Annotated in this window: 53 protein-coding genes (2 of these 53 running past the window's edge); 27 read left to right on the forward strand and 26 right to left on the reverse strand. The window is 67.8% G+C overall.

Annotated elements, in window-relative coordinates; translation table 11 throughout:
* A protein-coding gene (locus GRX31_RS01470; protein ID WP_016448697.1) for an MFS transporter crosses the window boundary here: on the reverse strand, positions 1-235 show its beginning. 1,079 nt of this gene lie to the left of the window's left edge; the window shows 235 of its 1,314 coding nt (coding positions 1-235); the start codon lies at positions 233-235; its stop codon lies off the left edge, out of view.
* A 164-nt stretch (positions 236-399) separates the two neighbouring features.
* Here GRX31_RS01470 and argE point away from each other — a divergent pair, with 164 nt between their 5' ends.
* Entirely contained in the window at positions 400-1,563 is a 1,164-nt protein-coding gene (gene argE / locus GRX31_RS01475) for an acetylornithine deacetylase (RefSeq protein ID WP_046240753.1), read from the forward strand.
* Positions 1,564-1,737: 174 nt separating this feature from the next.
* Here the strand turns inward: argE and GRX31_RS01480 are convergent, their stop codons facing one another.
* The 3 genes from GRX31_RS01480 to GRX31_RS01490 all read right to left on the reverse strand — a co-directional run bounded on the left by GRX31_RS01480 (position 1,738) and on the right by GRX31_RS01490 (position 4,573).
* A complete protein-coding gene (locus GRX31_RS01480) occupies positions 1,738-2,769 on the reverse strand; it encodes a cyclase family protein (RefSeq protein WP_016448695.1) in 1,032 nt (343 codons plus the stop codon).
* A 93-nt stretch (positions 2,770-2,862) separates the two neighbouring features.
* Positions 2,863-3,585 (reverse strand): DsbA family oxidoreductase, encoded by a 723-nt coding sequence (locus GRX31_RS01485; protein ID WP_016448694.1) that lies wholly within the window; start codon positions 3,583-3,585, stop codon positions 2,863-2,865.
* Positions 3,586-3,679: 94 nt separating this feature from the next.
* Positions 3,680-4,573, reverse strand: a complete 894-nt coding sequence (locus tag GRX31_RS01490; RefSeq protein ID WP_043789383.1) for a LysR family transcriptional regulator — start codon at positions 4,571-4,573, stop codon at positions 3,680-3,682.
* A gap of 138 nt (positions 4,574-4,711) precedes the next feature.
* On the opposite strand from GRX31_RS01490, the gene GRX31_RS01495 reads away from it, so the two are divergent.
* Together GRX31_RS01495 and GRX31_RS01500 are read left to right on the forward strand one after the other, a co-directional pair.
* Entirely contained in the window at positions 4,712-5,068 is a 357-nt protein-coding gene (locus GRX31_RS01495) for a zinc ribbon domain-containing protein YjdM (protein WP_013800120.1), read from the forward strand.
* 2 nt (positions 5,069-5,070) lie between these two features.
* Positions 5,071-6,093 carry a hypothetical protein gene (locus GRX31_RS01500; RefSeq protein ID WP_070080796.1) on the forward strand — a complete coding sequence of 341 codons (1,023 nt, stop codon included), beginning with the start codon at positions 5,071-5,073 and terminating at the stop codon, positions 6,091-6,093.
* Here the strand turns inward: GRX31_RS01500 and GRX31_RS01505 are convergent.
* Positions 6,090-6,725 (reverse strand): pseudouridine synthase, encoded by a 636-nt coding sequence (locus GRX31_RS01505; protein WP_012202181.1) that lies wholly within the window; start codon positions 6,723-6,725, stop codon positions 6,090-6,092. The two genes, GRX31_RS01500 and GRX31_RS01505, sit on opposite strands and share 4 nt — an antisense overlap.
* Before the next feature lie 4 nt (positions 6,726-6,729).
* Positions 6,730-7,638 carry a LysR family transcriptional regulator gene (locus tag GRX31_RS01510; protein WP_012202182.1) on the reverse strand — a complete coding sequence of 303 codons (909 nt, stop codon included), beginning with the start codon at positions 7,636-7,638 and terminating at the stop codon, positions 6,730-6,732.
* A gap of 76 nt (positions 7,639-7,714) precedes the next feature.
* Between GRX31_RS01510 and GRX31_RS01515 the strand changes: the two genes are divergently transcribed.
* The 3 genes from GRX31_RS01515 (at position 7,715) to GRX31_RS01525 (ending at position 10,095) form a co-directional block, all read left to right on the forward strand.
* Positions 7,715-8,188 carry a CidA/LrgA family protein gene (locus GRX31_RS01515; RefSeq protein ID WP_016448689.1) on the forward strand — a complete coding sequence of 158 codons (474 nt, stop codon included), beginning with the start codon at positions 7,715-7,717 and terminating at the stop codon, positions 8,186-8,188.
* 5 nt (positions 8,189-8,193) lie between these two features.
* Positions 8,194-8,886: an LrgB family protein gene (locus GRX31_RS01520; protein ID WP_034399547.1), complete on the forward strand. Its 693-nt coding sequence runs from the start codon at positions 8,194-8,196 to the stop codon at positions 8,884-8,886.
* Between the two features lie 894 nt (positions 8,887-9,780).
* Positions 9,781-10,095 (forward strand): hypothetical protein, encoded by a 315-nt coding sequence (locus GRX31_RS01525; RefSeq protein ID WP_160851190.1) that lies wholly within the window; start codon positions 9,781-9,783, stop codon positions 10,093-10,095.
* Positions 10,096-10,199: 104 nt separating this feature from the next.
* Here the strand turns inward: GRX31_RS01525 and GRX31_RS01530 are convergent, their stop codons facing one another.
* The 7 genes from GRX31_RS01530 to GRX31_RS01560 all read right to left on the reverse strand — a co-directional run bounded on the left by GRX31_RS01530 (position 10,200) and on the right by GRX31_RS01560 (position 18,094).
* On the reverse strand, positions 10,200-11,648 hold the full coding sequence (locus GRX31_RS01530) for an aldehyde dehydrogenase family protein (protein WP_017405270.1): 1,449 nt from the start codon (positions 11,646-11,648) through the stop codon (positions 10,200-10,202).
* A 36-nt stretch (positions 11,649-11,684) separates the two neighbouring features.
* Positions 11,685-13,022: an enolase C-terminal domain-like protein gene (locus GRX31_RS01535; RefSeq protein ID WP_016452156.1), complete on the reverse strand. Its 1,338-nt coding sequence runs from the start codon at positions 13,020-13,022 to the stop codon at positions 11,685-11,687.
* A gap of 44 nt (positions 13,023-13,066) precedes the next feature.
* Positions 13,067-14,056, reverse strand: coding sequence for a 2-hydroxyacid dehydrogenase (locus GRX31_RS01540; RefSeq protein WP_046239993.1), 990 nt, complete (start codon positions 14,054-14,056; stop codon positions 13,067-13,069).
* A gap of 120 nt (positions 14,057-14,176) precedes the next feature.
* Positions 14,177-15,136 carry a Bug family tripartite tricarboxylate transporter substrate binding protein gene (locus GRX31_RS01545; protein ID WP_016448683.1) on the reverse strand — a complete coding sequence of 320 codons (960 nt, stop codon included), beginning with the start codon at positions 15,134-15,136 and terminating at the stop codon, positions 14,177-14,179.
* A 58-nt stretch (positions 15,137-15,194) separates the two neighbouring features.
* Positions 15,195-16,106 carry a 5-dehydro-4-deoxyglucarate dehydratase gene (gene kdgD / locus GRX31_RS01550; protein WP_016448682.1) on the reverse strand — a complete coding sequence of 304 codons (912 nt, stop codon included), beginning with the start codon at positions 16,104-16,106 and terminating at the stop codon, positions 15,195-15,197.
* 46 nt (positions 16,107-16,152) lie between these two features.
* Positions 16,153-17,130: a Bug family tripartite tricarboxylate transporter substrate binding protein gene (locus GRX31_RS01555; protein WP_026062356.1), complete on the reverse strand. Its 978-nt coding sequence runs from the start codon at positions 17,128-17,130 to the stop codon at positions 16,153-16,155.
* A 175-nt stretch (positions 17,131-17,305) separates the two neighbouring features.
* On the reverse strand, positions 17,306-18,094 hold the full coding sequence (locus tag GRX31_RS01560; protein ID WP_034366548.1) for a FadR/GntR family transcriptional regulator: 789 nt from the start codon (positions 18,092-18,094) through the stop codon (positions 17,306-17,308).
* A gap of 87 nt (positions 18,095-18,181) precedes the next feature.
* Between GRX31_RS01560 and GRX31_RS01565 the strand changes: the two genes are divergently transcribed.
* From GRX31_RS01565 to GRX31_RS01620, 12 genes are all read left to right on the forward strand, one after another.
* Positions 18,182-19,498 carry a glucarate dehydratase family protein gene (locus tag GRX31_RS01565; RefSeq protein WP_160851192.1) on the forward strand — a complete coding sequence of 439 codons (1,317 nt, stop codon included), beginning with the start codon at positions 18,182-18,184 and terminating at the stop codon, positions 19,496-19,498.
* A 50-nt stretch (positions 19,499-19,548) separates the two neighbouring features.
* Positions 19,549-20,547, forward strand: coding sequence for a Bug family tripartite tricarboxylate transporter substrate binding protein (locus tag GRX31_RS01570; protein WP_017405277.1), 999 nt, complete (start codon positions 19,549-19,551; stop codon positions 20,545-20,547).
* Positions 20,548-20,735: 188 nt separating this feature from the next.
* On the forward strand, positions 20,736-22,301 hold the full coding sequence (gene garD / locus GRX31_RS01575; protein WP_043792259.1) for a galactarate dehydratase: 1,566 nt from the start codon (positions 20,736-20,738) through the stop codon (positions 22,299-22,301).
* 70 nt (positions 22,302-22,371) lie between these two features.
* Positions 22,372-23,358, forward strand: coding sequence for a YihY/virulence factor BrkB family protein (locus tag GRX31_RS01580; protein ID WP_034366599.1), 987 nt, complete (start codon positions 22,372-22,374; stop codon positions 23,356-23,358).
* Positions 23,359-23,481: 123 nt separating this feature from the next.
* Complete coding sequence (locus tag GRX31_RS01585; RefSeq protein WP_016448675.1) at positions 23,482-24,420, forward strand: LysR family transcriptional regulator; 939 nt, start codon at positions 23,482-23,484, stop codon at positions 24,418-24,420.
* Positions 24,421-24,640: 220 nt separating this feature from the next.
* On the forward strand, positions 24,641-25,504 hold the full coding sequence (locus GRX31_RS01590; RefSeq protein WP_016448674.1) for a branched-chain amino acid ABC transporter permease: 864 nt from the start codon (positions 24,641-24,643) through the stop codon (positions 25,502-25,504).
* Entirely contained in the window at positions 25,505-26,479 is a 975-nt protein-coding gene (locus GRX31_RS01595) for a branched-chain amino acid ABC transporter permease (protein WP_017405281.1), read from the forward strand.
* Positions 26,466-27,230, forward strand: coding sequence for an ABC transporter ATP-binding protein (locus tag GRX31_RS01600; RefSeq protein ID WP_016452146.1), 765 nt, complete (start codon positions 26,466-26,468; stop codon positions 27,228-27,230). The genes GRX31_RS01595 and GRX31_RS01600 overlap by 14 nt, the downstream gene beginning before the upstream one ends.
* Positions 27,217-27,924 (forward strand): ABC transporter ATP-binding protein, encoded by a 708-nt coding sequence (locus GRX31_RS01605; RefSeq protein WP_016448672.1) that lies wholly within the window; start codon positions 27,217-27,219, stop codon positions 27,922-27,924. The genes GRX31_RS01600 and GRX31_RS01605 overlap by 14 nt, the downstream gene beginning before the upstream one ends.
* A 55-nt stretch (positions 27,925-27,979) precedes the next feature.
* The gene (locus GRX31_RS01610; protein ID WP_013800139.1) at positions 27,980-29,155 is read left to right on the forward strand and encodes an ABC transporter substrate-binding protein; all 1,176 of its coding nucleotides are present in this window, start codon (positions 27,980-27,982) and stop codon (positions 29,153-29,155) included.
* 129 nt (positions 29,156-29,284) lie between these two features.
* The gene (locus GRX31_RS01615; RefSeq protein ID WP_160851194.1) at positions 29,285-29,521 is read left to right on the forward strand and encodes a type II toxin-antitoxin system RelE/ParE family toxin; all 237 of its coding nucleotides are present in this window, start codon (positions 29,285-29,287) and stop codon (positions 29,519-29,521) included.
* Positions 29,522-29,608: 87 nt separating this feature from the next.
* Positions 29,609-29,908, forward strand: a complete 300-nt coding sequence (locus GRX31_RS01620) for a HigA family addiction module antitoxin (RefSeq protein WP_013800141.1) — start codon at positions 29,609-29,611, stop codon at positions 29,906-29,908.
* Between the two features lie 92 nt (positions 29,909-30,000).
* Here GRX31_RS01620 and GRX31_RS01625 read toward each other — a convergent pair whose 3' ends face one another.
* From GRX31_RS01625 to GRX31_RS01640, 4 genes are all read right to left on the reverse strand, one after another.
* Positions 30,001-30,774, reverse strand: coding sequence for an SDR family oxidoreductase (locus GRX31_RS01625; RefSeq protein WP_016448669.1), 774 nt, complete (start codon positions 30,772-30,774; stop codon positions 30,001-30,003).
* A gap of 135 nt (positions 30,775-30,909) precedes the next feature.
* Positions 30,910-31,716 carry an IclR family transcriptional regulator gene (locus tag GRX31_RS01630; RefSeq protein WP_016448668.1) on the reverse strand — a complete coding sequence of 269 codons (807 nt, stop codon included), beginning with the start codon at positions 31,714-31,716 and terminating at the stop codon, positions 30,910-30,912.
* A 44-nt stretch (positions 31,717-31,760) separates the two neighbouring features.
* Positions 31,761-32,534, reverse strand: coding sequence for a ferredoxin--NADP reductase (locus tag GRX31_RS01635; RefSeq protein WP_016448667.1), 774 nt, complete (start codon positions 32,532-32,534; stop codon positions 31,761-31,763).
* Positions 32,535-32,795: 261 nt separating this feature from the next.
* Positions 32,796-33,731, reverse strand: a complete 936-nt coding sequence (locus GRX31_RS01640) for a LysR family transcriptional regulator (RefSeq protein ID WP_160851196.1) — start codon at positions 33,729-33,731, stop codon at positions 32,796-32,798.
* Positions 33,732-33,823: 92 nt separating this feature from the next.
* On the opposite strand from GRX31_RS01640, the gene GRX31_RS01645 reads away from it, so the two are divergent.
* On the forward strand, positions 33,824-34,630 hold the full coding sequence (locus GRX31_RS01645) for an SDR family NAD(P)-dependent oxidoreductase (protein WP_160851198.1): 807 nt from the start codon (positions 33,824-33,826) through the stop codon (positions 34,628-34,630).
* 17 nt (positions 34,631-34,647) lie between these two features.
* Here GRX31_RS01645 and GRX31_RS01650 read toward each other — a convergent pair whose 3' ends face one another.
* From GRX31_RS01650 to GRX31_RS01665, 4 genes are all read right to left on the reverse strand, one after another.
* Positions 34,648-34,929 (reverse strand): DUF3325 domain-containing protein, encoded by a 282-nt coding sequence (locus tag GRX31_RS01650; protein ID WP_016452140.1) that lies wholly within the window; start codon positions 34,927-34,929, stop codon positions 34,648-34,650.
* Positions 34,926-36,668: a PepSY-associated TM helix domain-containing protein gene (locus GRX31_RS01655; protein WP_160851201.1), complete on the reverse strand. Its 1,743-nt coding sequence runs from the start codon at positions 36,666-36,668 to the stop codon at positions 34,926-34,928. The genes GRX31_RS01650 and GRX31_RS01655 overlap by 4 nt, the downstream gene beginning before the upstream one ends.
* The gene (locus GRX31_RS01660; RefSeq protein ID WP_160851204.1) at positions 36,665-36,979 is read right to left on the reverse strand and encodes a DUF3649 domain-containing protein; all 315 of its coding nucleotides are present in this window, start codon (positions 36,977-36,979) and stop codon (positions 36,665-36,667) included. The genes GRX31_RS01655 and GRX31_RS01660 overlap by 4 nt, the downstream gene beginning before the upstream one ends.
* A 160-nt stretch (positions 36,980-37,139) precedes the next feature.
* The gene (locus tag GRX31_RS01665; protein ID WP_160851206.1) at positions 37,140-38,000 is read right to left on the reverse strand and encodes a LysR substrate-binding domain-containing protein; all 861 of its coding nucleotides are present in this window, start codon (positions 37,998-38,000) and stop codon (positions 37,140-37,142) included.
* A gap of 162 nt (positions 38,001-38,162) precedes the next feature.
* Between GRX31_RS01665 and GRX31_RS01670 the strand changes: the two genes are divergently transcribed.
* From GRX31_RS01670 to metC, 4 genes are all read left to right on the forward strand, one after another.
* Entirely contained in the window at positions 38,163-38,699 is a 537-nt protein-coding gene (locus tag GRX31_RS01670) for a cysteine dioxygenase family protein (RefSeq protein WP_046986944.1), read from the forward strand.
* A 131-nt stretch (positions 38,700-38,830) separates the two neighbouring features.
* Positions 38,831-40,411, forward strand: coding sequence for a rhodanese-like domain-containing protein (locus tag GRX31_RS01675; RefSeq protein ID WP_160851208.1), 1,581 nt, complete (start codon positions 38,831-38,833; stop codon positions 40,409-40,411).
* Between the two features lie 55 nt (positions 40,412-40,466).
* Positions 40,467-41,465 carry a Bug family tripartite tricarboxylate transporter substrate binding protein gene (locus GRX31_RS01680; RefSeq protein ID WP_016448659.1) on the forward strand — a complete coding sequence of 333 codons (999 nt, stop codon included), beginning with the start codon at positions 40,467-40,469 and terminating at the stop codon, positions 41,463-41,465.
* A complete protein-coding gene (gene metC / locus GRX31_RS01685) occupies positions 41,465-42,682 on the forward strand; it encodes a cystathionine beta-lyase (protein ID WP_160851210.1) in 1,218 nt (405 codons plus the stop codon). The genes GRX31_RS01680 and metC overlap by 1 nt, the downstream gene beginning before the upstream one ends.
* A 13-nt stretch (positions 42,683-42,695) precedes the next feature.
* Here the strand turns inward: metC and GRX31_RS01690 are convergent, their stop codons facing one another.
* Together GRX31_RS01690 and GRX31_RS01695 are read right to left on the reverse strand one after the other, a co-directional pair.
* Positions 42,696-43,769 (reverse strand): NAD(P)H-dependent flavin oxidoreductase, encoded by a 1,074-nt coding sequence (locus tag GRX31_RS01690; protein ID WP_160851212.1) that lies wholly within the window; start codon positions 43,767-43,769, stop codon positions 42,696-42,698.
* 34 nt (positions 43,770-43,803) lie between these two features.
* Positions 43,804-45,006: a YbfB/YjiJ family MFS transporter gene (locus tag GRX31_RS01695; protein WP_016448656.1), complete on the reverse strand. Its 1,203-nt coding sequence runs from the start codon at positions 45,004-45,006 to the stop codon at positions 43,804-43,806.
* Positions 45,007-45,108: 102 nt separating this feature from the next.
* Here GRX31_RS01695 and GRX31_RS01700 point away from each other — a divergent pair, with 102 nt between their 5' ends.
* The gene (locus GRX31_RS01700; RefSeq protein WP_070080804.1) at positions 45,109-46,032 is read left to right on the forward strand and encodes a LysR family transcriptional regulator; all 924 of its coding nucleotides are present in this window, start codon (positions 45,109-45,111) and stop codon (positions 46,030-46,032) included.
* A gap of 3 nt (positions 46,033-46,035) precedes the next feature.
* Here GRX31_RS01700 and GRX31_RS01705 read toward each other — a convergent pair whose 3' ends face one another.
* The 3 genes from GRX31_RS01705 to GRX31_RS01715 all read right to left on the reverse strand — a co-directional run bounded on the left by GRX31_RS01705 (position 46,036) and on the right by GRX31_RS01715 (position 49,509).
* Positions 46,036-47,391, reverse strand: coding sequence for a HipA domain-containing protein (locus tag GRX31_RS01705; RefSeq protein ID WP_160851214.1), 1,356 nt, complete (start codon positions 47,389-47,391; stop codon positions 46,036-46,038).
* Positions 47,392-47,398: 7 nt separating this feature from the next.
* Positions 47,399-47,698 carry a helix-turn-helix domain-containing protein gene (locus GRX31_RS01710; protein ID WP_016448653.1) on the reverse strand — a complete coding sequence of 100 codons (300 nt, stop codon included), beginning with the start codon at positions 47,696-47,698 and terminating at the stop codon, positions 47,399-47,401.
* A 170-nt stretch (positions 47,699-47,868) separates the two neighbouring features.
* Positions 47,869-49,509 carry a YifB family Mg chelatase-like AAA ATPase gene (locus GRX31_RS01715; protein WP_160851216.1) on the reverse strand — a complete coding sequence of 547 codons (1,641 nt, stop codon included), beginning with the start codon at positions 49,507-49,509 and terminating at the stop codon, positions 47,869-47,871.
* 839 nt (positions 49,510-50,348) lie between these two features.
* Between GRX31_RS01715 and GRX31_RS01720 the strand changes: the two genes are divergently transcribed.
* The 3 genes from GRX31_RS01720 to GRX31_RS01730 form a co-directional block, all read left to right on the forward strand.
* On the forward strand, positions 50,349-53,903 hold the full coding sequence (locus GRX31_RS01720) for an RHS repeat protein (protein ID WP_160851219.1): 3,555 nt from the start codon (positions 50,349-50,351) through the stop codon (positions 53,901-53,903).
* A gap of 21 nt (positions 53,904-53,924) precedes the next feature.
* Positions 53,925-54,599, forward strand: coding sequence for an IPTL-CTERM sorting domain-containing protein (locus GRX31_RS01725; protein ID WP_160851221.1), 675 nt, complete (start codon positions 53,925-53,927; stop codon positions 54,597-54,599).
* Positions 54,600-54,773: 174 nt separating this feature from the next.
* Positions 54,774-55,185, forward strand: partial view of an RHS repeat domain-containing protein gene (locus tag GRX31_RS01730; RefSeq protein ID WP_202396453.1) — the 5' portion only. Its footprint extends 626 nt past the window's final position; 412 of the gene's 1,038 nt are visible here — the first part of the coding sequence; it begins with the start codon at positions 54,774-54,776; its stop codon lies beyond the right edge, outside the window.

Raw genomic sequence — 55,185 nt, forward strand, 5'->3', positions numbered from 1 at the left:
GCAGGATGCCGCCCACGGGCCGCATGAAAAAGCCCACGCCGAACACGGCCGTGGTCATCAGGATGCGGTTGATGTTGTCGTCCGGATTGTCGGGATTGCTGGGGAAGAACAGCTTGGCGACGATGGGTGTCATGAAGGCGAACACCAGGAAGTCATACCACTCCAGCGCGTTGCCGATGACGGCAGCCACGATGTTGCGGGTCGAGACGGTTTGCTTGGTCAAAGCAGGGTCCATTTCCGAAAAGGGATTGAAAAGACGGCAGTCACGCCCGGGGCATGGGTCGGCGTGCCTGCCCGGGCCGCAACCCGGGCGTACACTGCTTCGCCATATGCAATGCCTATGCCATGGCCTGCGTCGTCCACGAAGGGCGGCGCAGGCCATGGCGCAGATGGAACCACATGACTACCTGGAAAAACACCCGCGACTGGCTGGAAACACTGGTCGCATTCGACACCACCAGCCGCAACTCCAACCTGGCGCTGATCGAGTGTGTACGCGATGAGTTGGCCACGCTGGGCGTGAGTGCCCGATTGTTCCACTCTCCGGACGGCGCCAAGGCCAATCTCTTCGCCACTTTGCCGGCCAGCAATGGCGAAACGCAGGGTGGCATCGTGCTGTCCGGCCATACCGACGTGGTGCCGGTCGATGGCCAGCAGTGGAGCACCAACCCCTTTGCGCTCACCGAAAAGGGCGGGCGCCTGTATGGGCGCGGCAGCTGCGACATGAAGGGCTTCATCGCCGCCTCGCTGGCGCTGGTGCCCGAATTCCTGGCCACGCAGCGCGCCAGGCCCGTGCACCTGGCCTTCTCGTACGACGAGGAAATCGGCTGCGCGGGCGCGCCCGTGATGATCAACCAGCTCAAGGCCGAGGGCGCGCGCTTCGACGGCTGCGTGGTCGGCGAGCCCACCAGCATGCAGGTCGTGGTGGCGCACAAGGGCATCAACCTCTACCGCTGCCGCGTGCACGGCAAGGCCGCGCATTCGTCGCTCACGCCGCGCGGCAGCAATGCCATCGAATACGCGGCGCGGCTGATCTGTCGCATCCGGGACATCGCCGACCACTTCAAGGCGCACGGCCCCTACGACGAATTCTTCGACGTGCCCTTCACCACCATGACCACCAACCAGATCCAGGGCGGCATCGCGGTCAACACCATCCCCGAGCTGTGCGAATTCGCCTATGAATTCCGCAACCTGCCCGGCATGTCGGTGGATGGCATCCAGGCCCAGGTCGAGTCCTATGTGCGCGACGAACTGCTGCCGCGCATGCGCGCCGAGTTCGCCGACGCGCGCATCGAGATCGAGACCGGCGCCAGCGCGCCCGCGCTGGAAGCCTCGGAAGAAGCCGCCATCACCCAGCTGGTGCGCGCGCTGACCGCCGACCAGGAAAAGCGCAAGGTGGCCTACGGCACCGAGGCCGGCCTGTTCCACAACGCCGGCGTTCCCACCGTGGTCTGCGGCCCCGGCTCCATCGAGCAGGCGCACAAGCCCGACGAGTTCGTCGAGCTGGCCCAGCTCGACGCCTGCGAGCGCTTCCTCAGCAAAATGGGCACGAGTCTGTGATCACCCCCTGAGTCGCTTCGCGCCTTCCCCCTCTCTTCGGAGGGGGGCGTACGGGCAGCCGGCGACACCCTTGCTGCGGGGCGGCGCGGCCGGCGTAGGCCCTTGCTCGGTGTCCCTCGCCTTGGGGGCGCGGGAGTTTCGAGGTCAAGCTCAAGAAATCTCGTCTTGCCCCGCTCAGCGCACCGGGATGGCGATGGGCCGCAGCGGCGCGGCGTCGCCGCCGCGGATCTTGAGCGGGCCGCCGATGAAGGCGAACTCGTAGACCTTGTCGCGCGACAGGTCGTCCAGCGCCACCAGCTCCATGATGGGCACGCCCTTTTGCGCCAGCAGGTAGCTGTGCAGCGGTACGTAGTCGTCGTCCACCTCGGACGGGAACGTCTCCAGGCTCAGGTTGTCGGCGCCCACGATCATGGCGCCGCCTTCCTCCACCAGGAAGCGCGCGGCATCCAGGCCCAGGCCCGGCGGCTTGGCCATGTAGGCCTGGGGCTGGCCGTACAGCTTCATGCGGCCCGTGCGCACCAGCACGATGTCGCCCTCCTGCAGCGTCACCTTCTGGCGTGCCAGCGCATCCTTGAGGTCCTGGCGCGTGATGCGGTACTGGTCGGGCAGCATCTCCAGGCCCTTGGCGGCCGCCACGTCGATCAGCACGCCGCGCGCCACCAGCGGCGGGAATTTCTCTATGCCCGTGCGCTGCCAGCCCCGGTCGCCCAGGTGCTGGTCTGCGCTGAAGCCGTTCCAGATCCTGCCGCGGATGCCGAAGTGGTTGAGCGCATCGATGTGCGTGCCCGTGTGGCTGTACATGGAAAACGCCGTGCCCGTGTAGCTGCGCGTGGCGTTCATGTCCTTGCCCACGTTCATCGGGTCGTCCACCACGGTGCCGCGCGGCGTGTGCGTCATCCAGAACTGGTAGTGCGGATCGCCCGCGTCCTGCCAGCTGGGCATGCCCACGTAGTACTCGGTGGCCAGGTCATAGACCTGCCCGCCCGTGATGCGCTGCAGGATGGCCGCGCGCGAGGCCGGCGTGATCAGGTTCAGGCGGCCGATCTCGTCGGCCGGCCCCCAGGGGCTGGTGCCCACGTCCTGGCGTGCGCCGGCCGGGGGCTCGTGGCCGCCATGGGCCTGGGCCGCGGTGCCCGCGAAGGCGGCGGCCAGGGCGATCACGAGAGAGGGCAGCGCCATGCGGCGAGCGAAGCGTTGGAGAGTCATGCAAGAGTCCTTGGTCTGCTGAAAGAGGGCGCGCATGCCGCGCGCGAGGGAAGGCGGAAAAACGCCGATGAAAAAAAGCAAAGACGGGGGCGCTCAGGCCGCCAGGAAGTGCAGCCGTTCGCGCAGCGCAGCCAGCGACTGGGTCTGCAGCGGCGGCAGGCCCGGCGCGATCAGCGTGGGAATGGAGCGCAGGCCCATGCGCTGCGCCAGAGCGCGGTCCTGGCGCACCTGCTCCAGCGCCTGGGCGCCTTCCATGCAGCCCGCGAAGGCATTGCGCTCGAAGCCCGTGCGCGTGGCGATGTCCAGCAGCACTTCGGCGTCGCCGATGTTGCGGTGCTCGCTCATGTGGGCATGCTGGATGGCGTCGAACAGATCCCAGTGCGCGTCATCGCCGCCCAGGATCTGGGCCGCCTGGCAGGCCAGTGCGCCGGCCATGCCGCTGGGGTACTCGAAGGCCTCGCGGCGCATGCCCTCGATGTCGATGCGGTCCTCGTCGTCATGCTGCGCGCAGGCCTGCCAGTGCTCCAGGATGACCTGCTTGGCGCGCTCCATGGAGCCGAAGGCCGCCACCATCTCGGCGCGCGAGGCCTGCAGCACGAAGCTGCGGTGGCGCACGCGCAGGCCCAGCTCGCGCGCCACCTGGCGCAGGCGTGGCGACATCACGTAGCACCAGCCGCAGACCACGTCATGGAAGAAGTCGATGGCGGGGGCGACCGCAGGCGCCGCTGCGGGCGCCGCCTGCAGGGCCTGCTGCGGCGAGGCGGCCGCCGCATCCTGCGCGGGCAGGGCGCAGGAAAAATCATTGCATTGCGTCATGCTTGTGTCCTTCATGGCTGTGATGGACGGCAAGCGTAGGCCGCAGGCCCGGCGCGAAAAAGGGGCGCGCGCTTGAGGAACTCTTAACGCGGCGTCAACAATCCTCGCCCATGGCGGCGGGCAGCTCCTCGGCCAGGAAGTCCACGAAGGCGCGCACCTTGGGCAGCAGGTGGCGCTGCGTGGGATAGACCGCGTAGACATGGCGGGCCTGCGCGGCCTGGTCCGCAAGGTCCAGTGCGACCAGCTGGCCTGCCGCAATCGCCGGCCGCGCCAGGAACGAGGGCAGGGCGCCAATGCCCAGGCCCGCCACCAGCAGGTCGCGCAGCATCAGGCTGTTGTTGACGTTGGCGCGCGCCTCGGACGGCGCCTGTGGGCTCTCGCCCGCTTCGCGGGGCGCATGCGCCAGGCTGTAGTTCAGCAGCGCATGGCCGCGCAGCCCGGCGGCACTGGCCGGGCGGCCATGCGTCTGCAGATAGGACGGGGCCGCGCACAGCATCTGCGACAGCGAGGCCAGGCGCCGCGCGATCAGCGAGGAGTCCGCCAGCTCCGCGCTCAGGCGGATGGACACATCGAAGCCCTGGCCCACCGCGTCCACCAGCCGGTCTTCCATGGACAGGTCGATCTGCAGCTGCGGATGGCGCTGCATGAAGCGCGCCAGCAGCGGCGACAGCGTGCTCAGCGCAAACGACAGCGGCGCATTCACGCGCAGCCGGCCGGCCACCTGCTGCGACTGCGCGCGCACCGACTGCTCCAGCGCATCGAATTCATCGAGCAGGCGGCAGCACTCGGCGTAGTAGGCCTGGCCCGTGTCGGTCAGGCTCATGCGGCGCGTGGTGCGCTGCAGCAGCACGGCGCCCAGATGGTCTTCGAGCGCGCGCAGCTGCTTGCTCAGCGCGGCCGAGGACAGGTCCAGCGCGTCGGCCGCCTTGGCGATGGAGCCCAGTTCTACGATGCGCCGGAAGGCGCGCAAGGGGGTCAGCGTATCCATGGGGAAAAAGCAAAGAGTGGCGCGCAGCGTAGCAGGCCGCTCGGGTTTGCCGGGGCATGCCTGCGGGGGCAGGGGCGACAATCGCCAGGTACGGCGCGCCCGCCGCGCCTCTTTGTCTTCACCGAATCTGTCCATCCCATGCCCCAGACCACTCCCGCCTGCCCCCAGTGCGGCCTTGAAAACACCTATCCCGACGCCACCAGCTACATCTGCCCCGACTGCGCCTTCGAATGGCCCATGCAGGCCGAAGAAGAGTCCGGCGAAGCCGCCGCTGGCGACGGCATCGTGCGCGACGCCAACGGCAATGCGCTGGCCGACGGCGATGCCGTGATCCTGGTCAAGGACCTCAAGGTCAAGGGCTCGTCCACCGTGCTCAAGAAGGGCAGCAAGATCAAGGGCATCCGCCTGGTCGATGGCGCCGACGGCCACAACGTGGACTGCAAGACCGAACTGGGCTCCATGCTGCTCAAGTCGGAGTTCCTCAAGAAGGCCTGAGCATGCTGGCGCTGTCGCTTGCGGTATCGGCGGTCCTCGGGCTGCTGGCGCTGTGGGTGTTTGCGCCCCTGTTCATTGCGCTGACCGCTGGCGCAGTGGTGGCCCTCATGCTGCTTGCGGTGGCGGGGCGCATAGGCCACACAGAGCGCACCGCGCGCACCCTGCCCGTGGCGGGCTGGTGGGCCGTTGCGCTGTGCGCCGGCGCGGCCTGCGTGGCCATGCTGGTGCTGCTGCCCGACCGGCTCGATGGCGCACCCTTCCTCGCCTTCGGCATGGGCCTGCTGGCAGCCACCTGCGCCGGGGCGCTGGTCTGGTTGACGGGCTGGCTGATCGCCGGGCGGCAGCCTGTGCAGGTGTCATGGTGGACCGGATCGGCCCTGGCCGGCCTGGGCGCCTTCCTCGCCCTGCTGCTGGGCGGCCCCGATACGGCGGGCTGGATGGCCTGGCGCGACCAGCTGCGCGGCTACGAGGCCGTGCCGCTGCGCATCACGCTGGCCGAAGCGCCCACGGCGCAGCGCGAGCAGGCCCTGGCCGAACTGCTGCAGCCCTTGCTGGAGCAGGGCAGCCGCGCCGTCAGTCATCGCCAGTCCACGCGCTTCGGCAACTCGGTCGAGCATGCCGTGGTGCCCGCCCGCTGGCGCATCGAGGGCACTCTGCTGGAGATCATGCTGGCCGATAAGCCGCCCGCGCCCCTGCTCAGCGCCCATGTCGCTTTGCTGGAGCAGTTCGCCGCCAGCGGCCCCGCCCAGGCGGGCCAGACGCCTTCGTGGCTGATGCTGGCCAGCGCCCAATGCCTGCCGCCGCCGCGCCTGCGCGAGCTGTCGCGCCTGCTGGGCCAGGGCAGCGAGCTGCTGGCCCGCGCGCGGCGCTGCACGCAGCAGCGCTCGGCGCAATTGCAGCGCCTGTGGCCGCTGCTGGCCGGCAGCGTGGAGCGCGTGGAAGTGGGCGAGGCGCGGCGCTTTCATCCGTGGCTCGGCCTGCAGGGCTGGCAGGCTGTGGCACTTCCCGACAATCCGGAACCCTAGGCGGGCTCCACGTCCTTCCACTGGCCGGGCTCCAGGCCGTCCAGCGTGTAGGGCCCGATGGCCGCGCGCACCAGCCGCAGCGTGGGGTGGCCAATGGCCGCCGTCATGCGGCGCACCTGGCGGTTGCGGCCTTCGCGGATGACCAGCTCGATCCAGCAGTCGGGAATGTTCTGGCGCACGCGGATGGGCGGGTCGCGCTGCCACAGCACGGGCGGCGGCTCCAGCCGGCGGGCCTGCGCGGGCAGCGTCATGCCGTCGTTGAGCTGCACGCCCTGGCGCAGGGCCTGCAGCGCGGCCTCGTCGGGCAGGCCCTCGACCTGTACCCAGTAGGTCTTCTCCATCTTGAAGCGCGGATCGGCGATGCGCGCCTGCAGCGGCCCGTCATTGGTCAGCAGCAGCAGTCCTTCGCTGTCGGCGTCGAGCCGGCCTGCCGCATGCACGCCCGGCACGTCGATGTATTCCTTGAGGCCACGCCAGCGGCCCTCGGGGGTGAACTGGCTGAGTACACCGTAGGGCTTGTTGAAGCACAGCAGGCGTGAGGGGCCGGTGTCGGGCCGGTCGGCGAAGGCGGTCTGCAGGCGCCGGGATGGGCCCGCAAAGGAGCGCGAGGGAGGGCGTTTTCTGGGTTGCATGGACTCAGCGATTGTCGTCGGGATAGACCGCACGCACGCACTCCAGCCAGGCCCTCGCCGCGCGTGACAGATAGCCGCTGCGCCACAGCTGCACCACGTCCCAGTGCAGTTCAGGCCCCACCAGCGGGCGGCTGGACACGCGCCGGGGGTCGAACCGCGCGATCACGTGCTCGAACATCACGGCCACGCCCACGCCTTCTGCCACCAGGTCGCCGATGAAGTCCCAGTAGCGCGTCTGCAGCCGCACCTGTGGGCTGAAGCCTGCCGCCGCGCAATGTTCCAGCACGGCCTGGTGCAGGGCGAAGTCCGAGGTGTAGAACACAAAGGGCCGCCGGGCCAGCTCGCTCCAGTGCACGGGTGCGTCCGGGTCGGGCACCTCGTGCGCGGCAAAGGCCACGCGTGTCTTCTGGTGGGCGATGGTGCAGTACTCCAGGCCCTCTCCGGCCAGGTCACCACCCGCCTCGCCCGCGCCGTGCAGGCCCAGCGCCATGTCCAGCTTGCCGTCCAGCAGCAGCTGGCGCTGGGCGCGTGCGCCCTGCTCCTGCACATGCAGTTCCACGCCCGGATGCAGTTGCTGAAAGCGCGCGATCACGGGCGCCATGTAGTGCCCGGCCGTGGGCATGATGCCCACGCTCAGGCTGCCGCGCGCAATGCCGTCCACCTCGGCCACCTCCTGCAGCAGCTGGCGTGACTGCTCCAGCACCTGCAGGCCGCGCGCATGGACCACCTGGCCTGCGTCGGTCAGTTGCACACCGCGCCCCTCGCGCAGCAGCAGCGGGCCGCCCAGCTCCTCCTCCAGCGCCCGCACCATCTTGCTGATGGTGGGCTGGGTCACATGCAGCGCCTCGGCCGCACGCGTGAAGCTGTTGCAGCGCACCACCTCGACAAAGTAGCGCAGCGCGCGCAGGTCCATGAGGATTCCTTTTGTGCATGGGAAAAATGGAGATTATTCATTTTACGAATCTGAGTGGAAACCCTAGGATTGCCCCATGTCAAAGATTTCCGCCATGCCCGTCCTGCGGCCGCAGGTGTTTCAGGGCCTGCAGCACCGCTGCTGGCCGCTGCTGCGCGGCGTGCTGCAGGTGGGGCTGCTCAGTGCGCTGTGGGTGGCCATGGAGGCCGTGCGCGCCCATTTCGGCTGGGGCATGCCGGCCGGGCTGATCGGCTTCGCCTTGCTGGCCACGGGCCTGTTCAGCGGGCTGGTCAAGGCCCGCTGGCTGCAGGGCGGCACCAACTGGCTGCTGGCCGAGATGCTGCTGTTCTTCGTGCCCGCCATGCTGGTCGTCACCGAATACACCGAGCTGATCCAGCACCAGGGCCTGCGCATCCTGGGCGTCATCGTGGCCAGCACGGCCTGCGTGATGGCCGCCACGGCGCTGGCCGTGGACCGCGTCTACCGGCTGGAGCTGTGGCTGGCCCGGCGCCGCTCCACGCGCGCCGGGCTGCACAGGGAGCAGGAATGAACGCCATGTTCGACCAGGCCATCGGCCTGCTGTCGCTGCTGGCCACGCTGGCCTGCTATGCGGCCAACAAGCGCGTGTACCGCCGCCATCCGCATCCGCTGCTCATGCCCATCGTCGCCACGCCCATGGTGCTGATCGCGCTGGCGCTGCTGACCCATGTGCGCTACCCGCAGTACATCGCCCAGACGCACTGGCTGGTCTGGCTGCTGGGCCCCACCACGGTGGCCTTTGCGCTGCCCCTGCACGAAAACCGCCACTTGCTGCGCAAGCACTGGATGTCGATCGCCACCGGCGTGCTCGTGGCCAGTGGCGTGTCCATTGCCACCACCATCTGGTTCGCACAGGCCTTCGGACTGCCCGTGGACCTGCAAAAGGGCCTGGCCGTGCGCTCGGTGACCACCCCCTTCGCCATCGAGGCCGAGCGCGTGCTGGGCGGGCCCACCGACCTGGCCGCGCTGTTCGTGCTGCTCACGGGCGTCAGCGGCATGCTCATGGGCGAGACCATCCTGCGGCTGCTGCCGCACGTGCGCAGCAAGCTGGCTGCGGGCGCCATTCTGGGCGGTGCCGCGCATGGCAGCGGGGTGGCGAAGGCGCGGCAGTTCGGGGATGTGCAGGCGGTGGTTGCTTCGTTGGTGATGATGATTGCGGGGGCGTTGAATGTGGTGGTGGCGCCTTGGGTGAGGGTGCTGTTTTTCTGAAGTGATTTGCTGAAGTGATGCGGGAGCTACTATCCGTGACCGAGGTTTGATGGCTGGGGTTTTTGGGGACCCGGCTGTCTTTGGGTTTGGGGCGGGATGGGGCTGCCCGTGAGGGCGTCCGCATGCCTTGCACATGGTCTTGACTCCCGCCCACCTTGTTTGCTTTTGGCTTAGGTGCATTTTTTGCCCCTGCCGGGTGGTTGTTTTTCGAGGCCGGGTCTCGGCCCGGCAGCCGACTGCCCTTTCTTGATTCGCCAAGAAAGGTCAGATCAAAGAAGGCGACCCGGATGTCCGCGACCCCTTCGCTGCGCTGCGGGGCAACCTGCGCCGTGGCGGTTGCGGGGTTCGCTGCGGAACTCGCTGCGTTCACTGCGTGAACTCCGCTCAGACAACCGCAGCGAGTCAGATGACGAAGCAGTCCTGTCCTGCGGCAGGACTGCAACCCCGCAACCACCACGGCGCAGGCGCGGACATACGGGGAGTGGGTGCGGGCCTTCGCTGCGCTCGGCCTGGGGCTTCGGGGCGCTTGCGTTCCTGAATGCCTCTATCATTGCGGCGGCCCCCTGTTCAGGGGCTGGTGCGTAAGAACACCTTTAGAGTAAGCGGCGCTGCCTCCCCGTTAGCGAGGCCTTGTCACGTCTGATCACTCGGAAAGAGTGGGCATAGCGCCCGCTCGTCCATGCGGTTTTGGGCGGGATGGGGCTACCCGCAAGGGCGTCCGCACGGCTTGCTCTGTGTTCTTAACATCCCGTCCACCTGTCTGTGCGTAAGAACACGGGTCGGTGGGTTCGATCTCAGCAAGGAGCACGAAACCATGTACGCCGTTTTTCTCTCGGCCTTCTCCATCCAGTGTGCGCGCAGTCCAGGCGTGCCTGCCGTGAGAGAGGTCGCGCTATGAATACCGCTTCCACAACCCTGACCCAGCCCACGCCGCAGCAGTTGAGCCATGCCGTGACCGAAATCGGCCGGCTGACGCTGCAGGGCAGCAGCGAGGTGTACTCGCTGGGCCAGCTGGCGCTGGCCTGGCTGGAGCGGCCCGAGGGCTACCGCAATCTGGAGGTGGTGGCCAATGCGCTGCAGGCCATTTGCGGGGCTGCGCAGCGGATGGAGGAGCTGGTGGAGGACGAGGTCAACCACGTGCATTGCCTGCAGGAAGACCCGGCGTATCTGCGGCGAATGGCGGCTGCTGCGGCGGCGTTTCAGCGCTGATTCGCTGGTCCGCTTGCCAGGGCGCCCCGGGCTGCTGACTCCCGGAATCCGCCCAATGAAAAAGCACCTCGAAAGGTGCTTTTTTCTCGTCAGCCGAATGCTGTTCAGGCCAGCGTGTAGGCGGTCTTCACCGTCGTATAGAACTCCTGCGCATAGCGGCCCTGTTCGCGCGGGCCGTAGCTGCTGCCTTTGCGGCCGCCGAAGGGCACGTGGTAGTCCACGCCGGCCGTGGGCAGGTTGACCATGACCATGCCGGCCTGGCTGTGGCGCTTGAAGTGGGTGGCGTGCTTGAGGCTGGTGGTGGCAATGCCTGCGGCCAGGCCGAAGGGCGTGTCGTTGGCCACGGCCAGGGCTTCCTCGTAGTCCTTGACGCGGATGACGCTGGCCACGGGGCCGAAGACTTCCTCGCGGTTGATGCGCATGGCGGCCTGGGTGTCCACGAACAGGGTGGGCGCCATGTAGTAGCCCTTGTTGCCGCTGCCGGTGTGGCAGGCGGCGGCTGCGCCGCCGGCAGCCAGCACGGCGCCTTCGGCCTTGGCGATTTCCACGTAGCTCAGGTCCTGCTCCAGCTGGGCCTGGCTGACCACGGGGCCCATGTCGGTGCCTGCGGCGCGGGCGTCGCCCACCTTGATCCTGGCCATGCGGGCCTGCAGGGCCTCGATGAAGGCGGGGTAGATCCTGTCGGTGACGATGAGGCGGCTCGATGCCGTGCAGCGCTGGCCCGTGGAGTAGAAGCCGCTTTGCGCGGACAGCTCCACGGCCTGGGTGAGGTCGGCGTCGTCCAGCACGATCTGCGGGTTCTTGCCGCCCATCTCCAGCTGCACCTTCTTGCCGCTTTCCACGCAGGCGCGGGCAATGCCGCGGCCCACGCCCACGGAGCCGGTGAAGCTGATGGCGGCCACGTCGCTATGGCGCACCAGGGCATCACCGATGACACGGCCCGGGCCCATGACGAGGTTGAAGACACCGGCCGGAATGCCCGAGCGGTGAATGATGTCGGCCAGCGCCCAGGCGCTGCCGGGCACCAGGTCGGCGGGCTTCAGGACCACGCAGTTGCCGAAGGCCAGGGCCGGGGCGATCTTCCAGGCGGGAATGGCGATGGGGAAGTTCCACGGCGTGATCAGGCCCACCACGCCGACGGGCTCGCGCGTGATTTCCACGCCGATGCCGGGGCGCACGGAGGGCAGGGTTTCGCCGGCCAGGCGCAGGCATTCACCCGCGAAGAACTTGAAGATCTGGCCTGCGCGGCCGACTTCGCCAATGGCTTCGGGGCGGGTCTTGCCTTCCTCGCGCGCCAGCAGGTCGCCCAGCTCTTCCTTGCGGGCCAGGATTTCGTTGCCGATCCTGTCCAGGGCGTCGTGGCGGGCCTGGATGCCCGAGGTGCTCCAGGCGGGAAAGGCCGCGGCCGCCGCGGCGATGGCGGCTTCCACATCGGCGGCATTGCCCTGGGCGTACTCGCCGATCACATCGGACAGGTCGCTGGGGTTGGTGTTGGCGCTGTAGCCGTCGGCGGCCTTCCATTGGCCGTTGATGAGGTTGTCGTAGCGGGACATGAGGTGCTCCGGGAAAGGGGTAACGGAAGGAAGGGGTCAGCGGACCATGCAGGGGCGCTTGTTGTCGAAGGTCCAGCCGGGAATCAGGTACTGCATGGCCATGGCGTCATTGCGCGCTCCCAGGCCGTGCTCCAGGTACAGGGCGTTGGCGCGCTGCAGCGCGGCGCGGTCCACGGTGACGCCCAGGCCCGGGGTCTTGGGCACTTCGACGAAGCCGCCCTTGATCTGCAGCGGGTTCTGGGTGAGGTACTGGCCGTCCTGCCAGATCCAGTGCGTGTCGATGGCCGTGACCTTGCCGGGCACGGCGGCAGCCACGTGGGTGAACATGGCCAGCGAGATGTCGAAGTGGTTGTTGGAGTGCGAGCCCCAGGTCAGGCCCCAGTCGCGGCAGGTCTGGCCCACGCGCACGGAGCCGGCCATGGTCCAGAAATGCGGGTCGGCCAGGGGGATGTCCACGGACTGCAGCGACAGCGCATGCACCATCTGGCGCCAGTCGGTGGCGATCATGTTGGTGGCCGTGGGCAGGCCCGTGGCGCGGCGGAATTCGGCCATGACTTCGCGGCCCGAGAAGCCGTTCTCGGCGCCGCAGGGGTCTTCGGCATAGGCGAGCACGCCGTGCATGTCGCGCATGAGGCGGATGGCGTCCTTGAGCAGCCAGCCGCCGTTGGGGTCCAGCGTGACGCGCGCCTGCGGGAAGCGCCTGGCCAGCGCGGTGACGGCCTCCACCTCCTGCTCGCCGGCCAGCACGCCGCCCTTGAGCTTGAAGTCGTTGAAGCCGTAGCGCGCGTGCGCCGCCTCGGCCTGGCGCACGATGGCGGCCGGGTCCATGGCGGTCATGTGGCGCACCTGCGTCCAGTCGTCGCTGCCGCTTTGGTCTTCGCCGGGCCTGACGTAGGGCAGGTCGGTCCTGTCGGTGGGGCCGGTGAAGAACAGGTAGCCCAGCATCTCCACGCGGTCGCGCTGCTGGCCTTCGCCCAGCAGGGCCGCCACGGGCACGCCCAGGTGCTGGCCCAGCAGGTCCAGCAGGGCCGATTCCACGGCGGTGACGGCATGCACGGCAATGCGCAGATCGAAGGTCTGCAGGCCGCGCCCGCCCGTGTCGCGGCCGGCCAGGGCCTGCTGCACGTTTTGCAGCAGCTTGAGGTGGTTGCCCACGGACTGGCCGATGAGCAGCGCCTTGCTGTCCTCCAGCGCCTGGCGTATGCCTTCGCCGCCAGGCACTTCGCCCACACCGGTGTGGCCCGCGCTGTCGTGGATGAGCACGATGTTGCGCGTGAAGTAGGGCGCATGCGCGCCGCTGAGGTTCATGAGCATGCCGTCGCGGCCGGCGACGGGAATGACTTCGATCTCGGTGATGGTCGGGGTGGAGGACATGGCGTGCTCTTGGATCGTTGGATCGGTCTCTGGGAAAAAAAGGGCTATGCGGTGGTGGCGGTGGCCGGCTGCTGCGCGGCCGACCAGGGCACTTCGGCCTCGGGCCGGCCCGTGGCGATGAACTGCGCCAGGTTGCGCAGCACGAGGTCGGCCATGGCGCGGCGGGTTTCATGCGTGCCGCTGGCGATGTGGGGCGCAAGCACCACGTTGTCCTGCGACAGCAGCTCGGCATGGGGGCGGGGCTCGTCCTCGAACACATCCAGGCCCGCGCCCGCGATGCGGCCCTGCTGCAGGGCCTGGACCAGTGCGGCCTCGTCGACCACGCTGCCGCGCGCCACGTTGACAAGAAAGCCCTGCGGGCCCAGAGCGTCCAGCACCTCGGCGTTGACCAGGTGCTGCGTGCCGTCGCCGCCTGCGGCCGTGATGACGAGGAAGTCGGCCCAGCGCGCCAGCTCCAGCAGCGAGGGCTGGTAGAGGTGGGGCGATCCCTCGACCGGGCGGCGGTTGTGATAGGCCACCTCCATGTCGAAGCCGGCCGCGCGGCGCGCCACGGTGGAGCCGATGCGGCCCATGCCGAAGATGCCCAGGCGCTTGCCGCTGGCACGCGTGCGGATGCCGAAGCGGCCCTGGCTCCAGTCGCCCCGGCGCACGAAGCGGTCGGACTCGCTCAGGCCACGCGCGGCGTCAAGCAGCAGTGCGAAGGCCATGTCGGCCACGCAGTCGTCCAGCACGCCGGGCGTGTAGCCCACGCGGGCTCCCTGGCGCAGCAGGGACTCGCGGTCCAGCGCGTCAAAGCCCACGCCGAAGCTGCTCACGAAGCGCAGCTGGGGCAGGGCCTGCACCACGCTCGCGGGCACGCCCATGGCGGCCGAGGTGACCAGGTATTCGAACTGCGCGCCGTGCTCGGCGAGAAAGCGCTCGCGGTCGGGCTGCTCGGACAGCAGCGTCACCTCATAGGCCTGGGCCAGCTCGGCATCGAGCTGGGGCAGCGGCATCTTGCCGAACTGGAGAACGCGTGGACGGGAGGTCGCCATGCCTTGGAATCCTTGGAACTTGCAGGGGCTGCAAGCCCCGGTGAAAAGGGCCTGCGGTGCGCAGGCCAGCGGGCAAAGGCCGGCGGGCAAAGGCCCCGGGGCCGGCCCGTTGTTTCCAGCTCAATCAGCGGTGATCTTTCTTGTCTGGATGAGCTGCCTCCAGCGCTCCGATTCCTGGGCCTGGTAGCGCGTGAATTCCTCGGGCGTGTTGCCCACGATCTCCAGGCCCTGCTCCACGAAGCGCTTGCGGATGTCGGGCTGCTGCACGGAGGCGATGGCGGCCTTGGCCAGCTTGGCCTTCACATCGGCGGGCAGGCCCTTGGGTGCGGCCAGGCCTTGCCAGGAATAGACCTCGGCGCCCTTGACGCCGGTCTCGGCCAGCGTGGGCACATCGGGCAGCACAGGCGAGCGCTGGCTGCCGGTCACGGCAATCGCATGCAGCTTGCCGCTGCGCAGATGGGGCAGCACGGCGTTGACGTTCTGGAACGAGAAGTCCACCTGGCCGCCGATCAGGTCGGTGATGGCCGGGGCGCCGCCCTTGTAGGGAACGTGCATGCCTTCGGTGCCGCTTTGCTGCCAGAACAGCTCGGCCGACAGATGGTCCGAGGAGCCGTTGCCCGAACTCGCGAAACTGATCTTGCCGGGGTTGGCCTTGAGCGCGGCGATGACCTCGGCCACGGTGCGGGCCTTCTGCGCGGGGCTGGCCACGAGCACGTTGGGCGCCTGCACGGGGATGGTGATGTAGTCGAAGTCCTTGCCTGCGTCATAGGGCACGTTCTTGACCAGGTGCGGCGTGACCACGAAGGGGCCCAGCGAGGCCACCAGCAGGGTGTAGCCATCGGCCGGTGCGCGCTTGACGGCGCCTGCGCCGATGGTGCCCGTGGCGCCTGGGCGGTTTTCCACCACGAAGGGCTTGCCCAGCTGCTCGCCCATGCTCAGGGCCATGGCGCGGGCCACGGTGTCGGTGGACCCTCCGGCCGGGAAGGGCACGATGATGTTGACGGCCTTGTCCGGGAAGCTGCCGGCCGCCTGCGCCGTGAGGGCCAGTGCGGCACCCAGCGCGATCAGAATCTTTTTCATGTTCTTGTCTCCTGGGGGGCGCAAGGGCCGGACTGGCCCCTGCGCCCGGTCTTGTGGCTTATTGGGGGCCGAGCTTGTCGATCAGGGCCTTGAGCTCTTCCAGCTCGGAGGGCTTGAGGTCCGTCAGCGGGGCGCGCACGGGGCCGGCGTCGTGGCCCACCAGTTTGGCGCCGGCCTTGATGATGCTCACGCCGTAGCCTTCGACGCGGTTGCGGATCTTCAGGTAGGGCATGAAGAATTCCTTGAGCAGCTTGTGCTGCGTGGCCATGTCGTCGGTGCGCACGGCTTCGTAGAACGCCATCGCCGTCCTGGGGATGAAGTTGAAGACGGCCGAGGAGTACACCGGCGTGCCCAGGGCCTTGTAGGCGGCCGCATAGACCTCGGCCGTGGGCAGGCCGCCCAGGTAGGCGAAGCGGTCGCCCATCGTCATGAAGATGGAGGACATGGTCTCGATGTTGCCCATGCCGTCCTTGAAGCCCACCAGGTTGGGGCAGCGCTCGGCCAGGATGGCCAGCGATTCGGGCGTGAAGCGGGTGCGGTCGCGGTTGTAGACGATGACGCCGAACTTCACGCTCTTGCAGACCTGCTCCACATGGGCGATCAGGCCTTCCTGGCCGGCTTCGGTCAGGTAGTGGGGCAGCAGCAGGACGCCGTGGGCGCCCAGGCGCTCGGCCTCCTGGGCGTGTGCGATGGCCGTGCGCGTGGGGCCGCCGGCGCCCGCGATGATGGGCACCTTGCCGCGGCAGGTGTCCACGGCGGTCTTGATGATCTGGCCGTATTCCTCGCCGTACAGCGAGAAGTACTCGCCCGTGCCGCCGGCCGCGAACAGCGCGCTGGCGCCGTAGGGGGCCAGCCATTCGAGGCGGGCCGCATAGCCCTTGGCATTGAAGTTGCCGTTGCTGTCGAAGTCCGTCACGGGGAAGGACAGCAGGCCGGAACTCATCACGTCTTTGAGGTCTTGGGGGGTCATGGTGCTCTCGGGAACAAGGGTGGGGAAGAAAGAAAAAGGGGTGGAATCAGTCGAGCTTCAAACCGGCTGTCTGAACCACTTTTTGCCAGCGCTGGCGTTCGGTGGCCAGGAAGCGCGCGGTCTCGGCGGGGTTCATGGTCACGACCTCGGCGCCCTGGCCCGTGAGGCGGGCGCGCACCTCGGGCGAGCGGATGGCGGTGATCAGGGCCTCATGCAGGCGCTGGACCACGGCCTCGGGCGTCTTGGCGGGAACGACCACGCCTTGCCAGGTGCCGGTCTCGAAGCCGGGCACGCCCTGCTCGGCGATGGTGGGCACGTTGGCGGCCAGCGGCATGCGCGTGCCCTTGGACAGGCCCAGCAGCTTGAGCTTGCCGCTTTGCACATGGGGGTAGGTGGCCAGCATGCCGTTCATCAGCACCTGGGTCTGGCCTGCCACCGTGTCCTGGATGGACTGCACGCCGCCCTTGTAGGGCACGTATTCCCAGCGGGCGCCCGTGGCGCGCGCCAGTTCCACGCCGGCCAGGTGCGGGGCGCTGCCCGTGGCGGTGACGGCAAAGCTCAGGTCTTCCTTCTTGGACAGGGCCACCAGCTCCTGCAGGTTGTTGGCCGGCACCGAGGGATGGACCACCAGCAGGTGGGGCGAGTAGGCCAGCATGGCGGTGCCGCGCAGGTCCCGGGACAGGTCGAAGGACAGCTTGGTGTAGAGCGAGGGCGAGATGGCCAGCGCACCCAGGTCGCACAGCATCAGCGTGTGGCCGTCGGGCTGGGCCTTGGCCACCATGTCGGCGCCCAGGTTGCCGTTGGCGCCAGGCTTGTTCTCGATGACCACGGGCTGCTTGAGTTCCGCCGACAGCAGCGGGCCGATGGCGCGCGCAATGATGTCCGAGCTGCCGCCCGGCGGGTAGGGCACCACCAGGCGCAGCGGCCGCGTGGGCCAGTTGCTCTGGGCCAGCGCGCCGGCGCCGGTGGCCACGAGGGCGGTGGCGCCAGCGGCGCGCAGGAATTGCTTTCGGCTCAGGGTCATGCTCTTGTCTCCGGGTTTTGTGTTGTCAGTTGTCGTACAACTGGAGTCAATTTTCAACCGAGACATGCATGCCGTGATAAAGGGTTTTCCCTTGGTTGTCTGAATTCCTGTGCCGGCGCCATCGGTCCCGCAGGGCGCGGGGCGGTCCAGGATGCCCAGAAGGCGTCAGAAGGCGTCAGGCGGCGCTGGTCTTTTGCGCCAGGCGCAGGCGTTCGCGGCTGTTGGTTAGGTGGATGCGCATGGCCGCGCGGGCCGAGTCGGCGTCCTGGCGCTCGATGGCGGCGAGGATTTCCTCATGCTCGCGGTTGACGCGGCGCAGGTAGTCGGGGTCGCGCTGGGGCTGGTGGATGGAGGCGATGCGCGTGCGCGGAATCAGCTGGGCGCCGAAGTGGCGCAGGATGTCGCCGAAGTAGCGGTTGCCCGTGGCCTCGGCGATCTGGGTGTGGAAGGCCAGGTCATGGGCCACCGTGTCCTCGCCGCGCGCAAAGGCGATCTCGAAGGCCTGCAGCGCCGTGCGTATGCCCTGCAGCTGCTCGGGGCTGCGGCGCAGCGCGGCCAGGCCGGCGCTTTCGGTCTCCAGGCTGATGCGCAGCTCCAGCACGGCCATCACGTCCACGGCGGCCGTCAGCTCGTCGGCATTGAGCATCAGCGTGGATGCGGGCTGGGCGGCGCGCACGAAGGTGCCTATGCCATGGCGCGTCTCCACCAGGCCCGAGGCCTGCAGGCGCGACAGCGCCTCGCGCACCACGGTGCGGCTGACTTCGTAGGTCTGCACCAGCGACGATTCCGTGGGCAGCTTCTCGCCTTCGGCCAGCAGGCCGTTGCGGATCTTGCTCGCGAACTCGTCGAACAGCAGGGCGGCCAGATTGCGGCCGCTGCGACCGGACTTTCCTCTCAGGGGAAGCTCGATCGTTGGGGGTGATGCGGGAAATCCCTTTGCCGAACTTTCCATGGTGCTGATCATAATCGCTCCAAGTTGTACGACAACGTATCACAAGACGTCAACGCTTTCGCAGATTTTTCCGATTTTCCGACCCCGTCCGCAGTCCAGATGAGCACCTCCCAAGCGACCCACGCGATCCGCCACGTCCGCATCACGCCCATTGCCTTCCGTGATCCGCCGCTGCTCAATGCGGCCGGCATCCACGAGCCCTGGGCGCTGCGCTCCATCATCGAGATCGAGACGGCCTCGGGCCTGGTCGGCATCAACGAAAGCTACGGCGACCAGCCCATGCTCGATGCGCTGGCCAAGGCCGCGCCCGCGCTGGTGGGGCTGTCGCCCTGGGCGCTCAACGAGATGGAGGCCCGCGTCGCGGCCCTGGTGGCGCCGCCTGCGCTGACGGCGTCGGAGTTCCTGGGCCAGCAGGTGTCGCTGGCGCCGGGCACGCATGTGTCCAAGACCGTGCCCAAGGTGGTCAGCGCCTTCGAGGTCGCCATGCTGGATCTGCAGGGCCAGATGGCCGGGGCGCCCATCGTGGACCTGCTGGGCGGGGCGGCGCGCGACAGCGTGCCGTTCTCGGCCTACCTGTTCTACAAGTACGCCGAGCACATCGACAGGCCCTATGGGCCAGATTCTTCGCCCGACGCCTGGGGCGAGGCCCTGGCGCCGCAGCAGCTGGTGGAGCAGGCGCGGCGCATGATTGCGCAGTACGGCTTCCAGAGCATCAAGCTCAAGGCCGGCGCGCTGCCGCCCGAGCAGGAAGCGGCCGGCATCCTGGCGCTGGCCGAGGCCTTTCCAGGCACGCCGCTGCGCATCGATCCCAATGGCAACTGGACGGTGGAGACCAGCCTGAAGATCGTGCAGCAGCTGCAGGGCGTGCTCGAGTACTACGAGGACCCGGCGCCCGGCCTGGACGGCATGGCGGCCGTGGCACGCGAGTGCGATGTGCCGCTGGCCACCAACATGGTGGTCACGGACTTTGCCGAGTTCCGCCGCAATGCCGAGATGGGCTGCCCCGTGAAGATCGTGCTCAGCGACCACCACTACTGGGGCGGGCTGCGCGCCACGCAGCGCCTGTCCACGCTGTGCCGCACCTTCGACCTGGGCCTGTCCATGCACAGCAATTCCCACCTGGGCGTGAGCCTGGTGGCCATGACGCACCTGTGCGCCAGCGTGCCCCTGCTGACCTATGCCTGCGATACGCACTACCCCTGGCAGGACGAGGAAGTGGTCGAGGGCGGCCGGCTGCAGTTCGAGCAGGGCAGCCTGCGCGTGCCCACGGCGCCCGGCCTGGGTGTGCGGCTGGACCGCGAGGCCCTGGCCCGCCTGCACGACAACTACCTGCACTGCGGCATCCGCAACCGCGACGACCTGGGGCAGATGCGCAAGTACGACCCCGCGTTCACCGGCCACCAGCCGCGCTTCTGAACCCGCTTTCACACCATTCCAACGACAAGCCCTTCCCGGAGACAAGCACCATGCAACGCCGCACACTCATCCAACATTCCCTCGCCAGCGCCCTGCTGCTGGGCACGGCCCTGGCCGCCATGCCGGCCGCAGCGCAGGGCAACTGGCCCACGGGCAAGCCCATCACCTACCTGGTGCCGTTCCCGCCCGGCGGCAATACCGATACGCTGGCGCGCGTGATCGCCCAGCCGCTGAGCAAGGCCCTGGGCACGCCCGTGGTGATCGAGAACAAGGGCGGCGCGGGCGGCAGCGTGGGCTCGGCCATTGCGGCGCGCGCCCCGGCCGATGGCTACACCATCCTGGGCGGCACCATCAGCTCGCACGCCATCAATGTGAGCCTGTACGCCAAGCTGGACTACGACCCGGTCAAGTCCTTCACGCCGGTGGCCATGCTGGGCTCGGGCCCGCTGGTGCTGGTGGTGCCGGCCTCCAGCCCCTACAGGACGCTGGCCGACGTGCTGGCCGCCAGCAAGGCCAAGGCAGCGGCGGGCGGCCTGACCTCGGCCTCGCCGGGCAGCGGCACCTCCAACCACATGGCGCTGGAGCTGCTGGGCTACCAGACGGGCGTGAAGTTCACCCATGTGCCCTACAAGGGCAGCGGCCCGGCCGTGCAGGACGTGATCGGCGGCCAGGTGGACATGATGTTCGACACCGCCCTGGTCGTCGGCCCCCATGTGCAGGCCGGCAAGCTGCGCCCCATCGCCGTGACCAGCTCCAAGCGCCTGGAATCCCTGCCCGATGTGCCCACCATTGCCGAGGCCGGCGAGAAGGGCTTCGACATGGGATCGTGGCAGGCCGTGTTCGCGCCCGCAGGCACGCCGGGCCCCATCGTGGAGCGGCTGCATGCGGAGATCATGAAGATCGTCGCCACGCCCGAGGTGCAGGCGCGCCTGAAGAACTTCGGCATGCTGCCTTCGCAGATGACACCGGCCGAGCTGGGCGAGTTCCAGAAGGCCGAGGTGGTCAAGTGGGGGAAGGTGATCAAGGCTGCTGGAATAAAAGCAGAGTGACCCCCTGAGGCGCTTCGCGCCTTCCCCCTTCTCGCTTCGCGGAGGGGGACGACACCCTCGCTGCGGGGCGGCGCGGCCGGCGTAGGCCCTTGCTTGGTGTCCCTCGCCTTGGGCCGCGCCGGTTGCGTGGGCTGTGCCAGCTGCTTTACTGCTGTAGTGCCAGCCCTTTAGAAAATTGAGACATTGCCATGAGTACCCCACTTCCTCTTTCCATCCGCATGCATCCGGCCGACAACGTGGCCATCGTGGCCAATGACGGGGGGTTGCCTGCGGGCACGGTGATGCCCGGGGGGCTGGTGCTGGTCGACAAGGTGCCGCAGGCGCACAAGGTGGCGCTGGTGGACATTGCCGAGGGCGGCGAGGTGCGCCGCTACAACGTGGTGATCGGCTATGCGCTGCAGGCCATTGCCGCGGGCAGCTGGGTGCATGAGCGGCTGCTGCGCATGCCGGGGGCGCTGTCTCTTGAGGGGTTGCCGATCGCCACGGTGCAGCCGCCCGAGCTGCCGCCGCTGACGGGCTACACCTTCGAGGGCTACCGCAATGCCGATGGCACGGTGGGCACGCGCAACATCCTGGCCATCACCACCACGGTGCAGTGCGTGGCCGGGGTGCTGGATTTCGCGGTGGGCCGCATCAAGGCCGAGCTGCTGCCGCGCTATCCGAATGTGGACGATGTGGTGGGCCTGGAGCACAGCTATGGCTGCGGCGTGGCCATCGATGCCGTGGGCGCCGAGATTCCGCAGCGCACGCTGCGCAACATCAGCCACAACCCGAATTTCGGCGGCGAGGTGATGGTGGTGAGCCTGGGCTGCGAGAAGCTGCAGCCCGAGCGGCTGCTGCCGCCGGGGTCCTTCCCCATCGTCGATGAGCGCGAGCCCGCGCTGGACGTGGTCTGCCTGCAGGACGAGGCGCATGTGGGCTTCATGTCCATGGTGGACTCCATCATGGGCCGCGCCAGGGTGCATCTGGAGCGGCTGAACGCGCGCCGGCGCGAGACCGTGCCGGCCAGCGCCCTGGTGGTGGGCGTGCAGTGCGGCGGCAGCGATGCGTTCAGCGGAGTCACGGCCAATCCGGCCGTGGGCTTTTGCACCGATTTGCTGGTGCGCGCAGGCGCCACCGTGATGTTCAGCGAGGTGACCGAGGTGCGCGACGGCATCGACCAGCTCACCTCGCGCGCCTCCAGCCCCGAGGTGGCCCAGGCCATGATCGAGGAGATGGCCTGGTACGACGCCTACCTGGACAAGGGCCGCGTGGACCGCAGCGCCAACACCACGCCGGGCAACAAGAAGGGCGGCCTGTCCAACATCGTCGAGAAGGCCATGGGCTCCATCATCAAGAGCGGTACGGCGCCCATCACCGGCGTGCTGTCGCCGGGCCAGCGTCTGGCCGACCGGGGCATCCAAAGCGGCCTGGTCTATGCAGCCACGCCGGCCAGCGACTTCATCTGCGGCACGCTGCAGCTGGCCGCCGGCATGAACCTGCATGTGTTCACCACGGGCCGGGGCACGCCCTACGGCCTGGCCCAGGTGCCCGTGATCAAGGTGGCCACGCGCAGCGACCTGGCGCGGCGCTGGCATGACCTGATGGACGTGAACGCGGGCCGCATTGCCGAGGGCCAGGCCAGCATCGAGGACGTGGGCTGGGAGATGTTCCGCCTGATGCTGGACGTGGCCAGCGGCCGCAGGAAGACCTGGGCCGAGCAGTGGAAGCTGCACAACGCCCTGGTGCTGTTCAATCCAGCGCCCGTGACCTGAGCCGCGCGCACAGGCCCCTGTCGGCACAGGCTGACAGGGCGCCGGTGCGCCGCTGCGCACAATGGGGGCCATGCCCTCAGATACCCCGGAAACTCCCCCCGCCTCGTCCTGGTCCGCACGCCTGGACCGGCTGCTGGAACTGAACCCGCTGCGCGCCATGTGGAACGCCGTGCAGCTGTGGCTGGACGCCGATGGCCTGCGCATGAGCGCCGCCATGTCCTTCTACGGCATCCTGAGCCTGGCGCCGCTGCTGCTGCTGCTGGTCGGCGTGCTGGGCTGGTGGGTGGACCGCAGCTATGTGGAGCACCAGCTCATCGACCAGGTGCAGGACGTAATCGGCGAGCGCGGCGCCCAGGTGGTGCGCGGCGCGCTGGAAAGCGCCCAGCGGCCCGACGAGGGGCGGCTGGCTTCGCTGTTCGGCTTCATCCTGCTGATGTCGGGCGCCACCGGTGTCTTCGTGGAGCTGCAGTCCGCGCTGGAAAGGCTCTGGACCTCCAACGGCGAGCCGCCGCCGCCCAAGGCCGTGTGGTGGCGCATGGCCGCGCTGCGGCTGCGCGGCCTGACCTATGTGCTGGCGCTGGGCTTCTTGCTGCTGGTGTCCATGGCCCTGTCCACGGCCATCCAGCTGATCACCAACTGGGCCGGCACCAAGCTGCAGATGCAGCCGCTGGGGCCGCTGGTCAGCCTGATCAACGAGTGCGTGTCCTTCGGCATCACCGTGCTGCTCTTTGTGGGGCTGATGCGCATAGGCGGCGGCCCCAAGCCCCGGCTGCGCTATCTGATCTTCGGTGCCATCATCGGCGCCCTGCTGTTCACGCTGGGCAAGCAGGCCCTGGCCTGGTACCTGGCCACGGCGGCCGTGGTCTCGGCCTATGGCGCGGCGGGCTCGCTGGTGGTGCTGCTGATGTGGATCTACTTTTCCTCGGCCATCCTGCTGCTGTCGGCCGCCACGGCCAAGGCCTTCAGCGATGCCGGCGTGCGCTTCACCCACCCCATCCGCTGGGCGCCGCCCGCCGAGGCGGCCAGCGCCGGGGACACTCCGGGCGGCACGGGCTGAGTTCCCGCATTTCGACGAAGATGAACGCCTGCGCCGCGGCCCGCAAAGCCGCGGCGCAGGCGTTTGGGCAATGGAACAATGCAGCAAAGTCCCCTGGCACCAAGGCCGGGGGCCAAGGACAAGATGGACCGATTGCAGACCATGCGGGTATTCCAGACCGTGGCCGACGAGGCCGGGTTTTCGGCGGCGGCGCGGCGCCTGGACATGTCCGTGCCCACGGTCACGCGCCTGGTGGCCGACCTGGAGCAGCACCTGGGCACGCGGCTGCTGCAGCGCACCACGCGAAGCGTCTCGCTGACCGAGGCTGGCGAGGCCTACCTGGAGCGCGTGCGCGGCATCCTGGCCGATGTGGAGGATGCCTTCAGCCTGGCCCAGGCGCACACGCTGGAGCTGTCTGGCGCCGTGCGCGTGCTCACGCCGCCCGTGTTCGCCGAGCATGTGCTGGCGCCGCTGGTGGCGGACTTCCACCGCCTGCATCCGCGCATCTGCATCGAGGTCTTCGTGGAGTCGGCCAGCGAGGCGGCCGTGGGCGAATACGACATCACCTTCGTCAATGCCGAGGAGGGCTACGACGGCAACGTGGTGGCCCGGCCCATCGTCACCACCTGCGGCCTGGCCTGCGCCGCGCCCGAGTACCTGGACGCCCATGGCGTGCCTGTCGTGCCCGAGGACCTGGCCGGCCACCAGTGCCTGCTGCGCCGGCGCATCCAGGGCCGCTCCGACATGCTGCGCATGCGCCGGCTCGACGGCAACGCGGGCGAGGTCGAGGTGGCCGTGCGCCCCGTGCTGGTGGCCAACCACACGGGCACGCTGCTGCGCGCCACGCTGGACGGCGCGGGCATCAGCACCCAGCCGCTGGACCTGATCGCGCGCCACCTGCGCTCGGGCCGGCTGCGCCATGTGCTGCCCGAATGGACCACGGGCCGATTCACGCTCTACGCCACCCTGCCCACGCGCAAGTTCATGCCGGCGCGCGTGCGCAGCTTCCTGGACTTCGTGGCCGAGCACACGCAGCGCTCCATGCAGGGCCTGCCCGAAAACCTGCCGGCGCTGTCCATCTAGCGTTCCCCGCTCCTGCCGGCCTGCGCCTGTCATCTAGGTTACTGCCGCAGCGGTTTGCGCCTCGGGGTTTCCCAGGTGAATTCCGCTGTGCGGAATCTTCGGGTTGATGGTGCACGGCACCGCCTCCTAAGCTGGTTCACAGCAAACAAGGAGGCAAGGCAATGCGAGAACAGACCCTGGTCCGGTGGCGGCCACCGGCGGCGGCAGGCGGGAGGCGGTGATGGACGTCTTCCTGCAGCAAGTGCTCAACGGACTGACCCTGGGCGGCATCTATGGCCTCGTGGCCCTGGGCCTGACCCTGGTCTACGGCATCCTGCACGTGCCCAACTTCGCGCACGGGGGCTTCTACATGATCGGCGCCTTCGTGGCCTTCCAGGCCATGGTGGCCTGGAGCTGGGGCTACTGGGCGGCCATGCTGGTGGCGGCGGTGGCGGTGGCGGTGCTGGGCATCGTCAGCGAGCGGCTGATCTTCCATCCGCTGCGCAAGGCCTCTCCCCTGCATCCCAAGATCGCCTCCATCGGCCTGCTGCTGTTTCTGGAAGCGGGCGCCCAGGCGCTGTGGGGCGCGGACTTCCAGCGCATGCCCACGCCCTATACCTCCATCGTCGAGATGGGCGGCATCACGGCGCCTGCGCAGCGCCTGCTGATCATAGTCGCGGCCTTTGCGCTGATGGTGGCGCTGCACCTGTTCCTGACGCGCACCACCACGGGCTCGACCATCATCGCCATGGCCCAGAACCGCGAGGGCGCATCGATGGTGGGCATCGATGCCAACCGCGTGTCCATGCTGACCTTTGCCATCTCGGGCGTGCTCGCGGCCGTGGCGGCCACGCTGTATGCGCCCATCAACCTGGTCTATCCGGCCATGGGCCACCTGGTCATCACCAAGGCCTTCGTGATCATCATCCTGGGCGGCATGGGCAGCATCCCGGGCGCCGTGCTGGGCGGGCTGATCATCGGCTTTGCCGAGAGCTTCGGCGCCTACTACATCTCCACCGACTACAAGGACATCATCGCCTTCGTGCTGCTGGTGGTGATCCTGTCGCTGCGCCCGCAGGGCCTGTTCGCCAAGAGGAGTCATTGAATGAACGGATTCATCGACTCCCGCGTTGCCTGGGGCCTGCTGCTGGCCGCCGGCATCGCCTTCCCCTGGCTGGCGGGCAACGACTACCACCTCACGGTGATGAGCACGGCCTACATCTTCGCCATCGCCACGCTGGGCCTGAACCTGATCACGGGCTACACGGGCCAGCTCAATCTGGCGCATGCGGGCTTCATGGCCGCGGGCGCCTATACCGTGGGCATCCTTACGGTGGACCATGGCTGGCCGTTCTGGGGCGGGCTGGTGATGTCGGGCGTGGTGTGCGCGGTGCTGGGCTACCTGATCGGCATCGTCTCGCTGCGGCTCAAGGGCCACTACTTCTCCATCTTCACGCTGTGCGTGGGCTACATCATGTTCCTCGTCATCGAGAAGTGGGAGGGCCTGACCCACGGCACGGTGGGCATCATGGGCATCCCCGCGCCCGAGGCCCTGGGTGCGCTGAGCTTCGAGTCGCCGCTGGCGCTGTACTACCTGGTGCTGGCCTTCCTCGTGGCCTCGGTCTGGGTGATGCGGCGCATCGTCCGGTCGCTGCTGGGCCGCACCTTCGTGGCCATCCGCAACAGCGACGAGCTGGCCGAGGCCCTGGGCATCAACCTCATGCGCAACAAGGTGCTGGCCTTCATGCTGAGCGTGGTCTACGCGGGCGTGGCCGGCGGCCTGTATGCGGGCTTCGTGCGCTTCATCGGTCCCGACATGGCGGGCGTGCACCACACCTTCGACATGATGATCTTCGCCATGGTCGGCGGCATGGGCACGGTGCTGGGGCCGCTGCTGGGCGCCATTGGCATGCCCTGGATCACGCAGTACCTGCAGTTCCTGCAGGAGTACCGCTTCATCGTCTTCGGCCCCATTCTCGTGATGCTGGTGATCTTCATGCCCTACGGCGTGGTGGGCAGCGTCACCGCCTGGCGCGCGCGCCGCAATGCCAAGGAGGGCAAGCCGCATGCTCAAGATTGACCACCTGACCAAGCGGTTCGGCGGACTGGCCGCCGTGAGCGATGTCAGCACCGTGATCGAGGAAGGCCGCATCAACGCCATCATCGGCCCTAACGGCGCCGGCAAGACCACGTTCTTCAACCTGATCAGCTGCGTGCACAAGCCCACCTCGGGCACCATCACCTTCAACGGCCAGGACGTGACCTCGCTGCGCACCGACCAGGTGGCGAAACTGGGCGTGGCGCGCACCTTCCAGACCACGGCGCTGTTCGACCGCGCCACGGTGCTGGACAACCTCATCGTGGGCCACCGGCTGCGCACGCGCTCAGGGCTATGGGATGTGCTGCGCGGCTCCAGCCGCCTGCGCGAGGAAGAGCGCGTGTGCCGCGAAAAGGCGCGCGACGCGCTGGACTTCGTGGGCCTGTCGCACGTGGCCGGCCGCATCGCGGGCGACATCACGCAGGAGGAGCGCAAGCGCGTGGCCTTCGCGCTGGCCCTGGCCACCGACCCCAAGCTGATGCTGCTCGACGAGCCCGCCGGCGGCGTCAACCCCGAGGAGACCGAGGGCCTGGCCGAGCTGATCCGCAAGCTGGTGCGCCACGGCATCACGGTGGCGCTGATCGAGCACAAGATGGGCATGATCATGAGCCTGGCCGACAAGATCCTGGTGCTCAGCTACGGCGAGAAGATCGCCGAGGGCACGCCCGAGGAGATACGCCGCAACCCCGCCGTCATCGATGCCTACCTGGGGAGCGAGCATGCTGAAGTTTGAGAACGTGTCGCTGCGCTACGGCAGCTTCCTGGCGCTGGACGGCGTGAGCCTGCATGCCGACCGGGGCGAGCTGGTGGTGCTGCTGGGCGCCAACGGCGCAGGCAAGAGTTCGCTGTTCCTCACGGCCAGCGGCATCCACAAGGCCGCGGGCGGCTCCATCGTCTGGAACGGGCAGGAGCTGGCCGGGCGCAAGCCTTCGGCCATCGTGCAGTCCGGCGTGGTTCAGTGCCCCGAAGGGCGCAAGCTGTTTCCCCAGATGTCGGTGCTGCGCAACCTGCAGCTGGGCGCCTATGTGCACCGCCGCGACCCCGGTCCCAGCCAGAAGACGCTGCAGGAGGTGATGGAGCTGTTTCCCATCCTGCGCGAGAAGCAGCACGACCCGGCCGGCTCGCTGTCGGGCGGCCAGCAGCAGATGGTGGCCATCGGCCGCGCCATGATGGGCCGGCCCCAGGCCCTGCTGCTGGACGAGCCCTCGCTGGGCCTGGCGCCCCTGGTCATCAAGCAGATGTTCGAGGCCATACAGCGCATCAACGCGGCCGGCACCACCGTGCTGCTGGCCGAGCAGAACGCCTATGCGGCGCTGAAGATCGCGCACCGCGCCTATGTGATGGAAAGCGGCCGCATCGTGCGCGAGGGCAGGCCCGCCGAATTGCTGGCCGACGACTCCATCCGCAAGGCCTACATCGGCGCATGACGCCGCCTCTTGCCTCTACCCAAGCCACCACCACCAACGATCCAAGGAGACAGACATGACAGCATTCGCACCATTGACCCGCCGCAGGGTGGGCACGCTGGCCCTGGCCTGCGCCGCCGTGGCCGCCGCCGGCCCTGCGCTGGCCCAGGAAGTCGTCAAGATCGGCTACTCCGGCCCGCTGTCGGGCGGCGCTGCCCAGTACGGCAAGAACGTGCTCGACGGCATGCAGATGGCCGTCTCCGAGATCAATGCCGCAGCGCCCGAGATCGGTGGCAAGAAGGTCAAGATCGAGATCGTTCCGCTGGACGACAAGTACAACCCGTCCGAGACCGCGATCAACGCCCAGCGCCTGGTGCAGCAGCACAAGACGGCGGCCATCCTGGTGCCGCATTCGGGCGGCATCTTCGCGCTGCAGACCACCAACGAGCGCAGCAACTTCATCGTGCTGGCCTACAGCTCGGTGCCGCAGATCACCAACCGGGGCAACAAGCTGACCCTGCGCATCCCGCCCGAGTTCACCTCGTACATCGACCCGTTCTCCAAGTACGTGATGGGCCGCTTCGGCAAGAAGGTGGCCCTGGTGGGCGCCGACCACGACTACGCCAAGGCCTGGGTCGCCGCCTTCAAGCCCGGCTGGGAAAAGCTGGGCGGCACCGTGGTGGCCGAGAACGCCATGAGCTACAACCGCGCCACCGATTTCTACAGCGGCGTGAGCAAGGCCCTGGCCGAAAAGCCCGATGTGCTCTTCGTGGGCGGAGCCTCCGAGCCCACGGCCCTGGTCGTCAAGCAGGCGCGCGAGCTGGGCTTCAAGGGCGGCTTCGTGGTCATGGACCAGGCCAAGCTCGACGAAATGGCCCGCGTGGTCGGGGGCTATGCGCCGCTGGAAGGCGCCATCGGCGTCATGCCCGTCTCCGAGGACACCAAGCCCGAGAACAAGGCCTTCGTCGAACGCTTCGGCAAGGTCTACCCGGGCCGCATCCCGGGCTCGGAGGCGCAGTGGAACTACACAGCCGTGCACGCCACCGTCAAGGCCATGCAGCTGGCCGGCTCGGCCTCGGACACCAAGGCCATCCACGCCAAGCTCGACGAGGCCTACAAATCCCTGCGCCCCGACGTGAACCCCGGCGGCGTCAAGGGCGTGGATGAGCGCGGCGGCACGTTGACCACGGAGCGCGGCGCCGCTGTGCGCGACGGCAAGATCGAGGCGGTGATGACGGTGGCGAACAAGTAGAGCGCCGCTCAGTTTTTCGACCGAAAGCGCCTGGTGCCAGCTTGATCTGGCCCAGGCGCTTTCTTGTGGACTCAGTGGCCCAGTACTTACGTTTGACGTTACTGACGCGATGCGTTATTATTTGCTTCCATGACGATCCAGTCATTCAAGTGCCCCGACACCGAGCAACTGTTCCAGCAGAGGCAGGTGCGTCGGTGGAGCAGCATTGAAGTGGTTGCGCTGCGCAAGCTTCGGATGCTGCATGCCGCTCATGTGCTTCAGGACTTGAGGGTCCCGCCCGGAAACCGGCCGGAGGCGCTGCACGGAGATCGCAAGGGGCAGCACAGCATCCGCATCAATGACCAGTGGCGCGTGTGCTTTGTGTAGACCCATGAAGGCCCGAGTCAGCTGGAGATCGTCGATTACCACTGAAGCGAAAGCGTTGATCCTGGATCTGGCGCAGGAGTGCTGACCATGAACAAACCTTTGAACCTCCCCACGCCAGGCGAAATCCTGGCCACTGAATTCCTGGAGCCCATGGGCCTGACGCAATACCGCCTGGCCCAGGCCATCCATGTCCCGCAGACACGCATCGCGGCCATCGTCAAGAACGGCCGCTCCATCACGGCGGATACGGCGCTGCGCCTGGCGCGCTTCTTTGGCACGTCCGTGGAGTTCTGGATGAATCTGCAAAGCCAGTACGACGCCGATATCGCGCGCGAGGCCATAGGCGACGACCTGGAGTCCATCGAGCCCTTTGCTCTGCAGGCTTGAAGAAGACATGCTGAGTCGCTGCGCAGCGGCTCACGTAAGAAAGGCCCCTGCACCGCGGTACAGGGGCCTTTCTCATTGCAGGGCTGCGTTGTTTACAACAAGCTCGCTCCACCATCCAGCACCAACGCCTGCCCCGTCATGTGCCGAGACGCATCGGACGCCAGGTAGACCACGGCGCCCTTGAGGTCCTCCTCGCCGCCGATGCGTCGCAGCGGGGCGCGGGCGATGAGCTGGTCGCCGAGTTTGTCGATGAGGCCGTTGGCCAGCTTGCTGGGGAAAAAGCCCGGGCAGATGGAGTTGACGCGGATGCCGTAGTGGCCCCATTCCGAGGCCAGGGTGCGCGCCAGATGCACGGCGGCCGCCTTGGAGGTGTTGTAGGCCACGGTGTTCATGCCGGGCGGCGTGCCCTTGAAGGCGGCGACCGAGGCCGTGATGATCACGTTGCCCCGGCCCTTGGGGATCATCACGCGCCTGGCCACTTCGCGGGTGAGGAAGAAGGGCGCGGAGACGTTGAGGTTCATGACCTTGTTCCAGGCCTCGTCCGGGTATTCCTCGGCCTTGGCGCCCCAGGTGGCGCCCGCGTTGTTGACGAGGATGTCGATGTCGCCGCAGCGCGCCAGCACGTCCTCGACCAGGGCGGGGATGGTGTCGAACTTCTGCAGGTCGTTGGTGAAGGTCTCGACCTGGTAGCCCAGGCCCTGCAGGTGGGCCTTGGCCTCGGCCAGCTCGTCGGACTTGCGCGCCGTGATGGCGAGCCGGGCGCCCATCTCGCCCAGCGCCTCGGCCATCTGCAGGCCCAGGCCGCGCGAGCCTCCGGTGATCAGGGCGGTCTTGCCCGTGAGGTCGAACAATGCTTTCACGCTCATGCTGTATGTCTCCTGGCTTGGGTTTCTGGTGGTTGAGCAACACCTGCATGCTAGGGCGCCGGCACCGTGCACGCTGTCGTCTTGGCTACTTTGCCGTGCTGAGCGGTACCGCGCGGGCACCTGCGGGACAGGCGTTCAGGCCCTGTCGATGTCCTGCTGCAGCCGCCGCACCATGCGCTGCAGCGCGGGCACGCCGTCCTGGCGCAGCGCGTCGGCCGTGACGAAGCGCGAGGGCCCGCCCAGGCTGACGGCCATCAGCGGCAGGCCGCGCCCCGGCGAGAAGGCCAGGGCGATGGCGTTGACCTCGGGCTGCCAGTCGCCGAACGAACGCGACAGCCAGGGCTGGGGCTGGTTGCCTGCCTCCGGCCACAGCGGCAGCTGGGCCTGTGCGGCGGCCCATTGCTCGGGCGCGTGAGACTGCAGATAGTCCAGCGCGCGCTGGCGCTCGGACGCGGGGCTGGCGGCCAGCCAGGCACGGCCCACGGCCGTGGTGGCCAGGGGAATGCGCGAGCCCATGTCCAGGTCGCGGTGCATGAAGCGCGCGCTGGGGCAGTGCTCGATGTAGACCATGTTGTGCCGGTCGCGCGTGGCCAGGGCCACCTCGGCATCGGTGGCGGCCGCCAGCTTGCGCATCAGCGGGCGCGCGATCTGGCGCACGTCCAGGCGCGAGAGCATGGCGCTGCCCAGCGCCAGCGTGGCCGTGCCCAGGCGGTATTTGCCCTCTTCGGGCACATGGATGAGGTAACCCAGCGTGGTCAGCGTGTGCGTCAGGCGCGAGACCGTGGACTTGGGCAGTCCGCAGCGCCTGGCGATGTCCTGGTTGCCCAGCAGCTTCTCGCCGGAGCGAAAGCACGACAGCACGTCCAGCCCGCGCGCCAGTGCGACGATGAAGTTGCGGTCTTCGTCGCCTGGCGGGGCTGAAGGAAGGGAAGAGGGCGGCATGCGCCGATTATCGGCAGCCGCCCCGCCACGGGGTGTCGTGGGCTTTACTTCTCGACGAAGGCGCGCTCGACCACGAAGTCGCCGGGCGTGGTGGTGTTGCCTTCCTTGAAGCCGCGGTGCTCCAGCAGCTCCTTGAGTTCGTTCAGCATGGCGGGGCTGCCGCACAGCATGACGCGGTCGGTCTCGGGGTTGAGCTCGGGCAGGCCGATGTTCTGCGGGAAGGTTCCGGCCGTGATCTGGTTGGAGATGCGGCCCTGGTTGCGGAAGGGCTCGCGCGTCACCGTGGGGTAGTAGATGAGCTTGTCCTTGACGATCTCGCCGAGGAACTCGTGCTCGGGCAGTTCCTTCTCGAACAGCTCCTGGTAGGCCAGCTCGTTGGCATGGCGCACGCCGTGCACCACGACCACCTTCTCGTAGCGCTCGTAGGTCTCGGGGTCGCGCGCCACGGCCAGCCAGGGGGCCAGGCCCGTGCCGGTGCCGATCAGGTACAGGTTCTTGCCGGGCAGCAGGTAGTCGATCAGCAGCGTGCCCGTGGGCTTCTTGCCGACGATGATGGTGTCGCCCACCTTGATGTTCTGCAGGCGCGAGGTCAGCGGGCCGTCGGGCACCTTGATGGACAGGAACTCCAGGTGCTCCTCGTAATTGGGGCTGGCAATGGAGTAGGCGCGCAGCAGGTTCTTGCCGTCGACCTTCAGGCCGATCATCGTGAAATGGCCGTTGGAAAAGCGCAGCGCAGTGTCACGGGTGGTGGTGAAGGAGAAAAGGCGGTCGGTCCAGTGGTGGACGGACAGCACGCGTTCTTCAAGAAAAGCACTCATGTTGGCAATACGGTGAATTCGGGGCGGACAGTGCCCGCCGGGACGTTGCAATGAGAGGTCAGTGCCATTCAGGCACGCGGTGGCGGGAAGCACAGGGGGCAGGCGCGGTGTGCGCGTTGCCGCTGCTTCGTGGCGGCCGGTGACCGGGGCAAGGTCGCTATTGTCCGGTAAATGGCGTCAAAAGGGGCAGGCGCGAACCTTTGTCTTGATACGGATTAGTGATAAGCAAAATGACGCTGGCCGAGTCCGGCGGGCCATCGCCTATTGCTTTTCGGGCAGGCCAGCGTCGAGTGTCCAGGGCTGTATGGCCTGTGCCAGCCAGTCCATGAGCACGCGCACGCGGCGTGGCAATTGGCGGCGGTGGGCATAGATCAGGTGCAAGGGCATGGGCGGGGGCGGATGGCGGGGCAACACCTCGATCAGCTCCCCGGCATCCAGCAGCGGCTGCACGGCCAGGCGCGGGACCTGGATCAGGCCCAGGCCGGCCTGGCAGGCCGAGAGATAGGCCTCGGCGTTGTTCACGGTGAGCGCGCCCGCCATGGGCAGGCTGAGTGCCTGGCCGTCCTCTTCGTACTCGAAGCCCAGCGGCCGCGCGCCCAGCGTGCGCTGGTAATGCACCAGCCGGTGTCCGCACAGGTCGGCCAGCGTGGCCGGCAGGCCCTGGGCCTGCGCATAGCCGGGGCTGGCGCAGGTGACAAGCGCCAGCCGGCCCAGCGGGCGGGCGACCAGCCCGGGCTCGTCCACGGGCCCCAGGCGCAGCACGCAGTCGAAGCCTTCGCGCACCAGGTCCACGCGGCGCTCGGTGCAGCTCAGCTCCAGCTCCAGCGCCGGATGGCTTTGCAGCAGTTGCGGCAGCAAGGGCATGACGACGTGGCGCGCCAGGCCGGTGGTCATGTCCAGCCGCACCTTGCCCTGCAGCGGCGCGTCGCCGGCCTGCTGGAACTGGCCCTGGAACTCGTCCACGTCGGCCAGCAGGTCCTGGCAGCGCTCGTAGCAGGCCTGGCCGTCCTGGGTGAGCTGCACGCGCCGCGTGGTCCGGTGCAGCAGCCGCGTGCCCAGCCGCGCCTCCAGTTGCTGCACGGCCTGGGAGACGCTGGCCTTGGGCAGGCCCATGCTGTCGGCCGCACGCGTGAAGCTGGCCATCTCGGCCACGCGGCTGAAGATCTGCATCTGCTCCAGAAGCTTGATTGTTTGCATGGGGCGAACAAATAAATCAGAAACAGCCAATTTATCCAGAAAACAGCCTTCAATACAGTCGCCGTCATTGCAACCCACTGCCGAGGTCCGTCATGACAGCGTCTCTTTCGAACACTTCTCCTTCGACCGCTTCTTCCATTGCAAACTGCCGCATTGTCCTCGTCACGGGCGGCAGCCGCGGCCTGGGCCGCAACACGGCCGAGCACCTGGCGCGCCAGGGCCTGGACGTGTTGCTGACTTACCGCGAGCGTGCCGACCAGGCCCAGGCCGCCGTGGCCGCCATCGAGGCGCTGGGCGGGCGAGCCGCCGCCCTGCAGCTGGACGTGGCGCGCAGCGCGGGCTTTGCGGACTTTGCGGCCCGCGTGCGCAGGGCCCTGGCCGAGACCTGGCAGGCCGACCGCCTCGATGCGCTGGTGCACAACGCCGGCATCGGCATCAACGCGCCATTCGCCACCACCACCGAGGCGCAGTTCGACGAGCTGGTCGCCATCCACTTGAAGGCGCCGTTCTTCCTGAGCCAGCACCTGCTGCCCCTGCTGCGCGACGGCGGCAGCATCATCCACCTGTCCAGCGGGCTCACGCGCTTCACCCAGCCCGGTTATGCGGCCTATGCATCCATGAAGGGCGGGGTGGAGGTGCTGACGCGCTACCTGGCGCGCGAGCTGGGGGCGCGCGGCATTCGCGTCAACACGGTGGCGCCGGGGGCGATTGCCACGGATTTTGGCGGCGGCCGTGTGCGCGACGATGCGCAGGTAGGCGCGGCCCTGGCCAGCCAGACGGCACTGGGCCGCGTGGGCCAGCCCGACGACATCGGCCCCGTGATGGCCGCCCTGCTGCAGCCCGGCATGGGCTGGGTGCAGGGTCAGCGCATCGAGGCCTCGGGCGGCATGTTTCTCTGAAGGCGCCAGGAGGGGCGTCAGCGCAGCCGCTCGCGCGCCACCATGGACAGCAGCACGATGGCGGCGGCTGCGCTGATGTGGCCGAACCAGGCCACCAGCCCCAGCGACCAGGGCTCCACCTGCAGCGCCGCCCACAGCGACAGCGCCAGCAGCACCCAGCCGGCCGCGCGCAGGCGCCGTGTGCGGGCGGGTGGCAGTTCCTTGCCGAACAGGTCGCTCTGGTGGCGGTCCATGGCCAGGGCCAGGCAGGCGAAGGCGCCCAGGGCCAGCAGCTGACAGAACAGATGGGCCATGCTCATGCGCTGGTCTCCGCTGCGGCGGCCGCTGCCGTGGCGGCCACAGCCGTGGCGGCCACAGCCGTGGCGGCTGCTGTAGTGGCGGCTGACTTGGGCGCGGGCCGGGCGGCGCGCACCGGTTTGGCCTTGGGCTGGTGGCGCTGGGTGCGCAGGGCCAGATGGGCATGCAGTGCGGCCAGGGCCAGCAGCATGAGGTCCATGCCCGCGAATACCCAGTCGCCCGCGCGCAGGCTGGCCAAGAGGCCGCGATCCGTGGTCAGCGCGTTGACCACGGGCAGCAGGGCCAGGGCGGCGGCGCCAGCCCACAGCAACTCGATCCAGGCCCGCTTGGCGGGCCGGCCCATCGCCCAGAACAGGGTGGCACCCCAGGCGATGAACATGGCGTGCACCTCCCACTCGGCGCGCTGCGCCATCTCCACCGGCAGCAGGCGGTTGGCCCAGAGCATGCCGGCCATGCCGATGGACAGGCCGGCGATGGTGGCGATGTTCAGCCGTTCCACGAGCCGGAAGCCGAAATGCGGCCTTTCCGGGTCGGGCAGCTTGCTGCGCCGCTTCACGTTCCACAGCACCAGTCCTGTTCCCACCATGGCCGTGCCCGCAAGGCTGACGATGAAGTACAGCCAGCGCGTGGGCAGGTCGCCGAAGCGGCCCATGTGCAGCGCATAGAGCACGCCGCGCGTCTCGGCGGCGGCGCCCACGCTGTCCTGGGCCTTGAGCAGTTGGCCGCTGACGCCGTCGAACGTCATGAACTGCGGGCTGATGGAGACGCGGCCGTTGTCGCCGCGCACCACGACCACGCTGGCCTTGGCATCGCCGGGCAGGTTGACGTTCAGGCGCTCCACCTGGCCCGCGCCCCAGCGCTGCTCGGCCTGGAGCACCATGTCGGCCAGCGGTGCCAGGGGCGCGGCCTGCCCCGAGGGCTTGCCTGCCGGAACGAAGGCGCTGAGCTGCTGGCCTGCCACCACGCGCTGCTCGGGCGTCATGGTGGTGGCCAGGCTGGCCCAGGGCATGTACATCAGGGCCAGCGTCACCAGGCCGGTGTACGTGATCATCAGGTGAAAGGGCAGGCCCAGCACGGACAGCGCGTTGTGCGCGTCCAGCCAGGAGCGCTGGCCCTTGCCCCAGCGGAAGGTGAAGAAGTCGGCAAAGATCTTCTTGTGCGTGATCACCCCGCTGACGATGGCCACCAGCATGAACATGGCGCACAGCCCCGCCAGATAGCGGCCCCAGAGCACGGGCATGTAGTGGAACTGGAAGTGGAAGCGGTAGAAGAACTCGCCGCCGCGCGTCTCGCGCACCGGGCCTTCGAGGCGCGTGCCGGTGGCCGGGTCGAAGCGGCCGTTCTCGAAGCGGCGCCTGGCGCCCTTTTCCGTCTGCGGCGGGCTCCAGAACACCGTGGCCACCGTGCTGCGCGCATCGGGCAGGTTGATCAGCCATTGCGGGCTTTGCGGCGCCACATGCGCCATGGCGTCGCCGATCCGCTGGGCCACGAGCGCGGGCTCGCTCGCCTGGCTCTGGTGCGGCTGCTCGGGCTGCATCCACTGCGTGATCTCGTTCCTGAAATAGCTCACCGTGCCCGTGAGGAACATGGCGTAGAGGAACCAGCCCAGCAGCAGGCCGACCCAGGTGTGCAGGTCGGACATGGTCTGGCGGATGCCGGGTGCCTTGGCGGCTTTCCCGGGCTTGGCAGACTTGCCGGCCGTGTTCGTGGTGTCCGTGGTGTTCGTGGTGTTCGTGTTCATGCGCCCAGCCCCTTGCCCCAGGTCCACCACGCGGCAGGCGCCAGCACCAGGGCGGCGACCAGCAGGCCGGCCCAGGCGCGCGTGGCGCTGCGCACGGCAAACACCCAGATCACCGCGCCCGCGTAGACGGCAAAGCTCAGCAAGGTGCCCGAGATCGCCGCCTGCGTGCGGTCTGCGGGCAGGGCCAGCACGGCCACGCTGGCCAGCGCCGCCACGGCGTAGCCGCCAAACAGCGCAGCGAGGATGCGGGAGATCAGCGGCCCGTAGTCACGGAACCAGTCATGGGTGCGGGCAAGAGTGGGAGATGGCATGGCACGGGGCCTGGAAAGGCTCGAAAAACACCGGCAGAGGAGGCGGCAGTGGCGCGGATGTTATTTGAGAATAAGTCCCATTACAAGCGGTGCAGTCAAGTGCGCCGCCACATCCAGCGCCGCCACATCCAGCGCTGCTGCGTGCCAAGCGCCCCGGCGCTCAGCCCGCCGGCTGGCGCATGCGGGCCTGAAGGTTCTCGAAGATCTGGCGTGTCACGGGGCTGATCACATGGCTGCGGATGTACAGGCGGTAGACCAGGTCCGGCAGCGGCGGCATGCCGTCGCCCGCACCCAGCACGCGCAGGCCCGGGTCCAGTTGCTCCACGCCGCGCGCCGTCACGCCCAGGCCCGCGCGCAGGGCCGCGCGTATGCCCACCAGGCTGGTGCAGGTGTGGCGCGGTGTCCAGGCGATGCCTGCCGCATCCAGCGCGTCGCAGCCCAGGCGGCGGAAGATGCTGGGCCCGTCGGCCATGACCAGGGGCACGGGCTTGCCCGGGTCATGGGCATAGCCCGCGCCGCACAGCCAGACCGTGGGTGTGGAGCGCAGGGCAAAGCCCTCGAAGCCGTCGTCCTCGCGGTTGGAGATGGCCAGGTCCAGCTCGCCCTGCTTGAGCGACTCCATCAGGAACGGGCTGCGCCCCACATGGATGTCGATCTGCATGCCCGGAAAGTTCAGCGCGATCTCCTGCAGCACGGGCGGCAGCATGTTGTCGGCCGCGTCGTGGGGTGCGCCAATGCGCACCAGGCCCTGCACCTGGCGGTGCTGCAGGTTGCGCAGCGCCTCGTCGTGGATGGCCAGCATGTGGCGCGCATAGCCCAGCAGGCGCTGGCCGTGGTCGGTGAGGCGTTTTTGCCGGCCCTGCTTCTCGAACAGCGCGTGGCCGATCTTCTCCTCCAGCCGCTGCATCTGCTGGGTGATGGCCGATTGCGTGCGCCCCATCTGCACGGCGGCGGCGGCAAAGCTGTCGTGGCTGGCAATGGCGGCCAGGGTGCGCAGCAGGTCCAGGTCAAGCGTCTCCATACTTCAATTTTATTGAAGTATTTGTTGAGGGTGCGTGGATTGTTGCGGGCCGGACGCCTCACTACAGTGGGCTTCAACGACGACAAGGAGTCCCCTTTGAACACCACCACCACCACCATCACCGAACAGCGCAGCGCCGCCGTGACAGCGGCCATCGACCACATGAAGCAGGCCATTGGCGAAGGCGCTGCCACGCGCGCCAGCCTGGACGCCGTGCTCCAGCAGCTGCTGGGCCTGGCCGCGCGCCGAGACTTCTGGCAGCAGGCCGACTACGCCGCGCCCGAAGAGGGCGAGCACCAGGCGCGCTACCTGATCGCCGAGGACGCCGACCAGAGCTATGCGCTGTACCTCAACGTCATGCGCCCGGGCAAGCGCATCGTGCCGCACAACCACACGACCTGGGCCTGCATTGCCGCCGTGGAAGGCACGGAGCACAACCGCGTCTACGAGCGCACCGACGACGGCTCCGTCCCCGGCAAGGCCACGCTGCGTGAGACGGATCTCGTGGTGGTGGCGCCAGGCCAGGGCATCGCCCTCATGCCCGAGGACATCCACTCCGTGGAGATCCAGGGCGAGCAGGTCATCCGCCACCTGCACATGTACGGCCGCGCGCTGGAGACGCTCAACGAGCGCACCAGCTACGACCTGGCCGCCGGCACCTGCCAGACCATGGCCATCGGCGTGCAGACGCGCCGCTGAGCCCCGGCCTTCCGGCCGCTACCTCCCGCTTCCTGCCTTTTCCCTGTCCATGCCGCAGCGCGCCCCACGGGGCGCGCGTGGCAGGGCTTTGCCCGAAATTCCTTGCCGATCTTTTTCCCGGACCGCATGCAATGACCGCATCCATTGACGCCCACACCCTCAAATCCTGGCTGCACGACGGCCAGGAGATCGCGCTGCTCGACGTGCGCGAGCACGGCCAGTACGGCGAGTCGCACCTGTTCTACGCCACGCCCCTGCCCTACAGCCGGCTGGAGCTGGATGTGCCCCGCCTGGTGCCGCGCAGGCAGGTGCGCGTCGTCACCTACGACGGTGGCGAGGGCGATGCCAGCGCGGGCGTGGCCGGGCGCGCCGCGCGCCGCCTCGAAGCCCTGGGCTACACCCAGGTGTCTGTGCTGGAAGGCGGCACCCAGGCCTGGAGCGCGGCAGGCTACACGCTGTTCGCCGGCGTGAACCTGCCCTCCAAGACCTTTGGCGAACTGGCCGAGCACGCCTACGGCACGCCGCGCATCACGGCCCAGCAGCTGGCGGCGCGCCAGGCGGCGGGCCTGCCCCTGGTGGTGCTGGACGGCCGGCCCGTCTCCGAGTTCCACAAGATGAACATCCCCGGCGCCATCTGCTGCCCCAATGGCGAGCTGGCGCTGCGCGTGAGCCGTCTGGTGCCCGATGTGGCCACGCCCATCGTGGTCAATTGCGCGGGCCGCACGCGCTCCATCATCGGCGCGCAGACCTTGATCAACCTGGGCATTCCCAACCCCGTCTACGCGCTGGAAAACGGCACCCAGGGCTGGTACCTGGCCGACCTGCCGCTGGAGCATGGCGGCACGCAGCGCTATGGCGACGACTCGGCCAGCAGCGCGCTGCAAGCACAGGCCCGCGCCCTGGCCGAACGCTTCGACGTGCCCGAGGTCGATGCCGACACCGTGCGCGCCTGGAGCCAGGATGCTGCGCGCACGCTGTTCCTGTGCGATGTGCGCACGCCCGAGGAATTCAAGGCCGGTTCGCTGCCCGGCGCCCAGCACACGCCCGGTGGCCAGCTCATGCAGGCCGGCGACCAGTACGTGGGCGTGCGCGGTGCGCGCCTGGTGCTGTTCGACAGCGATGGCGTGCGCGCTCCTGTGGTGGCCAGCTGGCTGCGCCAGCTCGGCCATGACGCCTGCGTGCTGCGGGGCGGCCTGCACAGCGGCCTGGACCTGGCACCGGCCCAGCTGCCCCAGGCCCCCGCACTGGCAGGCATCGCGGTGCAGGCCCTGCACGAACGCATGCGCCAGGGCGAGGTGGCCGTGGTCGATCTGCGCGCGGGCATGAAGTACCGCGCAGGCCACATCGCCGGGGCCCGCTGGTCCATCCGCCCGTGCTTGGCCAGCGATCTGGCCGGCGAGACGCGCCAGATCGTGCTGGTGGCCGACGAGCCCGGCATGGCGCAATGGGCCGCGCTGGAGCTGCAGGGCGCCGCGCCGCTGCTGCTCGAAGGCGGCCTGGCCGCATGGCAGCAGGCCGGCCTGCCCGGCGAGGCCACGCCCGACAGCCCCACCGACGCCGAATGCATCGACTACCTGTTCTTCGTGCACGACCGCCACGACGGCAACAAGGAAGCGGCACGCCGCTACCTGGCCTGGGAGACGGGCCTGGTGCCGCAGCTCGATGCCCAGGAACTGGCCGCCTTCCGCCTGCCGGAGCCGGCAATGTCCTGATCCACGCAAAGTGCATCCGAACAGCCCAACACCACATAACGACAGGAGACAAGACATGTTCGCAATCCCCACCCTGGCCAGGATGCTGGCCGCCAGCCTCGCGGCCCTGGCCATGCTCTCGCAGGCCACGGCCGAGCCGCTGGCCGCACGCAACGGCTATCCGGCCCAGCCGATCCGCTTCATCTCGCCCTTCCCGCCGGGCGGCGGCAACGACGCCAGCACGCGCTGGGTCACCACGCGGCTGACCGAGGCCACGGGCCAGCCCTCCGTGGTGGAAAACCGGGGCGGCGCGGGCGGCAACATCGGCGCCAAGGCCGTGGCCGAGGCCAAGCCCGATGGCTACACCGTGCTCACGGGCCAGGTCTCGCTGATGGCGGTGAACCCCGCGCTCTACAGCGCGCCGGGCTTTGATCCGCTCAAGAACTTCGTGCCCATCACGCAGATCAACGCGGCGCCGCTGGCCATCGTGGTCGCCTCGGCCTCGCCCCTCAAGAGCTTTGCCGACCTGGTGGCGCGCAGCAAGGGCGAGCCGGGCCGCGTCACCTATGCCACGCCCGGCAACGGCACGCTGTCGCACCTGGTGGGCGTGGTGCTGTCCAAGGAAAACGGCGTGCCCATGACCCATGTGCCCTACAAGGGCGCGGGGCCGGCCATCAACGATCTGCTGGGCCAGCAGGTCGATGTGCTGATCACCTCCACCTCGTCCGTGGCCGGCATGATCCAGGCGGGCCAGGTGCGTGCGCTGGCCGTCACCAGCCCGCGCCGCATCGGCGTGTTCGGCAAGGTGCCCACGCTGGAGGAACTGGGCCTGCGCAATGCGCGCTTCGAGGACTGGTACGGCTTCTTCGCTCCCGCCGGCACGCCGCCCGAGCGCGTGGCCTTCTTGCACGACGCCATCGTGCGCACCCTGCAACTGCCGGAAGTGACCAAGCTGGTCGTCGATGGCGGCAGCGAAGTCGTGGCCAATACGCCCGAAGCCTTTGCCGCCCAGCTGCGCCAGGACATGGAGCGCTGGTCGCGCGTGGTCAAGCTCTCGGGCGCGAAGATCGACTGATGGCTGCCGAACACGCCCCCGTGCCTGGCTCATCGGTCCCTGGCGCCCCCGCGCTGGACCTGCAGACCCGGCTGCTGCATGCGGGCAAGCGCCCGGCCTATGCGGGCGGCACGGCCGTCAACCCGCCCCTGGTGCGCGCCAGCACCGTGCTGTTCGAGAGCACGGCACAGCAGCGCGAGATGCGCGAGCGCCGCGCCGGCGAGCGCATCTTCAGCTACGGCGCGCGCGGAACACCCACCGGCTTTGCGCTGGAAGACGCCGTCAGCGAGCAGGAAGGCGCCCACCGCACGCGGCTGCTGCCCACCGGCCTGGCGGCCATCGGCATGGCCCTGCTCAGCTACCTGCGCCCCGGCGACCATGTGCTGCTGACCGACAGCGCCTACCAGCCTGTGCGCCACCTGGCCGGGCAATGGCTGCGGCCCTACGGCATCGAGTACGACTTCTTCGCGGCCGATGGCAGCGACGCCCAGGCGCGCATGCGCCCCAACACCCGCATGGTCTATGCCGAATGCCCGGGCTCCCTGGTCTACGAGATGTGCGACCTGCCCGCGCTGGCCGCCATGGCCCATGCGCGCGGCGCCCTGGTCGTGGCCGACAACACCTGGGGATCGGGCTGCCAGTACCGGCCGCTGGCGCTGGGGGCCGATGTCTCGGTGATGGCAGCCACCAAGTACCTGGCTGGCCACTCCGATGTGATGATGGGCACCGTGGCCACCACCGAGGCCGCCTGGGAGCCGCTGGCCGCGCGCTGCGATGCCTTCGGCATGGCGGTCAGCCCCGACGATGCCTGGCTGGTGCTGCGCGGCATGCGCTCGCTGGCCGCACGGCTGCAGATGCACGAGGCGCATGCGCTGGAGGTGGCGCACTGGCTGCAGCAGCACCCGGCCGTGGCCACCGTGTTCTGCCCCGCGCTGCCCACGCACCCCGGCCATGCGCTGTGGCTGCGCGACTGCCAGGGCACCAACGGCCTGGTGTCGCTGGAGCTGCAGCCCGGCACCGCCGAGGCTGCCGTGGACCGCTTCATCGACGGCCTGCGCCTCTTCGGCATTGGCGCCTCCTGGGGCGGCTACGAGAGCCTGGCGACAGCCGCGCACATGGCGCAGGCGCGCAGCGTCACCGACTGGAGTGCGCGCGGGCCCGTGGTGCGCCTGCACATCGGCCTGGAGTCGCCGCGCGACCTCATCGCCGATCTGGAGCAGGGGCTGGCGGCACTTTAGTGGATAACACGCTCTAGCGGCCTGCCTGAGCGCTCGCCAGCTCGCCGGCCAGCGTCTGCACCAGCGCAGCGGCCGGCATCTCGCGCGCCAGCGGCGCACCCTGGCCGGCCCAGTGGGCTGCGTAGTCGGAGCTGCCTTGGGCGGACGCCGCCTGGTGCAGCGCCTTGCCCGCGTCGTAGACGCGCGGGTAGTCGGGTAGGGGCTGGCCATGGCTGGCGCCCAGCGCATGCAGCCGGTTGACCATGCCGCGCGCCGGCCGGCCCGAGATGGCGGCGGTGATGCCTGTGTGGTGGGCGCGTTCGCTGCGCAGCTCGGCACGGTAGGCCGGGCTGGCGGACGATTCAGGGCAGAGGATGAAGGCCGTGCCCAGCTGTGCCGCACAGGCGCCCAGGCCCAGCGCGGCCGCGATGCCTTCGCCATCCATGATGCCGCCGGCCGCGATCACCGGCAGTGCCGTGTTGCGGGCCAGCACGCGCACCAGGGCGAAGGTGCCCATCATGCGGTCCTGCGCGGGATCGAACGTTCCGCGGTGTCCCCCGGCCTCCACGCCCTGGGCCACGATGGCATCGACACCGGCCTGCTCCACCTGGCGCGCCTCGTCCAGCGACGTGGCGCTGGACAGGGTCACGACGCCGGCCGCGCGCAGCGCGTCGATGAAGCCCTGCTCAGGCAGCCCGAAATGAAAGCTCACCACGGCGGGCCGCTCCTGCATCAGCATGGCCTGCAGCGCGGCGTTGCCGACGGCGGTGGCGTAGATCTCGTTGAGCGTGGCAGGCGGCGTGGCGCCAAAGCGCGCGAACTCGGGCGCCAGATGGGCCAGCCAGGCGGCCTCGCGCTGCGCATCGGCCCGGGCCGGCCGGTGGCAGAACAGGTTGACGTTGAAGGCGCCCGAAGTCAGCGCGCGCGTCTGCACGATCTGCTGGCGTGCCTGCTCCGTGCCGCTGGCGCCAATGCCCAGCGAGCCCAGGCCGCCGGCCTCGGTGACGGCGGCCGCCAGCGCGGGCGTGGACGTTCCGGCCATGGGGGCCTGGATGATGGGATGGCGCATGCCCAGGCGGGCCATCCACGCGGTCTTTGCGGTGCTCATACGACTCCTTGTTTCCTGCCACGAATCCGCGCACTCATGCGGCGGCCTGTCGGCGCGCGCTGGCGCGGCTGGCGGCGATCATCAGCGTGCCCAGCAGCAGCGACACGCTGCCGATGACGAACAGGCGCTGGTACGAGCCCAGGCCCGCATAGCTCCAGGCCATGAAATACCCCGACACGGCCTGCATCAGCGCAAAGGCCGCCGTGGCATAGCCCCACATGCGCTTGTGCTGCACGGGGCCGATCAGCTGCATCAGGTAGCCCGAGGTGATGGCCGCCATGCCCGGCGACAGCGCGCCCACCAGGAAGGACGAGGTCGCATGCCCCGCAAATCCCACCCAGAACAGCGGCATGGCAATGGCCAGGGTCTTGACCGCATAGGCGCCCGTGGTCGTGCCCCACCAGCCAAAGCGCGTGGCGCACAGCGAGGCCACCAGCGGCCCGGCAATGGCGCCCAGGCCGAACACGGCCCACTGCGTGGAGGCATAGGCATCGCCCAACTGCAACTCGCGCGCCAGGTAGTCCACCCAGAACACCGTGTGCGGCACAAAGCCGAAGGCGTCCGTCATATAGGCCAGCATCACCAGCACCACGGGCAGCGTCCACAGGGGCGCGGCGGGCACGGGCCGGGCATGGGGCGTGATGGCGATGGGCGCAGGCACCGGCAGCCGCCGCACATGGCGCCAGCCCAGCCAGCCGGCCCAGGCGCAGACCGCCGCCAGCGCCCACCAGACGGCACCCAGGCTCTGGCGCGCCAGCAGCGGTATCAGCGTGGCCGACAGCAGGGCGCCGGCACCTATGCCGCAGAACATCAGCGGCCCCAGGGCCGCACGCCGCTGCAGGGGCGTGGCCGCCAAGGCCACCGAGGGGCCCAGCACCATCAGGATGGCGCCGCCAATGCCCGAGATGCAGCGCCAGGCAAAGAACCAGGGCATGGGCAGCGGCCAGGCGCAGGCCGCAAAGCTCAGCGCCAGGGCCACCCAGCACCACAGCAGCACGCGCAGCGCGCCCAGGCGTTCGGCCAGCGGCGCGGCGGCCAGCGCCCCGATCAGATAGCCCAGCAGATTGGCCGCGCCCAGATAGGCCACCTGCTCGCCGCTGAACCAGCCGGCATGCACCATCTGCGGCATCAGCGCCGTGTAGGCGAAGCGCGCCAGGCCGACGCCGCTGAGCGTGGCCATGAAGCCGGTCAGCAGCAGGGAAGTTTCGTTGCGTTGGATCACGGGAGTGGGCGCCATGCGGGGAGGATGGGCATACATTAGGCGCTGCCGCCCATCATGTCCAATGATTCAAAATGATGGCGTCGATCTCGATTGAAGATGGATGTCACTGGAGCCGCGATGCAACTGAAGTCCCTGCGCATGTTCCTGGCTGTCTGCGACAGCGGCAGCTTCGGCGCCGCCGCCCAGCAACTGCACACCGTGCAGTCCAACGTGACTGCCCATGTGAAAAAGCTCGAGGACGAGGCTGGCGTGCAGTTGCTGGAGCGCAGCGCTCCCGTGCACGCCACGCCTGCCGGCCGCCTGCTGGAGCAATACGCGCGGCGCATGCTGGCCGACCATGACGAGGCGCTGGCCCTGCTGCAAGGCAGCGCCCGGGCCGCCGGCGCGCTGCGCATAGGCTCCATGGAAACCACGGCCGCGCTGCGCCTGCCGCCGCTGCTGGCGCGCCTGCACCAGGCCCGGCCCGGCCTGGACCTGGAGCTGCGCACGGCCACCACGGCCGAGCTGCTGGCCGACCTGCTTGCCGGGCGGCTGGACTGCGCATTCGTCTCGGGCATGCCGCCCCAGTCCCGCCTGCAGGGCTGGCGCGTCTTCGAGGAGGAGCTGGTGCTGGTCACCGCCTTCGCGCTGCCGCGCTTTCCCGATGCCGCCCAGCTCAGCGCCGTGCCCTTCCTGGCCTTCCGCCAGGGCTGCAGCTACCGCCAGCGCATCGAGCTGCTGCTGGCCGCGCGCGGCGTGGCGGCACGCATCATGGAAATGGGATCGCTGGACGCCATCCTCGGCTGCGTGGCCGCCGGCATGGGCTACGGCCTGCTGCCGCGCAGCGTGGTCCAGGCCCAGCAGCACCGCTTCGGCGTGCACATCACGGCCCTGCCCGGCGCACTCGCCCAGGAAGTCGCCCGCGTGGAAACCTGGTTCGTCGTGCCCGCGCGCCAGGGCTGGTCGCCTGCGCTGCATGCGTGCGTGGAGGTGCTGGGGATCGAGGGTGTGCAGGGCGAAGAGGCCCTGGGCATGGAAGCCGTCCCGGCAGCGTCTGCCTGAGACTCAGAACAGGTCGGAAGGCAAGGCTGCTGCCTTCTGGGCGATGTCCACCAGTCTTTGGGCCTGGGTGGTCGCATAGGCGGCGATGCGCTGGGCGAAGGCGTGTTCTTCTGGCGTGTAAGGCGATTCGCGCAGAACCTTGGCCGCCGCACCAGGGGCTGCCTTGGCCATGCGCTGGGCTTCACGTGCGAGCAGCCTGCGGTCTATCGCACACAGGTGCGCGAAATGCGCAAACTCGAAGGGTGTGAGTTCCTCCAGCGCAAAGCAGTCGCCGAAGGCCATGGCCAGTTCCTGGGACACATCGGGATACTGGGCCACGCTGACGAGGTCGTACCAGGGTGCGGTCGCCAGGCCCTGCGGCAGCACGTGGAAGGAGAAGTTCTTGCCATGTGCGTCGCCATTGCCGATCAGTATCTGGAACAACGCCCATCGGATCATTGCCAGCTTGTCCGCAGCCTTCGCCACCGAGTGCTCCAGTAGACCGAACAGCCGGGGAAAGCTCATGCCGTCGCGGTATAGCCGGGCATCGCCCACGCTGCCGATGTGGTGCTCGTACTTGTAGCTGACGGGAAGATCGCCCGCTTGGCATGCATCGATGATGTGGGTGCGCAGGACCCGCCTTTGTGGCGCCTGCCGCACGCGGTCAAAGCGCCTGACTGCCAGCACCGGCTGTGGCACGTGCAGCATCTGCACCTCGGCTGCAGGCAAGCGCATGGCCGCTGCCAGGCGCATGCAGAAATGCTCGTTCACCACCATGTGCGGCATCGCGCTGTCTCGCGGCTGGGGTTTGAGGATGTGGGTGGACGGAACGTTGTCGGGAAGGAAGATGGTGCCTTCCTGCACGCTCTCGCCTTCCACGTGCACGGGCAGCTTGTCCTGGTAGCCGGCCACCGACATGCGCACTTTGCCATCCCACTCGATGAAAGGGAGTGTGTCTCGGTCTGCAATGCGTTGGGCGAGTTCGGCTGTCGATATGGGGCGAGCGGCATTGGCGGCCTGGGGATCGGGCTTGCTGCCGTCGGCCTGAAACCGGAAGGCCCCGGTGGTCTCGGCGCCGAGGGCGCGTATCAGACCGAAGATGTTGCCCTTGCCTATGCCCTGACTTCTGGCCACCACATCCAGCGCCGCGCCTTCGGGCAGCAGGTTCTCGATGAAACGCCGGATGGAGCGCGAGTCGTAGCCCCCTTCGGGAGCGGCCAGCGGCAGGCAGGGCGCCAGGTAGAAAGGCCGTTCCTGCTCCAGCCATGCAGGCGCATACCGCAGTCCCCAAAGATCGTTGTGCGGGTCATGGGTCACATCGGCCACGTGCGTGCCGACATCGTTCCACAGCGAAAGCGAAAGCGACGGCGGCGTGGCCATGTGCGCTTCAGGCCCGTGGAAGCCGTGCCATCAGGGCGTCCTGCTTGGGCGCGATGACCATGGCGAGACCCAGCCCGTCGAGTACGGCCAGCAGCTTGTCGGAGCCCACGCCGCCCTTGCCGTTCTCCAGACGGGAGAGCAGATCCAGCGACACGCCGCACAGGGCTGCCGTGTCATCGATGCGCAGGTGCTGGGCCTTGCGCATGGCACGGATCTGGGCGCCGAGCCTGGACAGGTCAGCGATGACCACGGCCCCGGGCTGCAGGGGATCCTGCTGCGGGCCGTTCATGGGCGTGGAAGACGGCATGGATGGATTGGCTTTATTTCTGATATTCCGAAATTCTAGGATTTCTTAGGGAATTTTCAAAACAATTTCCAATATTCCGAAATTCAGGAGTACTTCGTTTCATTTAGGAGAAAATTTCGGAATATCAGAAATAATTCCGGCAACCATGCAACCGCGTCCAATGCAGATCCTCATGAAGGCAACCGCAACACCCTCCGATACTGCATGGCCTCCGCCACATGCCCCGTCTCCACTGCCGCGCTGCCGGCCAAGTCGGCAATGGTGCGCGCCACCTTGAGCGCGCGGTGGGTGCTGCGGGCCGACCAGCCCAGGCGTGCGGCGGCCTTGTGGGCGAAGGCCAGGGCCTCGGGCGACAGGCCCAGGTGGTCGTCCAGGGCCTGGCCCTGGAGCTGGTGGTTGGCACTGCCCTGGCGCTGCAGGGCCAGCGCGCGGGCCTGGACCACGCGCTCGCGCACGGTGTCGCTGGCCTCGCCCGAGCGCGCGGCCAGCAGCTCCTGCGGGGGCAGGGCACCGACTTCCACATGCAGGTCGATGCGATCCAGCAGCGGGCCGCTGATGCGCGCCTGGTAGCGCGCCACCTTGTCGGGCGTGCAGCGGCAGCGCTGCACCGTCGATCCCCAATGGCCGCAGGGGCAGGGATTCATGGCCGCGACGAGCTGGAAGCGCGCGGGGAATTCGCAGCGCTGGGCGGCTCTGGCGATGGTGATCTGGCCGGTCTCCAGCGGCTCGCGCAGCGCCTCCAGCGCGCTGCGTGCGAACTCGGGGAATTCGTCCAGAAACAGTACTCCGTGATGGGACTGCGAGATCTCGCCAGGGCGCGGTGGCGAGCCTCCTCCGACCAGGGCCACGGCGCTGGCCGTGTGATGCGGACTGGCCGTGGGGCGCTGGCGCCAGCGCTCGGGCGTGAAGCGGCCGGCCAGGCTGGCGATGGCGGCGGCTTCCAGCGCCTCGTCGTCGCTCATGGGCGGCAGCAGGTCGGCAAAGCGCTGGGCCAGCATGGACTTGCCCGAACCCGGCGGCCCCACCAGCAGCAGGCCGTGGCCTCCGGCCGCCGCAATCTCCAGCGCGCGCCGCGCCTGTGCCTGGCCACGCACCTCGGCCAGGTCCAGGCTGCTGCGCACGGCGACGGCGGGCTGTGGCTGCACCGCATGCCAGCCCGGGCCGGGGCATGTCTGGGTGTCGCCTGCTGCCGGCAAGGCGTCGGTTTCGTCGGTCTCTTCGCTGTCCTCGCTTTCGTCGCTGCAGCAGGCATCGTCCGTGTCCTGCTCCGCCTGCACCAGGGCATTGGCCGAGCGTGTGATGAAGCGGCGCACCACGTCCAGCAGGTGGTGCGCGCAGAACACCTGGGCCGACGGCACGAAGGCCGCCTCCTGCGCGCTGCCCGGCGGCAGCACCAGGCGGGCGCCGTCCTGCTGGCGGTGCAGGGCCAGGGCCGTGGCCAGCGCGCCGCGCACGGGCCGCAGCGCGCCCGACAGCGACAGCTCGCCCGCGAATTCGTAGTCGGCCAGCGCATCGCCATTGATCTGGCCGCTGGCCGCGAGAATGCCCAGCGCAATGGGCAGGTCGAAGCGCCCCGAATCCTTGGGCAGGTCGGCGGGTGCCAGGTTGACGATGATGCGTTTGTTGCTCGGGAACTCCAGCCCGGAGTTCAGCAGCGCCGAGCGCACGCGTTCACGCGCTTCCTTGACCTCGACATCGGCCAGACCCACCAGCGTGAACGACGGCAGGCCGTTGGCCAGATGCACTTCCACGGTGACACGCGGGGCGGCCAGCCCCAGCAGCGCACGACTTTGAACCAGGGCCAGACCCATGGGCACCTCGCAGGAACGGCAGACACAAAGCCAGACACGAAGGAAGAGGCGCCAGCGGTGCTGCGGCCTCGGTGGGCCAGTATGGCCAGGGTCCAGGGGGTTGGAGGCGTGATGGCGACAATCTCGGAGTAGTCCGATGCCTGCACCGCAAAAATCAGAATAGCCTGATGTTGCTGGGCGAGTCTTGCCCGACTGCCTCATGGTGTGGATGCTGACCTCCGCTGAGCAAAAAAATGGGTTTCTGACGGATCAATCACCTGTTTTCGAGAGCAGAAGCAGATAAGGCATCCGTGGTTATTTCTCGCCGGGAAGAGATGGCCCCATTGGGTATAGAGAAGAGTGGTGTGCTAACTTGATTTTTGATGGACACCTCTTGCAAAATTCCAATGTGCCGGGATGAGTAGGCCTCGAGGGATTTGTCTGCTATCAATTTGCACACCCAATCCCGGTGTATTTGCGTGAGTTCCAGACTACGGAATGTGGTTATTTGTGTCGGGCTGTTATTTCAGAAGAACAATGCTTTGGCACATGGCCAGATGACAATAAAAACAGCCATGTCTTCAGCACCTCCATCGATTGATGGAGATCCCATCATTGATTCGCATGCCATCCAATTCGATCTGTGGATATCGGATTGGATGTGGCGTTGTATTCGAATTCATTCAATTCCCATACCAATGCTTCACGTCTTTTGCTGAGGACGTAGTGCGATTCCATGTTGTCTTGGCGGACCACTGATGCTTTCGCAGGGAGGAAAGATGTTGAATCGAATGAGAGTTTTCGGGCGTCTTGAGGGTGTAGCTGCACTCCATCGGCAACTCTTGGAGACACGGCGGTTGATGAAGTCCGCCATGCTCCTTGGCTGTGCCTCTTTCTGTATGTCAGGTGTGTTTGCGCAAGGGTCCAATGACACCAGCCTTCCCAGCATTCCTGATTTTTTCCAGCAAAAGGGACTGCCTCGCGCACAGGGCGTGGAAGCCCAGTCCGCCAATGAATTGATCAATACCTTTACAGGAAAGCTCCAGTACCACTTCACTGACTTGCTCATTCCTGGAAATGGCGGTATGGATCTGGCCATTCGGAGAAGCTACAACAGCATTGACGATCCTCTGGCGACGCCCGCCAGCTGGGCAAGCTATGAGTACAGCCCGATAGGATTGGGCTGGACCATGCACATGGGAAGGGTGATCCGGGGGGCCAACAAAGCCATCTGCTCTGCATCCTGGTCCTCGGCTTCGGCCAATCCCGTACTGGAATTGCCTGACGGGAGTCGGCAGATTCTGTATGAGTACTACGAGGCCGGGGCCAGTACGCCCACCTGGCTTACCAAGGACTTCTGGCGTGCCAAGTGCCACAGCGGATTCTTGCATGTGCAATCTCCCGATGGCACCACGTACGAAATGACGGCGATGGGGCATTCTTTCGGTGAGCCGGGCAGTCTGCAGCGAACGTTCTATGCGGGGCGGATCGTTGATCGCAATGGCAACTGGTTCAACCTGAGCTACAGCTTTTTGCCGATTGGCGTCTATGCACTGAGCCAGATCACCACGAGCGATGGGCGCTCCGTCTCGTTTGCATACAGTGGATCGACCTTGGCCAGCATCACTGACACCTTGTCCAACCGGGTATGGCAGTACACGGTGGGGGCGGGATTGGCGGGGCATGTGCAACTGAATCGCGTGCAGCGGCCCGATGGGCTTTCGTGGAAGTACGCCTACCGGACGGGGACGCCCGGGACGGGTTCAATGAGTCGTGTCGAGTATCCGAGCGGTGCTTCCATCGACTATGTCTACAGCCATGTGGATTTCAGGGCAGGAACCACACGCAGTGGGAACAGCACGGTTGTCTCCAGCAAAACGGCTAGCACCAATACGCCCGATGGCAAGTCCGGTACATGGAGCTGGACGTATGAAGTGGCAACCGACGAGCTGCCCTACACCGTCAATGGATCGCAATACACCTATACCTATGGGGTACCGCCCGATGTGCGGTCCCAGGTGAATGTGACGACCGTGACGGATCCGCTGGGCAAGGCCACGGAGCACTTCCACTTGGGCGTGCATTCCGTGCGGGTGGTCCCGACGGACGTAGGCCTGTTGATGGGCAGCGTCAGCGAGTCGGAAAACACGCTTGTCGGCTACACATCCGTGCCGATCTCCGAGCAGCAGGACGTGGTGGCCAACTATTTCTCCAACAGCTACTTCTATCCGGCCGCGGCGATCGCCAGTGACCAGTACCGGTTCCGGCCAGGTGAGACTTTCGTGGTTTCCAAGTCTGGCTATGACGAGTGGGGAAATCCTTCCTTCATCGATGAAACCGGAACGAACAATGACCGGACCTACACCCGGCAGACCGAACTGACCCACAACGTCAACACAAGTAAGTGGTTGCTGCGCCAGGTGAGCAATGCGTTGGTGACGGTAGGGGCTCAAACCCATGCCACCACGCGGCAGTTCGATATCAACGGCAATCTGCAGTCGCAAACGGTTGCCGGCGTACCAACCTCCTTCACTTATCACGGCACAGGGGACGTACACACCATCACCAATGCCAAGGGGCAGGTGACAACGTACAACAGCTACCTGCGAGGCATTCCCCGCAGCGAGTCGCAGCCAGAAGGCGTGGCTATTTCACGAAACGTCGATGCTGCGGGCAATGTCACATCGATCACCAACGGGCGCGGCAAAACGACAACGTACACCTACGATGGGCTGAATCGTCCGACGGCCATCGCAAAGCCCTTCGGCAGCCCCGTCTCGATCACCTGGGGCGCGACGACCCGTCAGGTGCAGCGAGGGGGAATGACGGACAAAGCCACGTTTGACGGGCTGGGCCGCCAGCTGCGCCGTGAGGTCAGTGCGGCAGGGGAGACGCCCATCTGGGTCGACTTCAGCTACGACATGCTGGGGCGGCGGCTCTACCAGTCCTATCCAAACAGCGCCAAGGGAACGGGGTTTCGCTACGACACACTGGGGCGGGTGGTGCAGACGCTGCACGGCAACCCCGTGGGCACCAACTCCGCCAATGTCATAGAGGAGACCTTCTATGACAGCCTGCAGGTGCTTCGCTACGACACCACGAACCGGGCATCGCTCGTGTGGTTCCGCGCTTTTGGCAATCCGCAGGAGCAGCACGCCGTGCGCTCGCTTGCCGGGGAAATATCCGCTCAGGGCATGTATGTGGACTACGACGTGACCATGACCCGTGATCTGTTGGGACAGATCAGGACGGCGACGATGGGAGACAAGGCGCGAACCTACGGCTACGACAGTCGCTACTACCTGGTTTCGCGCGCTGATCCTGAAACTGGCACGACGGTGTTCGGACGCGATGCGCTGGGCAATTTGACCAGCAAGAGCATAGGCACCCAGCCGGCAACAACCTATGCCTACGATGGCCGCAACCGCCTGACAGGCATCACATACCCGAGTTCCGAGCAGCCGGGCGTTCCCAATGCTTCCAATGTCACGCGCACCTACAACGGCAACGACCTTGTGACAGGCATCAGCAGTGGCGGTGTCGTGCGCGGATTCGACTACGACGACGGAGACAATCTGATTGCGGAAGAGCTGGCGATGGGTGGCGCCACCCAGCAGGTCTCCTACACCTACAACTCCAGCGAAGCACTGGCCAGCATTACCTACCCCTCGGGGCACCAAGTGCAGTACAGCCCGGATGCGTTTGGCAGGGCCCGTGCCGTGCTGCCCTATGTGAACCAGGTTCGCTACCATCCCAATGGCATGCCCAGTGAGCTGCACTATGCCAACGGCGTTGTGTCCACCATGGGTGTCAATGATCGCCAGTGGCCAGCCGGCCTCAAGATGGCGCGCGCAGGAAACAGCTTCATTGACAGCACCTATGCGTATGACCCGGTGGGCAACCTCACCGGCATCAACGATTCGGCGGACTCCGCATATTCACGCTACTTCGAGTACGACAAGCTCAACCGACTCACGCTGGACAACGACGTAGGCGGTTACCGGGAGTATTTCTACGATGGGGTTGGAAACATCACCCATGTGGCCCAACCGGGGTCGCTGCGTACCTACTCCTATGCTGCAACCTCGGGGCTGCTCACAGGTGTTTCAGGCGGCGGTCTAAGCCGTGCATACCAGTACGACTCTGCCGGCAACGTCAAGGACGATGGAGTCTGGACGTTTGGCCATGACCGGGCCAACAACCTGCGCTGCATCGCCTGCACGGCCGCCGTGCCCACTGCGCACACCTACGACGGCGACAACATGCGCGTGCAGACAAGCGATGCCGCGGGAACGACGCAGTACCTGCATGGCCAGCAAGGCCTGTTGCTGCAGACGCTGGTACCTGGCGTGGAACGCAAGGAATACATCTATCTGGGTCGTCGCCAAGTGGCGCAGCGACGTGTGGTGGACTGAAGGCACAGGAGGAGAAACGCCATGACATCAACGCATATCCATTCATCGCGCGGTAGCCGGCCTGTCAACTGGTTGTCCCGGCTGGGGCTGCTGCTGGCCTTGAGCCCTGTGGCCACTCTGGCAGCCGCGCCGCAAGATGGCACAGAGCCGCAAGGCCCGTCGATGCCGGAGCAAAGGCAGGAAGCTGCTCCCCTGCTGCAGGCCATCAAGCCGCAGGCGGCCAAGTCCGTGTCCCGCACCCTTTCCGGTCGTGGTTGCCAGGTGGATGCAGCTGCGCAATCGCCCGGGCCGCGACCAAGCATGGCGCCCAACGAAAAAGCAAGCGCTCATGGTAGCCAGGGCTGTGCCCCCGTGAGAAAGGGGCCGGCTTCCTCTTTTGAGGTCCAACCCTCTGCCACTCCGCATGGCCGATCAGGTGGATTCGACCATGGCGGCCTGCAGCAATTGGCCCTCCTGGAGGGAGCGGCATCGGCGCGCGTTCCACCGACGGCCATGGCCATCGCATCCGGTGAGTATGGACGCGCAAACATGCTTGTTCCGAACTTGCCGACGGCTGCCACCGGTGGGGAAGTTCTTGTTCGTGCGCAAGCTGCAGGCGAGCCGGTCGGCATACCGACACTGTCGCAAGGGGGGCTGGTGTTGCTGGCGGCCCTGGTAGGCGCGGCCAGCATGCGCATGTCGCGCAAGCGCGGTTGATCGGAGTGGAGCCGGGGCCTGGGTGATCGATTCCCAAGGCGCTGCTCCCGTAGCAATCACGACTTCTTTTGGCCGGCATCGGTAAATGCTGCGCTATCCACCGTTGCTGCACAGGTGCGGTGGTTGTATCGACCGCAGTGCTGTGCCGCGCCATCCAGGCTATTCGGAGGCAATATGTACTTAAACGATAAACAGGGGCTGTGGCACGCATGGCTCAGCGTGACGCTGATGGCGCTGTCGCAATGGCCTGGCGCGCTTCGGTCCAGAGCCAAGGGCCTTTGGCTTCAGGTCGCGCTGCCGCTGATGCTCGGCTGTGCGCTGTTGGTGGCGGCAAGTGCCGCCAGTGCGGCCACCGAAACGGTCACCTACATCCATACCGATGTCAGCGCCAGCCCGCTGGCGGCCACGGACAGCAATGGCGCCGTGGTCTGGAAAGAAAGCTACCGGGCCTATGGTGAGCGCTGGCTGCAGCAGTCGGGCACCGGGCAGCAGTCACAGTGGTTCCATGGCAAGGAGCAAGATCCCAACACAGGCCTGCAGTACTTTGGCGCGCGGTACTACGACCCGGCGGTGGGGCGCTTCCTGG

This window comes from Delftia sp. CH05 (genome assembly GCF_009827015.1).
Classification (GTDB): domain Bacteria; phylum Pseudomonadota; class Gammaproteobacteria; order Burkholderiales; family Burkholderiaceae_C; genus Comamonas; species Comamonas tsuruhatensis.

Bases quoted from the DNA above. Each gene is read 5' to 3' on its own strand.
- GRX31_RS01670 (WP_046986944.1), top strand. From the start codon at position 38,163: ATGAAGCAGGCCATTGGCGAAGGCGCTGCCACGCGCGCCAGCCTGGAC.
- GRX31_RS01530 (WP_017405270.1), bottom strand. From the start codon at position 11,648: ATGTCCCGCTACGACAACCTCATCAACGGCCAATGGAAGGCCGCCGAC.
- GRX31_RS01710 (WP_016448653.1), bottom strand. From the start codon at position 47,698: ATGCCGTCTTCCACGCCCATGAACGGCCCGCAGCAGGATCCCCTGCAG.
- GRX31_RS01490 (WP_043789383.1), bottom strand. From the start codon at position 4,573: ATGGATACGCTGACCCCCTTGCGCGCCTTCCGGCGCATCGTAGAACTG.
- GRX31_RS01520 (WP_034399547.1), top strand. From the start codon at position 8,194: ATGTTCGACCAGGCCATCGGCCTGCTGTCGCTGCTGGCCACGCTGGCC.
- GRX31_RS01650 (WP_016452140.1), bottom strand. From the start codon at position 34,929: ATGAGCATGGCCCATCTGTTCTGTCAGCTGCTGGCCCTGGGCGCCTTC.
- GRX31_RS01630 (WP_016448668.1), bottom strand. From the start codon at position 31,716: ATGCCGCCCTCTTCCCTTCCTTCAGCCCCGCCAGGCGACGAAGACCGC.
- GRX31_RS01690 (WP_160851212.1), bottom strand. From the start codon at position 43,769: ATGAGCACCGCAAAGACCGCGTGGATGGCCCGCCTGGGCATGCGCCAT.
- GRX31_RS01540 (WP_046239993.1), bottom strand. From the start codon at position 14,056: ATGGCGACCTCCCGTCCACGCGTTCTCCAGTTCGGCAAGATGCCGCTG.
- kdgD (WP_016448682.1), bottom strand. From the start codon at position 16,106: ATGACCCCCCAAGACCTCAAAGACGTGATGAGTTCCGGCCTGCTGTCC.
- GRX31_RS01665 (WP_160851206.1), bottom strand. From the start codon at position 38,000: ATGGAGACGCTTGACCTGGACCTGCTGCGCACCCTGGCCGCCATTGCC.
- GRX31_RS01600 (WP_016452146.1), top strand. From the start codon at position 26,466: ATGCTCAAGATTGACCACCTGACCAAGCGGTTCGGCGGACTGGCCGCC.
- GRX31_RS01620 (WP_013800141.1), top strand. From the start codon at position 29,609: ATGAACAAACCTTTGAACCTCCCCACGCCAGGCGAAATCCTGGCCACT.
- GRX31_RS01485 (WP_016448694.1), bottom strand. From the start codon at position 3,585: ATGACGCAATGCAATGATTTTTCCTGCGCCCTGCCCGCGCAGGATGCG.
- GRX31_RS01515 (WP_016448689.1), top strand. From the start codon at position 7,715: ATGTCAAAGATTTCCGCCATGCCCGTCCTGCGGCCGCAGGTGTTTCAG.
- GRX31_RS01545 (WP_016448683.1), bottom strand. From the start codon at position 15,136: ATGAAAAAGATTCTGATCGCGCTGGGTGCCGCACTGGCCCTCACGGCG.
- GRX31_RS01480 (WP_016448695.1), bottom strand. From the start codon at position 2,769: ATGACTCTCCAACGCTTCGCTCGCCGCATGGCGCTGCCCTCTCTCGTG.
- GRX31_RS01605 (WP_016448672.1), top strand. From the start codon at position 27,217: ATGCTGAAGTTTGAGAACGTGTCGCTGCGCTACGGCAGCTTCCTGGCG.
- GRX31_RS01510 (WP_012202182.1), bottom strand. From the start codon at position 7,638: ATGGACCTGCGCGCGCTGCGCTACTTTGTCGAGGTGGTGCGCTGCAAC.
- GRX31_RS01555 (WP_026062356.1), bottom strand. From the start codon at position 17,130: ATGACCCTGAGCCGAAAGCAATTCCTGCGCGCCGCTGGCGCCACCGCC.
- GRX31_RS01680 (WP_016448659.1), top strand. From the start codon at position 40,467: ATGTTCGCAATCCCCACCCTGGCCAGGATGCTGGCCGCCAGCCTCGCG.
- GRX31_RS01500 (WP_070080796.1), top strand. From the start codon at position 5,071: ATGCTGGCGCTGTCGCTTGCGGTATCGGCGGTCCTCGGGCTGCTGGCG.
- GRX31_RS01695 (WP_016448656.1), bottom strand. From the start codon at position 45,006: ATGGCGCCCACTCCCGTGATCCAACGCAACGAAACTTCCCTGCTGCTG.
- GRX31_RS01715 (WP_160851216.1), bottom strand. From the start codon at position 49,509: ATGGGTCTGGCCCTGGTTCAAAGTCGTGCGCTGCTGGGGCTGGCCGCC.
- GRX31_RS01675 (WP_160851208.1), top strand. From the start codon at position 38,831: ATGACCGCATCCATTGACGCCCACACCCTCAAATCCTGGCTGCACGAC.
- GRX31_RS01700 (WP_070080804.1), top strand. From the start codon at position 45,109: ATGCAACTGAAGTCCCTGCGCATGTTCCTGGCTGTCTGCGACAGCGGC.
- GRX31_RS01580 (WP_034366599.1), top strand. From the start codon at position 22,372: ATGCCCTCAGATACCCCGGAAACTCCCCCCGCCTCGTCCTGGTCCGCA.
- GRX31_RS01640 (WP_160851196.1), bottom strand. From the start codon at position 33,731: ATGCAAACAATCAAGCTTCTGGAGCAGATGCAGATCTTCAGCCGCGTG.
- argE (WP_046240753.1), top strand. From the start codon at position 400: ATGACTACCTGGAAAAACACCCGCGACTGGCTGGAAACACTGGTCGCA.
- GRX31_RS01655 (WP_160851201.1), bottom strand. From the start codon at position 36,668: ATGAACACGAACACCACGAACACCACGGACACCACGAACACGGCCGGC.
- GRX31_RS01585 (WP_016448675.1), top strand. From the start codon at position 23,482: ATGGACCGATTGCAGACCATGCGGGTATTCCAGACCGTGGCCGACGAG.
- GRX31_RS01615 (WP_160851194.1), top strand. From the start codon at position 29,285: ATGACGATCCAGTCATTCAAGTGCCCCGACACCGAGCAACTGTTCCAG.
- GRX31_RS01590 (WP_016448674.1), top strand. From the start codon at position 24,641: ATGGACGTCTTCCTGCAGCAAGTGCTCAACGGACTGACCCTGGGCGGC.
- GRX31_RS01720 (WP_160851219.1), top strand. From the start codon at position 50,349: ATGAAGTCCGCCATGCTCCTTGGCTGTGCCTCTTTCTGTATGTCAGGT.
- garD (WP_043792259.1), top strand. From the start codon at position 20,736: ATGAGTACCCCACTTCCTCTTTCCATCCGCATGCATCCGGCCGACAAC.
- GRX31_RS01535 (WP_016452156.1), bottom strand. From the start codon at position 13,022: ATGTCCTCCACCCCGACCATCACCGAGATCGAAGTCATTCCCGTCGCC.
- GRX31_RS01660 (WP_160851204.1), bottom strand. From the start codon at position 36,979: ATGCCATCTCCCACTCTTGCCCGCACCCATGACTGGTTCCGTGACTAC.
- GRX31_RS01625 (WP_016448669.1), bottom strand. From the start codon at position 30,774: ATGAGCGTGAAAGCATTGTTCGACCTCACGGGCAAGACCGCCCTGATC.
- GRX31_RS01725 (WP_160851221.1), top strand. From the start codon at position 53,925: ATGACATCAACGCATATCCATTCATCGCGCGGTAGCCGGCCTGTCAAC.
- GRX31_RS01505 (WP_012202181.1), bottom strand. From the start codon at position 6,725: ATGCAACCCAGAAAACGCCCTCCCTCGCGCTCCTTTGCGGGCCCATCC.
- GRX31_RS01560 (WP_034366548.1), bottom strand. From the start codon at position 18,094: ATGATCAGCACCATGGAAAGTTCGGCAAAGGGATTTCCCGCATCACCC.
- GRX31_RS01565 (WP_160851192.1), top strand. From the start codon at position 18,182: ATGAGCACCTCCCAAGCGACCCACGCGATCCGCCACGTCCGCATCACG.
- GRX31_RS01645 (WP_160851198.1), top strand. From the start codon at position 33,824: ATGACAGCGTCTCTTTCGAACACTTCTCCTTCGACCGCTTCTTCCATT.
- GRX31_RS01610 (WP_013800139.1), top strand. From the start codon at position 27,980: ATGACAGCATTCGCACCATTGACCCGCCGCAGGGTGGGCACGCTGGCC.
- GRX31_RS01570 (WP_017405277.1), top strand. From the start codon at position 19,549: ATGCAACGCCGCACACTCATCCAACATTCCCTCGCCAGCGCCCTGCTG.
- GRX31_RS01635 (WP_016448667.1), bottom strand. From the start codon at position 32,534: ATGAGTGCTTTTCTTGAAGAACGCGTGCTGTCCGTCCACCACTGGACC.
- GRX31_RS01525 (WP_160851190.1), top strand. From the start codon at position 9,781: ATGAATACCGCTTCCACAACCCTGACCCAGCCCACGCCGCAGCAGTTG.
- metC (WP_160851210.1), top strand. From the start codon at position 41,465: ATGGCTGCCGAACACGCCCCCGTGCCTGGCTCATCGGTCCCTGGCGCC.
- GRX31_RS01595 (WP_017405281.1), top strand. From the start codon at position 25,505: ATGAACGGATTCATCGACTCCCGCGTTGCCTGGGGCCTGCTGCTGGCC.
- GRX31_RS01705 (WP_160851214.1), bottom strand. From the start codon at position 47,391: ATGGCCACGCCGCCGTCGCTTTCGCTTTCGCTGTGGAACGATGTCGGC.
- GRX31_RS01495 (WP_013800120.1), top strand. From the start codon at position 4,712: ATGCCCCAGACCACTCCCGCCTGCCCCCAGTGCGGCCTTGAAAACACC.